General features: G+C 65.0%; 41 protein-coding genes. 21 read left to right on the forward strand and 20 right to left on the reverse strand.

Annotated elements, in window-relative coordinates; translation table 11 throughout:
* Window positions 1–152 (forward strand): hypothetical protein (locus LK542_RS23660; protein ID WP_227813869.1); only part of this gene is annotated, 152 nt, incomplete at its 5' end.
* A gap of 126 nt (window positions 153–278) precedes the next feature.
* On the opposite strand, the gene LK542_RS23665 is transcribed toward LK542_RS23660, so the two are convergent.
* Window positions 279–518, reverse strand: coding sequence for a hypothetical protein (locus LK542_RS23665; RefSeq protein WP_227813839.1), 240 nt, complete (start codon window positions 516–518; stop codon window positions 279–281).
* 233 nt (window positions 519–751) lie between these two features.
* Between LK542_RS23665 and rfbD the strand changes: the two genes are divergently transcribed.
* Window positions 752–3,016, forward strand: coding sequence for a dTDP-4-dehydrorhamnose reductase (rfbD, locus tag LK542_RS23670; RefSeq protein ID WP_227813840.1), 2,265 nt, complete (start codon window positions 752–754; stop codon window positions 3,014–3,016).
* Window positions 3,017–3,139: 123 nt separating this feature from the next.
* Here the strand turns inward: rfbD and msbA are convergent, their stop codons facing one another.
* On the reverse strand, window positions 3,140–4,867 hold the full coding sequence (msbA, locus tag LK542_RS23675; RefSeq protein WP_227813841.1) for a lipid A export permease/ATP-binding protein MsbA: 1,728 nt from the start codon (window positions 4,865–4,867) through the stop codon (window positions 3,140–3,142).
* A complete protein-coding gene (locus tag LK542_RS23680; RefSeq protein ID WP_227813842.1) occupies window positions 4,857–6,098 on the reverse strand; it encodes an O-antigen ligase in 1,242 nt (413 codons plus the stop codon). The genes msbA and LK542_RS23680 overlap by 11 nt, the downstream gene beginning before the upstream one ends.
* Window positions 6,099–6,200: 102 nt before the next feature.
* Between LK542_RS23680 and LK542_RS23685 the strand changes: the two genes are divergently transcribed.
* Window positions 6,201–7,028, forward strand: coding sequence for a glycosyltransferase family 2 protein (locus LK542_RS23685; RefSeq protein ID WP_227813843.1), 828 nt, complete (start codon window positions 6,201–6,203; stop codon window positions 7,026–7,028).
* 109 nt (window positions 7,029–7,137) lie between these two features.
* On the opposite strand, the gene dnaE is transcribed toward LK542_RS23685, so the two are convergent.
* The 5 genes from dnaE to LK542_RS23710 all read right to left on the reverse strand — a co-directional run bounded on the left by dnaE (window position 7,138) and on the right by LK542_RS23710 (window position 14,542).
* Window positions 7,138–10,635: a DNA polymerase III subunit alpha gene (dnaE, locus tag LK542_RS23690; protein WP_227813844.1), complete on the reverse strand. Its 3,498-nt coding sequence runs from the start codon at window positions 10,633–10,635 to the stop codon at window positions 7,138–7,140.
* A 93-nt stretch (window positions 10,636–10,728) separates the two neighbouring features.
* A complete protein-coding gene (locus LK542_RS23695; RefSeq protein ID WP_227813845.1) occupies window positions 10,729–11,403 on the reverse strand; it encodes a PEP-CTERM sorting domain-containing protein in 675 nt (224 codons plus the stop codon).
* A gap of 210 nt (window positions 11,404–11,613) precedes the next feature.
* The gene (locus LK542_RS23700) at window positions 11,614–12,282 is read right to left on the reverse strand and encodes a PEP-CTERM sorting domain-containing protein (RefSeq protein ID WP_227813846.1); all 669 of its coding nucleotides are present in this window, start codon (window positions 12,280–12,282) and stop codon (window positions 11,614–11,616) included.
* Window positions 12,283–12,421: 139 nt separating this feature from the next.
* On the reverse strand, window positions 12,422–13,243 hold the full coding sequence (locus LK542_RS23705) for a sterol desaturase family protein (protein ID WP_227813847.1): 822 nt from the start codon (window positions 13,241–13,243) through the stop codon (window positions 12,422–12,424).
* A 177-nt stretch (window positions 13,244–13,420) separates the two neighbouring features.
* A complete protein-coding gene (locus LK542_RS23710; protein WP_227813848.1) occupies window positions 13,421–14,542 on the reverse strand; it encodes an acyltransferase in 1,122 nt (373 codons plus the stop codon).
* A gap of 248 nt (window positions 14,543–14,790) precedes the next feature.
* Between LK542_RS23710 and LK542_RS23715 the strand changes: the two genes are divergently transcribed.
* Window positions 14,791–15,654, forward strand: a complete 864-nt coding sequence (locus tag LK542_RS23715; protein WP_227813849.1) for a sulfurtransferase — start codon at window positions 14,791–14,793, stop codon at window positions 15,652–15,654.
* Window positions 15,655–15,826: 172 nt separating this feature from the next.
* Here the strand turns inward: LK542_RS23715 and LK542_RS23720 are convergent, their stop codons facing one another.
* The 8 genes from LK542_RS23720 to LK542_RS23755 all read right to left on the reverse strand — a co-directional run bounded on the left by LK542_RS23720 (window position 15,827) and on the right by LK542_RS23755 (window position 30,416).
* Window positions 15,827–16,408: a DUF4214 domain-containing protein gene (locus LK542_RS23720; RefSeq protein ID WP_227799646.1), complete on the reverse strand. Its 582-nt coding sequence runs from the start codon at window positions 16,406–16,408 to the stop codon at window positions 15,827–15,829.
* A gap of 513 nt (window positions 16,409–16,921) precedes the next feature.
* On the reverse strand, window positions 16,922–18,256 hold the full coding sequence (locus tag LK542_RS23725) for a TolC family outer membrane protein (RefSeq protein WP_227813850.1): 1,335 nt from the start codon (window positions 18,254–18,256) through the stop codon (window positions 16,922–16,924).
* On the reverse strand, window positions 18,256–19,611 hold the full coding sequence (locus tag LK542_RS23730) for an HlyD family type I secretion periplasmic adaptor subunit (RefSeq protein ID WP_227799648.1): 1,356 nt from the start codon (window positions 19,609–19,611) through the stop codon (window positions 18,256–18,258). Before LK542_RS23730 ends, LK542_RS23725 begins: the two co-directional genes overlap by 1 nt.
* Window positions 19,611–21,434: a type I secretion system permease/ATPase gene (locus tag LK542_RS23735; protein WP_227799649.1), complete on the reverse strand. Its 1,824-nt coding sequence runs from the start codon at window positions 21,432–21,434 to the stop codon at window positions 19,611–19,613. Before LK542_RS23735 ends, LK542_RS23730 begins: the two co-directional genes overlap by 1 nt.
* 211 nt (window positions 21,435–21,645) lie before the next feature.
* Window positions 21,646–23,187, reverse strand: a complete 1,542-nt coding sequence (locus LK542_RS23740) for a class I SAM-dependent methyltransferase (protein ID WP_227813851.1) — start codon at window positions 23,185–23,187, stop codon at window positions 21,646–21,648.
* Between the two features lie 102 nt (window positions 23,188–23,289).
* Window positions 23,290–24,690, reverse strand: coding sequence for a DUF4214 domain-containing protein (locus tag LK542_RS23745; protein WP_227813852.1), 1,401 nt, complete (start codon window positions 24,688–24,690; stop codon window positions 23,290–23,292).
* Window positions 24,691–24,839: 149 nt separating this feature from the next.
* Window positions 24,840–28,664 (reverse strand): DUF4214 domain-containing protein, encoded by a 3,825-nt coding sequence (locus LK542_RS23750; protein ID WP_227813853.1) that lies wholly within the window; start codon window positions 28,662–28,664, stop codon window positions 24,840–24,842.
* A gap of 363 nt (window positions 28,665–29,027) precedes the next feature.
* Window positions 29,028–30,416, reverse strand: coding sequence for a FecR domain-containing protein (locus tag LK542_RS23755; RefSeq protein ID WP_227813854.1), 1,389 nt, complete (start codon window positions 30,414–30,416; stop codon window positions 29,028–29,030).
* Between the two features lie 192 nt (window positions 30,417–30,608).
* Here LK542_RS23755 and LK542_RS23760 point away from each other — a divergent pair, with 192 nt between their 5' ends.
* From LK542_RS23760 to LK542_RS23840, 17 genes are all read left to right on the forward strand, one after another.
* Window positions 30,609–32,552, forward strand: a complete 1,944-nt coding sequence (locus LK542_RS23760) for a CHASE2 domain-containing protein (protein WP_227813855.1) — start codon at window positions 30,609–30,611, stop codon at window positions 32,550–32,552.
* Window positions 32,549–33,796, forward strand: coding sequence for a tetratricopeptide repeat protein (locus tag LK542_RS23765; protein ID WP_227813856.1), 1,248 nt, complete (start codon window positions 32,549–32,551; stop codon window positions 33,794–33,796). Before LK542_RS23760 ends, LK542_RS23765 begins: the two co-directional genes overlap by 4 nt.
* Window positions 33,797–33,919: 123 nt before the next feature.
* Complete coding sequence (locus tag LK542_RS23770) at window positions 33,920–34,720, forward strand: HDOD domain-containing protein (protein WP_227813857.1); 801 nt, start codon at window positions 33,920–33,922, stop codon at window positions 34,718–34,720.
* Window positions 34,721–34,876: 156 nt separating this feature from the next.
* Window positions 34,877–35,194: a VanZ family protein gene (locus LK542_RS23775; protein WP_227813858.1), complete on the forward strand. Its 318-nt coding sequence runs from the start codon at window positions 34,877–34,879 to the stop codon at window positions 35,192–35,194.
* 23 nt (window positions 35,195–35,217) lie between these two features.
* Window positions 35,218–35,976 carry a Crp/Fnr family transcriptional regulator gene (locus tag LK542_RS23780; protein ID WP_227813859.1) on the forward strand — a complete coding sequence of 253 codons (759 nt, stop codon included), beginning with the start codon at window positions 35,218–35,220 and terminating at the stop codon, window positions 35,974–35,976.
* A 329-nt stretch (window positions 35,977–36,305) separates the two neighbouring features.
* Window positions 36,306–36,623 (forward strand): hypothetical protein, encoded by a 318-nt coding sequence (locus LK542_RS23785; protein ID WP_227813860.1) that lies wholly within the window; start codon window positions 36,306–36,308, stop codon window positions 36,621–36,623.
* 182 nt (window positions 36,624–36,805) lie between these two features.
* On the forward strand, window positions 36,806–37,606 hold the full coding sequence (locus LK542_RS23790) for an ABC transporter permease (protein WP_307728998.1): 801 nt from the start codon (window positions 36,806–36,808) through the stop codon (window positions 37,604–37,606).
* On the forward strand, window positions 37,606–38,841 hold the full coding sequence (locus LK542_RS23795; protein WP_227799659.1) for an ABC transporter ATP-binding protein: 1,236 nt from the start codon (window positions 37,606–37,608) through the stop codon (window positions 38,839–38,841). The genes LK542_RS23790 and LK542_RS23795 overlap by 1 nt, the downstream gene beginning before the upstream one ends.
* Window positions 38,838–40,178 (forward strand): FkbM family methyltransferase, encoded by a 1,341-nt coding sequence (locus tag LK542_RS23800; RefSeq protein WP_227813861.1) that lies wholly within the window; start codon window positions 38,838–38,840, stop codon window positions 40,176–40,178. The genes LK542_RS23795 and LK542_RS23800 overlap by 4 nt, the downstream gene beginning before the upstream one ends.
* Complete coding sequence (locus tag LK542_RS23805) at window positions 40,179–43,100, forward strand: glycosyltransferase (RefSeq protein WP_227813862.1); 2,922 nt, start codon at window positions 40,179–40,181, stop codon at window positions 43,098–43,100.
* The gene (locus tag LK542_RS23810; protein WP_227813863.1) at window positions 43,084–44,946 is read left to right on the forward strand and encodes a hypothetical protein; all 1,863 of its coding nucleotides are present in this window, start codon (window positions 43,084–43,086) and stop codon (window positions 44,944–44,946) included. Before LK542_RS23805 ends, LK542_RS23810 begins: the two co-directional genes overlap by 17 nt.
* Before the next feature lie 20 nt (window positions 44,947–44,966).
* A complete protein-coding gene (locus LK542_RS23815; protein WP_227813871.1) occupies window positions 44,967–46,013 on the forward strand; it encodes a glycosyltransferase family 2 protein in 1,047 nt (348 codons plus the stop codon).
* Window positions 46,010–46,399, forward strand: a complete 390-nt coding sequence (locus tag LK542_RS23820; RefSeq protein WP_227799663.1) for a GtrA family protein — start codon at window positions 46,010–46,012, stop codon at window positions 46,397–46,399. Before LK542_RS23815 ends, LK542_RS23820 begins: the two co-directional genes overlap by 4 nt.
* A complete protein-coding gene (locus tag LK542_RS23825; protein ID WP_227813864.1) occupies window positions 46,399–47,259 on the forward strand; it encodes a GNAT family N-acetyltransferase in 861 nt (286 codons plus the stop codon). The genes LK542_RS23820 and LK542_RS23825 overlap by 1 nt, the downstream gene beginning before the upstream one ends.
* Window positions 47,249–48,031 carry a PIG-L deacetylase family protein gene (locus LK542_RS23830; protein WP_227813865.1) on the forward strand — a complete coding sequence of 261 codons (783 nt, stop codon included), beginning with the start codon at window positions 47,249–47,251 and terminating at the stop codon, window positions 48,029–48,031. Before LK542_RS23825 ends, LK542_RS23830 begins: the two co-directional genes overlap by 11 nt.
* 10 nt (window positions 48,032–48,041) lie before the next feature.
* The gene (locus LK542_RS23835; protein ID WP_227813866.1) at window positions 48,042–50,192 is read left to right on the forward strand and encodes a glycosyltransferase family 39 protein; all 2,151 of its coding nucleotides are present in this window, start codon (window positions 48,042–48,044) and stop codon (window positions 50,190–50,192) included.
* A gap of 128 nt (window positions 50,193–50,320) precedes the next feature.
* The gene (locus LK542_RS23840; RefSeq protein ID WP_227799666.1) at window positions 50,321–52,015 is read left to right on the forward strand and encodes a response regulator; all 1,695 of its coding nucleotides are present in this window, start codon (window positions 50,321–50,323) and stop codon (window positions 52,013–52,015) included.
* Between the two features lie 89 nt (window positions 52,016–52,104).
* On the opposite strand, the gene LK542_RS23845 is transcribed toward LK542_RS23840, so the two are convergent.
* The 4 genes from LK542_RS23845 to LK542_RS23860 all read right to left on the reverse strand — a co-directional run bounded on the left by LK542_RS23845 (window position 52,105) and on the right by LK542_RS23860 (window position 55,919).
* Window positions 52,105–53,625, reverse strand: coding sequence for a DEAD/DEAH box helicase (locus LK542_RS23845; RefSeq protein WP_227813867.1), 1,521 nt, complete (start codon window positions 53,623–53,625; stop codon window positions 52,105–52,107).
* Window positions 53,626–53,881: 256 nt separating this feature from the next.
* On the reverse strand, window positions 53,882–54,646 hold the full coding sequence (locus LK542_RS23850; protein WP_227799668.1) for a hypothetical protein: 765 nt from the start codon (window positions 54,644–54,646) through the stop codon (window positions 53,882–53,884).
* A gap of 19 nt (window positions 54,647–54,665) precedes the next feature.
* Window positions 54,666–55,286 (reverse strand): LON peptidase substrate-binding domain-containing protein, encoded by a 621-nt coding sequence (locus LK542_RS23855; protein ID WP_227799669.1) that lies wholly within the window; start codon window positions 55,284–55,286, stop codon window positions 54,666–54,668.
* Between the two features lie 192 nt (window positions 55,287–55,478).
* Entirely contained in the window at window positions 55,479–55,919 is a 441-nt protein-coding gene (locus tag LK542_RS23860; RefSeq protein WP_227813868.1) for a hypothetical protein, read from the reverse strand.
* Window positions 55,920–56,073: the final 154 nt, after the last annotated feature.

The following is a 56,073-nucleotide window of genomic DNA, read 5'->3' on the forward strand; positions in this document are numbered from 1 at the left end:
ACGTGGAGCGTACCGGCGATATCGACGCGGCGGCGCTGCGGGACTGGCTGCAGACGCGCCTGGCGCCCTACAAGCGGCCCTCGCGCATCGTGTTCATGGATGCCCTGCCTGCTGCGCCGAGCGGCAAGGTGCTCAAGAGTAGACTCCCGTAGGGTGGGCGGCTTGACCGCCCACGCGGTGATAGTTTGCAGCAAGATCATCCGGCACGAAAACGGAGCCGATAGCGATCACCGCGTGGGGTGATCTGGTCCGGGGGACCAGATCACGAGCCGCCCACCCTACCGGCGCCGCTTCTTCCAGTTGTACTCCGGCCCCGTCACGTCCACGCCCGGATGGCCCACCAGGTCCGGGTGCTCGGACGACATAGTGATGAAGCGTATGCCCTCCCCTTCGCGCTGGCGCTTGCGCAGCTCTTCCATGTACTGCATTGCCGCCACCATATCGGTCGTCTCGAACAGCTTCTCGTGCGGCGTGCATTTGTCGGCTTCGACGATCGTCCAGTACACCATGTACATCATGTCCTCCTGTTTGGCCACATTGTCGCCGCTTCGCCGGGTGCACGGCGCACCGGTAAACATGGTTTGATGCCGATAGAAATTTCCAGATAGCAGAAGTTAGCCCCAGAAAAGCGGAACATGCTTACAAAAAGTAGGACTTGTCCGAAAAAGCCTTTTTATGTGTGCCATTTCACACAACCCATCGCAGTGGCCAATTAGGCTGGAGCCTGTCTTCACAAATAGCGGGTCAGAACATGAACACTGAGATGGTTAACCAGCCGAACCGAAGCCCGGAGCTCGAACTCTGGGGTGGACTCGAATGCACCGTAAACCGTGTGCGCGACAATTACTTCAGCCAGATGGACCGTAATGGTCACGCTGAGCGCCTGCAGGACATCGATCGTTTCGCCTCGCTCGGCATCAAGGCTATCCGTTACCCGGTGCTGTGGGAACGCACCGCTCCCGATGGCATCGAGTCCGCCGACTGGTCGTGGTCGGACGAGCGCCTCCCCGCCCTGCAGCAGCTGGGCGTCACGCCGATCGTCGGCCTCCTGCACCATGGCAGCGGTCCACGCGACACCAGCCTGGTCGATCCAGCCTTCCCCGAAAAGCTCGCCGAGTACGCCGGCGCGGTAGCCCGTCGCTACCCCTGGGCCGAGTACTACACCCCGGTCAACGAACCCTTGACCACGGCGCGCTTTTCCGGTCTGGCAGGCGTGTGGTACCCGCACGGCAGCGACGAAGCGACCTTTATCCGCGCCCTGATCAACGAATGCCGCGCCACCGTGCTGGCAATGCGGGCGATCCGCGAAGTCAATCCGAATGCCAAGCTGGTCGCCACCGACGACCTGTCGAAGACCTATGGCACCCCGGAGATGCAGGAAGTGGTCAGCTTCTTCAACGACCGCCGCTGGCTCGGCTGGGACCTGATGTGCGGGAAAGTCGACCAGAACCACGCGCTGTGGGGCTACCTGCTGGAGTCGAACGCTACTGAGGAAGAACTGCTCTGGTTCCGCGACAATCCCTGCCCGCCCGATATCATCGGCGTCAACTACTACGCCACCAGCGAGCGCTGGCTCGACCATCGTCCCGAGCGCTATCCGGAGAACCGGCGCCACGTCTATCGCGGCATCCCGCACGCCGACATCGAGACGCCGCGCGCGCTGGCCACGCCGACGCCGGGCATCGCGCCGCTGCTGATGGAAACCTGGGAGCGCTACGGCCTGCCGATCGCCATCACCGAAGCGCACATCGACGCCAACCGCGAAGACCAGATGCGCTGGCTGCTCGAGATCTGGAATGCGGCGCGTAGCGCCCGCCAGCAGGGCGCCGACGTGCGCGCCGTGACGGTCTGGGCCCTGCTCGGCTCCTACGACTGGAACTGCCTGGTCACCGAATGCCGCGGCTACTACGAGCCGGGTCCGTTCGACGTGCGTGGCGGCGAACCGCGTCCGACCGCGGTGGCCACCCTGATGCGCGAACTGTCGACCGGCCGCCCGCTGACCAATCCGGTGCTGCAGGGCGAAGGCTGGTGGCGCCGTCCGGACCGCTTCCTGTGCAAGCCGGTTGCCACCCCGTCCGCTGTTGCAGACCTGGCGATCCGCAGCCAGTTCAAGTCGAACGTGGTGCAGCCGATCCTGATCACCGGCGCTACCGGCACCCTGGGCTCGGCCTATGCCCGTCTCTGCAAGAAGCGCAACCTGGCCTACCACGTGCTGACGCGCCAGGAGATGGACATCACCGATCCCGCATCGGTCGAAGCGGCGATCCAGCGCTACAAGCCATGGGCGATCATCAACGCCGGCGGCTACGTGCGCGTGGACGAGGCCGAGGGCGACGAGGAACGCTGCATGCGCGAAAACACGCTGGGACCGACGGTGCTGGCGCTGGCCTGCATCCGCCACCAGCTGCGCTTCATGACCTTCTCCACCGACCTGGTATTCGACGGCACCAAGGGCGCCCCGTATGTCGAGTCGGACGCCATGAATCCGCTCGGCGTCTACGGCCGCAGCAAGATGGAAGCCGAGCAGCGCGTGCTGGACGCCGACCCGCAGGCCCTGGTGATCCGCACCAGCGCCTTCTTCGGCCCCTGGGACCGCCACAACTTCGTGACCCAGGCGCTCAACGCGCTGGAAGCCGGCCTGCCCTTCCAGGCGGCGGGTGACATGACCGTCTCGCCGACCTACGTGCCGGACCTGGTCAATGTCTCGCTCGACCTGCTGATCGACCGCGAACGCGGCGTCTGGCACCTGACCAATGCGCAAGCCGTGAGCTGGGCCGACCTGGCCAAGCAAGCCTGCGAAGCGGCAGGGGTGGATGCGTCAAGGCTGGAAGTGGTCTCGTCCGAGGCCTGCGGCCAGGTGGCGCGCCGGCCGGAATACAGTGCGCTGTCGAGCGAACGGGCCCTGATGCTGCCGTCGCTGGACGATGCGCTGCGCCGGTATGTGGAGGCGGTGCAGGACCGGGCGCATGGGCGGGATGCGGAGGTGCCGGGGGAAGCGGCGCATTACGCCAGCTGACCCGTCGGCGGTCGGATGTTCGTAGGGTGGGCAGGTTTCCTGCCCACGCGTTCAACTACTGCCAGCACGGCCGCGACATATCAAGCCGCAGCGATCACCGCGTGGGCGGCTAAGCCGCCCACCCTACGCCTCATCCGCGGCCACGAACTGCAAGCGATACAAATTCGCATACGTCCCATTCGCATCCAGCAGCTCCGCGTGCGTCCCCTGCTCCACGATGCGCCCCTGTTCCATCACGACGATCCGGTCGGCCCGCTCGATGGTCGACAGCCGGTGCGCGATCACGATCGTGGTGCGGCCGGCCATCAGGGTTTCCAGCGCCGCCTGCACGGCGCGCTCCGATTCGTTGTCGAGCGCGGAAGTCGCTTCGTCCAGGATCAGGATCGGCGCGTCCTTGTAGATCGCACGGGCGATCGCCACGCGCTGGCGCTGGCCGCCCGACAGGCGCATGCCGTTCTCGCCGATGCGGGTCTCGACGCCGTTTTCCAGCTTGGCCACCACGTCCGTCAGGTGCGCCGCCTTCACGGCCGCCGCCAGGCGCTCGTAGTCGATCTTCTCCACACCATAGGCGATGTTGGCGGCCAGCGTGTCGTCGAACAGCACCACGTTCTGGCTCACCATCGCCAGCTGGGCGCGCAGGCTGGCCAGGCGGATGTCCTGGTAGGGCACGCCGTCCAGCAGCAGGCGCCCCGCTTCCGGATCGTAGAAGCGCGTCACCAGGTTCACGAAGGTCGACTTGCCGCCGCCCGAAATGCCGACCAGCGCCACCGTCTGGCCCGGCTGCACGTCGAGCGTGACGTCGCGCAGCGCCGGGTTGGCGGCGTTCGGATAGCGGAAGCTGACGTTCTCCAGGCGCACGTGGCCCCGGGCGCGGCCAAGCTCGCGCGTGCCGGTGTCGGATTCGGCCGGCGAATCGATCATGGTGAACACTGTCTCGGCTGCGATCATCCCGCGCTGCATCGGGCCGTTGACCTCGGCCAGCGACTTGAGGGGCGTGAGCAGCATCAGCATGTAGGTCACGAACTGCACGAATTCGCCCTGGCTCAGGTTGGCCTGGATGGCCAGCACGATCACCAGCGACAGGGCCATCGCGGTGGCGATCTGGGTCACGGGAGTGGTAGCGGCAAAGGCCACCGTCATGCGCTGCGAGAAGCCGCGCAGGGCTTCGCTGCGGGCGTGGAAGCGTGCGCGCTCGTAGCGCTCGCCCGAGAACACGCGGATCACCTGGTGGCCGCGCGTGGCTTCCTCGACCACCTGGGTCATCTCCGCCGTCACGCGCTGGTTCTCGCGGTTCAGGCGGCGCAGGCGTCCGGTGGTGGTGCGCACGATCACGGCGGTGAGCGGAACGACGATCACCGCCACCAGGGTCAGCTTCCAGTTCATCCAGAGCAGCGCGCCGAGCAGGCCGACCACCACCAGGGTGTCGCGCACGCAGGCCACGAACACCGACTGCAGCATGTCGACCACCTGGCGCACGTCGGCCACCACGGTGTTGATGATCTTGCCCGTCGACTCTTCCTGGAAGCGCGCCACGGGCAGCTGCAGCACGCGGTCGAACACCATCGCGCGCAGGTCGTTGAGCACGCGGCTGATGACCCAGTTGTTGAAGTAGGCGGTCGAAAAGGTACCGACGCCGCGCAGCACGAAGATCCCGACCAGGATGCCGGGGATCCACCACAGGCTGAACGGCACCTTTTCCTCGAAGCCGAGATCGATCAGGAGCTTGAGCGCCCAGCCCAGCAGCGGCTGGGTGGCGGCGGTGAGCGCCATCGAGAGCAGCGCCAGCCAGGCGCGCCCCTGGTAGGGCCGGACGACGGCCAGCAGGCGTTTGACGACGATTTTATTGTCCACGCTTATTTTCCACGCTATTTTCCAGTTCTTTCGCAGTCAAACAGAAGCCCATGAGCAGGGCCACCATGAGCACGTAGAACATGCTGCCTTTCAGGGACCAGAAGATGACTTCGGTGAGCCCGAAGCCGAAGTAACTGAGCACCACCAGCATCCCGGCCAGGGCCGGTGCGAACTGGGGGGAGGATTGCGAGCGGCCCTGGCCCGCCGCGCGCGCGAAGAAGGCGAAGGGCGCACCGAGGATGCCGAGGTAGGCCAGCAGGCCGAATATGCCGCCGCTGGCCTGGGCCTGCAGCAGGTCGTTGTGCAGGTGCTCGAAGGGCAGCACCACGTCCTGGATCGCACCCTGCTCCGCCAGCTTGCGCAGCTCGGCGCGCACACTCAAGGGATCGAGGCCGAATACCGGGTTCTCCGCGATGATCGTGCGCGCACCCTTCCACAACTCGAGGCGGATGCCGACGTTCGACAGCGCGCTGCCGCCATCGAGCCAGGTCTGCACGTCGTGCACGCCCTGCCCGACCCGCTCCTGGACCCCGAAGGCGGGAATGAAGAAGGTCGAGGCGAACAGCGCGAAGCTGCCGATCAGGAGCAGGCGCACGCGCCGGCTGCGCAGCAGGCGTGCATAGGTGAGGAACAGGATGGCCGCCAGCACCAGTGCGATCCAGCCGCCGCGGGTGCCGCTCAGGAGCGTGCTCGCGAGTCCGGCCAGCGCACCGAGCGCCGGCAGGATGGCCTTGCGGGTGCTGTGGCGGAAGTCGATGGCGGCGGCCAGCGCCACCAGCGCCAGGCACAGCGCGATGTCGCCGAAGGTGATCGGATTGAGGAAGCCGCCCGGCCGGTAGATCTCGAGCACGAGCTTCTGGTAGCCGATGAAAGGCAGCGCAGCGACACTGCCCGCGATCACGCCCCACCACAGGCTGGCGCGCGGGGGCCGCGCCAGCACCACCAGCAGCATGGCCGAGAGACCCAGGAACATGCGCGACGGCTTGTCGAGGTAGCCCCAGCTGGCTTCGGGACGCAGCAGCACGCTGGCCAGCGCCAGCAGGAAGTAGAAGGCGAATGCCATCACGACCCAGCGGATCTCGAGCCAGTGCGGCTTGATGGCGGCCCACGCCCGGTGCGGCACGCACAGCAGGGCGAGCACGAACACCAGGCTGGAAAAGCCGATACCGGACGGGGTGATGAGACTGAGGAAAGGGAACAGGAAAATCAGGAAGCCGATCCAACGCTGCATCGGCACTCCGATTTTCGTCGGATTATTGTTCATTCATGTTCTTGTGGGATATTCTTGCCAACCTTGCGCGCGCTTTTATGCGTTCTAACTGAGCGGAACTTCATGCACCACGCCCCGACCATCTCTGTCGTGATCACCACCTACAACCGCCCGGATGCCCTGGCAGCGGTGGTGGAAGCCTGTTTCATGCAGGATGACAAGAATTTTGAAATCATTATCGCTGATGACGGCTCGACTGCCAACACGCGGGACACCATCGCCGCCCTCGCCGCGCGCTCGCCGGTGCCTTTGAAACACGTGTGGCAGCCGGACGAAGGCTTCCGCGCCGCCATGGCGCGCAACCGCGGCACGCTTGCGGCAACCGGCAACTATATCATTTTCCTGGACGGCGACTGCGTGCCGCAGCGCGACTTCATCCGGCGGCACCGGGCGCTGGCACGGCCAGGCTTCCTCGTTTCCGGCAGCCGCATCCTCCTGAGCCAGGCGCTGACGGAGCGCGTCCTGCGCGAGCACATCGACGTCGCCGACCTGGGTTTCGCCGAACGCCTGCGCTACCGCCTGCGCGGCGACATGAACAAGGTGCTGCAGACGATGCTGCGCTGGCCGGATGTCGGCCGCGTGCGGCGCAAGTTCAGCTGGCGCCGGATCAAGAGCTGCAACCTGGCCGTGTGGCGCTCGGACCTGGAGAAGGTCAATGGCTTCGACGAGAGTTTCGTGGGCTGGGGACATGAGGATTCGGACCTGGTGGTGCGCCTGTTCCATGCGGGCGTGCTGAGGAAGGACGGGGCGCTGGCCACCGAGGTGCTGCACCTATGGCACCGGGAGGCGAAGCGGGATGAGGAATCGAGCAACCGGAAGGTGGTGCTGCAAAGGGCGGAGGACAAGACCACGCAAGCGGTGCGCGGACTACGCGAGCATTGCAGTGCGTAGGGTGGGCGGCTTCGCCGCCCACGCGGTCAGCCAGCTTCAAAGCAGACGCGCGGGCGGAATTACCGTAATTTGTCCGCGTGGGGGGAGAAATCCGCCCACGCTACGAACATCAATATTCGACTGCGACGTCTTTGGCGCCTAGCGTCAGCTCCAGCTGCTGCTTGAGCGTATCCGACGGCGCCACCCGCCAGTCGTCGCCCAGCTGCAGGATCGCTTCCACCCCCTGCGGCTTGATGCGCAGGCTGACCGGTAGGCCGTCCTGCTGGCGGTAGGGCTGCAGCACCTCGGCCAGCTTGGCCGGGTTCAGGTCGCAGCCCACGTCCATTTCCAGCTTGAAGCCGTACTGGATGCGCGCCGCGGCGATGTCGAACACCTTTTCGGCCGTGATGCGCAGACCGCCGTTGAAGCGGTCTTCGGATACCTTGCCGACCACCAGCAGGAATTCGTCTTCCTTGAAGATGTTCTTGTTCGCTTCCAGCAGCTCGCTGTAGATCGTCACTTCGACCACGCCGGTCTTGTCGTCCAGCGCCACGATCAGGATCTTGCCGCGCTGGGTCATCTGGGTGCGTACGCCGGTGATCACGCCGCACAGCATGCGCGGGTCGCGCGACGGCTCCAGGTCCTTCAGCTTGGTCTTGGCGAAGCGCCGCACCTCGGCCGCATACGAGTCGAACATGTGGCCCGACAGGTAGTAGCCGAGCGCGATCTTCTCTTCGGCCAGCTTCTGGCGGTCGGTCCAGGGCGTCGCTTTCACGTATTCCGGCGGAGCCACCAGGTCCGAATCGTCGCCGCCGAACAGGCTGACCTGGTTGGCGGCGGCGGCGGCCTGGCCGGCCGCTTCCATCGCGAAGCCGACGGAAGCGAGCAGCACGGCACGGTCGACGCCGAATGCGTCCATGGCGCCGGCGCGGATCAGCGATTCGATGGTGCGGCGGTTGATCTGCTTGCGGTCCACCCGCATGCAGAAGTCGAACAGGTCCTTGAACTTGCCGCCGCTGGTCCGCGCGGCGATGATCGCTTCGATCGCGCCCTGCCCCGCGCCCTTCACGCCGCCCAGGCCGTAGCGGATGTTCGACACCTGCTTGCCGGTGACGGAACGGGGCTGGCCTTCCGGCGTGAAGCGGAAGTGGGATTCGTTGACGTCCGGCGGCAGGATGGTCAGCTTGCAGACATCGATCGCGTCCTCGACCAGGATCTTGATCTTCTCGGTGTCTTCCATCGCCAGCGACATGTTGGCTGCCATGAACGCGGCGGTGTGGTGCACCTTGAGGTAGGCCGTGTGGTAGGACAGCAGCGCATACGCGGCCGCGTGCGACTTGTTGAAGCCGTAGCCCGCGAACTTCTCCATCAGGTCGAAGATCTCGTCGGCCTTCTCGGTCGACAGGCCGTCTTTCGCCGCACCGGCGCGGAAGATCTCGCGGTGCTCGGCCATCTCTTCGGCCTTCTTCTTGCCCATCGCACGGCGCAGCATGTCCGCGCCGCCCAGCGAGTAGCCGCCGACGATCTGCGCCATCTGCATCACCTGCTCCTGGTAGACCATGATGCCGTAGGTCTCGGACAGGATCGACTCGGTACGCGGGTCCGGGTAGTCGAACTTCTCGCCGTGTTTTCGTTTGCAGAAGTCGGGGATCAGGTCCATCGGGCCCGGACGGTACAGCGCCACCAGCGCAATGATGTCCTCGAAGCGGTCAGGACGCGCGTCCTTCAGCATGCCCTGCATGCCGCGCGATTCAAGCTGGAAGATCGCGACGGTCTTGGCTTCGGACAGCAGTTTATAGGACGGCCGGTCGGTCAGCGGCAGAGTCTCGAGGTTGAAGTCGGCGTCCTGCGGGTCGAGCGCGCGGATGTAGTTCACCGCGCGGTCGAGAATGGTGAGCGTGGTCAGGCCCAGGAAGTCGAACTTCACCAGGCCCACGGCTTCGACGTCGTCCTTGTCGTACTGCGACACCACGCCGGCGTCGCCGCCCTGGGTGTACAACGGGCAGAAGTCGGTGAGCTTGCCCGGGGCGATCAGGACGCCGCCGGCGTGCATGCCGATGCCGCGCGTGATGCCTTCGACCTGCTGGGCGAGGTCGAGCAGCTGCTTGACCTCTTCCTCGTTCTCGAGGCGTTCCTTGAGCAGCGGTTCCTCTTCGATCGCCTCGGCGATCGAGACTGGTTTGCCCGGCTTGAACGGGATCAGCTTGGAGATGCCGTCGCAGAAGTTGTAGCCGAAATCGAGCACGCGGCCGACGTCGCGGATCGCGCCCTTTGCCGCCATGGTGCCGAAGGTGGCGATCTGCGAGACCGCGTCGCGGCCATACAGATCCTTCACGTGCTGGATCACCAGTTCGCGCTTTTCCTGGCAAAAGTCGATGTCGAAGTCGGGCATCGAGACGCGTTCCGGGTTCAGGAAGCGCTCGAACAGCAGGTTGTATTTCAGCGGATCGAGGTCGGTGATCTTCAGCGCATACGCCACCAGCGAGCCCGCACCCGAGCCGCGGCCCGGGCCGATCGGCACGCCGTTGTTCTTGCCCCACTGGATGAACTCCGCCACGATCAGGAAGTAGCCCGGGAACTTCATCTTGATGATGGTCTGGTTCTCGAACTCGAGGCGCGCCTCGTAGCGCGGGCGCTCCTTCTCGCGCTGCTCTTCGTTCGGATACAGCTGCACCAGGCGCTCTTCCAGGCCCTTCTTGGTCTCCGCCACCAGGAAGTCGTCGATGCTCATGCCGTCCGGGGTCGGGAAGTCCGGCAGCTGCGGTTTGCCCAGCGTGAGGGTGACGTTGCAGCGCTTGGCGATTTCCACCGAATTGGCGAGCGCGCCCGGCAGGTCGGCGAACAGCTCCGCCATCTCGGCCTGCGACTTGAAGCACATCTCTTCATTGAAGCGGCGCACGCGCTTGGCGTTAGCCAGCATCTCGCCCTCGGCGATACAGGTACGCGCCTCGTGGGCGATGAATTCGTCCTTGTTCAGGAACTGCACCGGGTGGGTCGCCACCACCGGCAGCTTCAGTCGCGAGGCCAGCGCCACCGAGTGGCGCACGCCCTGCTCCTGGTTGGGCTGGCCGGCGCGCTGGATCTCGATGTAGAAGTGGCCCGGGAAGATGCGCGCCCAGCGTTCCGCCGCCCGTTCGGCGCGCTCGATGTCGCCCTGGTCGATGGCCTGGCCGACGTCGCCGAAGCAGGCGCCCGACAGCACGATCAGCGCATTGGCCTGGTCGACGTCCGGCTCGAGCGTGGATGTCGAGGTGGCGAGGGCTTCCAGCCACTCGACGCGGATCTCGGCGCGACCCTTGTACTGGTTGGTGAGCCAGGCTTTCGACAGCAGGTCGCACAACTGCAGGTAGCCGGTGCGGTTCTTTGCCAGGATCAGGAGGCGCGAAGGCTTGTCGCGGTTCTCGTCGTTGGTGATCCAGGCGTCGACCCCGACGATCGGCTTGATCCCCTTCCCGCGCGCCGCCTTGTAGAAGCGCACCAGGCAGAACATGTTGGCCAGGTCGGTCACGGCCAGCGCCGGCTGCTGGTCCTTCGCCGCGGCCCCGACGATGTCGTCGATGCGCACGAGGCCATCGACGATCGAGTATTCGGAGTGGACGCGGAGGTGGGTGAAAGTCGGGGAAGTCATCCGGACATTTTACCGCGACCGGAGCGGGCATGGCATGCTGAACTTGCCAGTCGGCATGCCACCGTGGCGATTTCGCCAAGCTTCGCGCCAGGGTCAGGCGGCCTTGCGCGCCCCACGCCGACGCATCGCCACCATGCCGGCAGCCGCCAGTCCCAGCAGCGATAACGATCCCGGCTCCGGCACGTCAGTGACCGTGATGTTGGTGAAATTTACCGTGATGTCATTGAGGTTGGCGGTACGGATGCCGAAGCTGGAAAAGGCGTTGAATCCGCTGTTGCCGGATGCGAATGCATCCGAACCGGTCAGGGAGGCTTTTTCCTGGGCGGTAGGGTTCAGCCAAAGGTCGAAGCGGTTGTAGTTGTTGCTCGTTCCCAGCTTGGACAGGCGCCCGAACAAGGTGTAGGTGGCAGGCAGCGGAGCGATATCGGAAGGATTCACGTAGTTCTGCGGTAGCCAGTTCGATCCGTTCATGCGAACGAACAGGTCGTTGTTGCAGCTGCTGTCGCAATTCGCCTTGAGCCCGATGTTCGGTCCGTCACTGTTACCGAAATAAAAGACCGCGAAATCGTTGTTTCCGAGCGTCCCGTCGTAACTGACAGTAAATTCGATCAGAATGTCGTTCCGGGCGGGAGAAAGGAAATTGAACGTTGCTGCTGGATTGGCATTGGTAGTCAGAGTCTGGTTCGGTACTGTGATCACACTGGCGTGCGCCGATTGCGCGAGGAGGCCGAATGCAAGGCTGGCGAACGCCATACGAAGTTTATTCATGGAAATCCCCTTTGGTTATCGTGGTGTAGCTACTACGGGTATGCAAACGCCGTGCCATACCACGAGTTACAGAGTGAAGGCAGGTAAATTCGCGTATGCCGAATGCATGGCGATGTAAGGAATGTCGACACTCGCCAGGTGGGAGGGCATCAATAGGTTCGTGTCCGGCCCGTGCGACGAGACCAACGCCTACCTGGCGTGGTGCGCAGCTCAGGTCTTGCGCCGGCGGCGCAGTGCGCCCATCCCTGCAAAGGCCAAGCCCAACAGCGACAGCGTGCCCGGCTCTGGAACGGCATTGATGCTCACGTTCTCGAAGCGGACGCTCACGTCATTCAGGTTGACGGTGCGGATGCCGAAGTTGGTGAACGACGTCAGGCCGGTGTCGCCCTTGGCGATCGCATCCGGCGTAATAAATTTCTTCATTTCATCCGCGGTCGGATTGAGCCAGATGGCGAAGCGGTCGTAGTCGCCCTTGGCTTCCGACTTGTACAGGCGGCCGAACACGTGATACGAGCCGGTCTGCGCCACCATGTCGGTGTTGGCGAGATAGGCGGAGGTCTCGAGGCCGGTACCGTACATGCGCGCAAACAGGTCATTGCTGCAGGAAGCATTGCCGCAGTTGGCCTTCAGGCCGATGTTCGGGCCATCGGTCTTGCCGAACCAGAAGGAGGCGAAGTCGTTGTCGCCCAGTACGCCGGTGTAGCTGATGCGGAAGTCGACCAGAACGTCGTTGCGGGCTGCGGTGGCGAGCTTCCACTGGGCTGCGGTGTCGCTATTGGTCGTGAAGGTCATTGGTGCCGGCGTGATCGTCACGGCAGCGGCGCTACCGGCGGCAACGGTCATGAAGAGTGCAACGAAGGCAGTGGTCAGCTTTTTCACAAAAACACCTCTGTTAAAGTAGATGTTTTCGCAAATGCAATTTTCATGCCAGTAAAGCAATACTATTGCAAATCAAACATTTAGTATTTCTTGATTGAACTCTTTACTTGCACTATGTAAAGAATTCCGACATGGATGATCAGGGTTTGCTGCGCAATTTTTGGAATGGGCGGAACAAGTATTCGCGCACGTTCTGTGCTTCGTCGTACTCGTCCAGCCCGGTGTCCGGCCACTCGTTGCGCTTCGGGAAATGGGCGGTGCGGAACACCAGGTCCCAGAACGACGAGAAGGAGCCGAAGTTGCGGTTCCAGTGGTGCTTCTCGACCGAGTGGTGGATGCGGTGGAAGCGGTTGTCGGCCACGATATAGCGCAGCGGCCCCAGCGACAGCTTGGTGTGCGAGTGGATGTACTGCCCCTGGGCGCCCAGCAGCAGCCAGGCCAGCACCGGCACGAAGCCCGGATCGACCCTGACCAGCAGGCTCATCGGGATGATCATGAAGGGGATGCGGAAGATCTCTTCGGTCCAGTGGTGATTGCTGTTCCACGCGCTCATTTCGCGGATGGCGTGGTGTTCGGCGTGGAAGACCCACAGGAACTTCCAGGTGTGCTGGGCGCGGTGGAACCAGTAATAGAAGAAATCGCTGACGAGGAGGGACAGCAGTGGCGCCACGATCCAGCCCAGTACGGTGAGGACCTTGTTTTCGGAAGCGAAGTATTCGCTCAGGGTGATGCTGACCAGCGGCTGGATGCCGAGCTTGCCCCAGAAACTGGTGAATGCGGTGAGGAAAGCGACCGTGATGACGATGTAGACGGTCCACATCATTGCGCCGCGCAGGCGCGACTTGAGCGAGTACTTGTTCCAGCCGATGATCAGCTCGAGCACGCACAGGATCATGGAGACGTACAGGATACGCCATCCATAATCGAGCATGTTGTGGCCGGCCTGGGTCAGGTACTCCATCGTTGTCGTCTTGGCTGTTCAGGAAATGCCGGACATGATAGCCGAAAATGTGTGCGGCCGCGTATCGCCGTAGGGTGGGCGGGTCTCCCGTCCACCCGGCGATTGATATCGGTGCCGATCACGTGCTCGACGATCTTGCTGCCGCGTATTACCGCGTGGGCGGAGAATCCGCCCACCCTACGAAACAGAGGCTACCGGCACGGTGCGTCCGGCCCCATAACTACGCCGCATGCGCAGGAAAGGTTCTTCGACGATGTGGTAGCAAAGCGTCGCCAGCGCCCAGGTGCCGGCGTAGCACACTGCAAACATGATGGCGGCATCCACCAGGGGCGTGCCCGTCGGCGCGATCAGACGGAAGCGCACGGCCATGATGTGCAGCAAGGCCATGTGCAGCAGATAGAAAGAAAAACTCACCTTGCCGCCCTGGCTGAGCGCGCGTTCGATCGGTCCGGGCAGGCGTGGAGAGAACGACACCCAGGCCAGGATCAGCGCGGCCCACCCCAGGCTCTCGATCATCGACCAGTAGACCCAGAAGCCGGATTTCGGCGTGGCGCCGAAAGGCGCGATACGGTGCATCACGGCCGTGTCCCACATTACCAGCGCGATGCTGGCCACAAGCAAAACGGGCGCGAAGCGCGCCAGCGACGCCTGCCAGCGCCCGTAGAGCATGGCCGCGGCCATGCCGATCAAGAACTGGTCGAAGCGGCCGACCCAGGTGCTGAAGTACATCAGCGTGCTGTTGTCGTTGACGGTGAAGGCCGCTACCTTGAAGAAGGCCATCAGGACCAGCCAGCCGCCCAGGTAGGCGATGCCGCGCTCGAGCGTAAAACGGGCCAGGAAGGGGAAGACCATATAGAACAGGAATTCCAGCGAAATGGTCCAGGCCGCGCCCGTGATCACCGTACCCGAGGTCGGGGCCAGCCCGAGGTTCGAGACGAAGAGATAAAGCAGGTCTTGCGGCTGGAACTTGTCGCGACCGATCGAGGTCGCCAGCAGATAGATGACGAGGTAAAGCGGCAGGATGCGCAGCACGCGGTTGCGCAAGAAGTCACGGTAGACGATCTCGCGCCCGCCCCCATGCTGGTGCAGGGCGATCTGCATGAACAGGAAACCGGACAGCGTGAAGAACAGGCCGACGCCGGTATGCCCTTCCGTGATCAGCGCCGTCCAGCCTCCGGTCAGGCCGGCGCCGCCCGCGCCGCGGTATTCAAGGTGAAAATGGAACAGGAAAACGAGAGTGGCGGCAAGCCAGCGCAGCTGGTCGAGGCGGGGGTTGTACTGGATGTTCGGCGAATGCATGAAGATGGGCCGGTGGCATGTTGTTCTAGTCCGACTATTCTAATGTGAAATGATCTATTCCTTTTGGAATCTTGCGGGCTTATGTAGCGTGATTTGACCGCGTGGGCAGGTTTCCTGGCCACCCTACCATTGTCGGCAGCCGGAGGGTAAGCGGGTTTTCCCGCCCACGCGGTGACCGGTAACCCGCACGGCACGATCAGCTGGCTTATAATAGCCGGCTGTCTTTCCTGCCGGTTCTTCATTCCGCCATGCACGTCAATATCGCCGCCTACAAATTCATCACCCTCGACAATCTCGAAGACCTGCGCCCTGCCTACCAGGCAAAGTGCAACGAGCTGGGCCTGAAGGGGACCGTCCTGTTGACGCCGGAAGGCATCAATATGTTCGTGTCCGGCCCGCGCGAACAGATCGACGGCTACCTGGACTGGGTCCGCAGCGACCCGCGCCTGGCCGACCTCGAGTGGAAGGAAAGCCTGTCGAACGAGCAGTCGCACAAGCGCATGCTGGTGAAGATCAAGAAGGAGATCATCACGATGCGCATGCCGCTCATCAAGCCGGAACTCGGACGTGCGCCGTCGGTCGATCCGAAGACGCTCAAGCGCTGGCTCGACCAGGGCCACGACGACGATGGCGTGCCGGTGGTGATGATGGAAACCCGCAATGCCTTCGAAGTCGACGTCGGCACTTTCGAGAACACGCTCGACTACCGCATCGAGAAGTTCACGGAATTCCCGGAAGTGGCGGCCCGGCACAAGGATGAGCTGGCCGGCAAGACGGTGGTCACCTTCTGCACCGGCGGCATCCGCTGCGAAAAAGCGGCGATCCACATGAAGGACATCGGCTATGAGCGCGTCTATCAGCTCGAAGGCGGCATCCTGAAATACTTCGAGGAGGTCGGCGGCGACCACTACCAGGGCGACTGCTTCGTGTTCGACTACCGCACCGCGCTCAACCCCAGGCTCGAGCCGACCGAAACCGCGCAATGCTTCGCCTGCCGCGCCGTGGTCACGCCGCGCCAGCAACTGTCGCCCGATTATGTGGTGGGAGTATCTTGCCCACACTGCGCAGGCAAGAAGCTGGAACAGGCAGGACAGGTGTCGGCCGCGCAATAAAGCCCTGCGCGCGCCGCCACCCGGCGCCTTGTTTGACAACCCGGGACGACCATGCTGCGATTGTGCGCTACCTGCGCCATACCGCGTCGTTCCGAGTCTCGGGACTGCTCGGCGGTTGTACCCGCCCTACTTCTCAAAAATTTCAGAAAACGTCTGTTTTTGAAATAATATTTCAGGCCACTGCCATCTCGTCGAAGCCCAGGCCGCTCGGGGTACCAACGATGCGTGCGATGGTAGCATCGATGTTGCCCGGGTCCATGTGCATGGCGATCGTGTCCAGGCTCTTGATGCCGGCGAGGTAGTCGATGGCGATCTTGTTGGCAGCCGCACCGCTGTATGCGGTTCGTTCGGCCTGGGTATCGACATGCGAGGTGAAGGATTCCGCGACCGCGACCTTGCCATTCAGGACCAGACGGTCATTGTTCTGGGAACCGGCGGCGACCTGGGTCACGACGTTGTCGATGGTGATGCGTCCGGTGGCCATCTGGCCTACCCAGTAATCCACACCCGCCTGTTCCGCCGGACGACCGAACAGGTTGTCGTACACCTCGGCGATGATCGCGCGGTTGTCCATGCCGGCGAACACGAGCCGGTATTCATTGGTTGCCGAGAAAGTCGCAGCCATCTGCTGATAACCATTCGGATCCTTCTCCAGGATATTCGTCCAGTACGCCAAGCCCGCCGGGTCAGCGGGACGGCTGAAATATGCGACATACAGTTTCTGGACTTCGGCGACGTAATCAATTGCCATCATGGCCTCCTCATCAAATAAGTGATGAAAATATACCGTAACAAATCAAACAACAAGCTAAAATGCTCAACCGTGCGCGGTCAATTTCTTCAAGAAAATCAATTACATAGAGAAAAATATTGCAAGACGGAAGGGGCACTCAGCAACATTCCCTATCTATATTATGGATGAGCGTAAACGGCTGAAAACCGCTGTCCATGCGCCTTCCAGCGTGTCGAAAAGCGGTTTTCCGAGGTCTTAAAAACTGTCCTCGGGAGCCGATAAAACTTGTTCGTTTGTAAAAAAGTTAGACCAGCGAAACTGACTTGCAGGGCTTCCGCAAGGGCAAAATGTGGTATCAAACGGACAAGATCAGTGACCTCAGCCGCAGCGCGCTGAGCCGGAGCTGCAGGATCAGTAGGGTGGGCGGATTCCGCCCACGCGGTAATGCTGCGGGCGCCGATTTCGTGCCCGATGATCTGCTGCCAACAATCACCGCGTGGGCGGAGGATCCGCCCACCCTACCATGGCGGAGGTTTAGCGGAAGTACGCCGCGATCTCGCGGATTTCCTGGGCGCCGATATTGCTGGTGAAGCTGCGCAGGCGCATCACCGCAACCAGGTAGGAGAAACGTGCCTGGGCCAGGTCGCGCTGGCTGGTGAACAGCTGTTGCTGGGCGTTGAGCAGGTCGAGGTTGATGCGGACCCCGCCCTTGATGCTCTGCTCGGTCGCCGTCATCAAGAGCTTGGCCGACTCCACCGCCTTCATCAAGGCGTCGACCTTGCGCACGCTGCTCTGCGCCAGGCTGTGGGCCTTGCGTACTTCCACCAGCAGGCGGTCGGTGCGCACTTCCAGGTCGGCCCGTGCGCGTTCGTAATTGGCGGCGGCCTGGCGCGTCTGGGCATTCACGGCGCCACCGGCGTACAGCGGGATGTTGACCTGCACCCCGAGGCTGCGGTTCAGGTTGTCCTGGTTGAGGGTGTTGATGGTCTCGTTGTCACCCTTGCTGTAGGTGCCGACGAAGTCGATGCGCGGCAGGTGGCCCGCCTTCTGGCGGCCGATCTCGAGGCGCGCGTTTTCCACCGCCAGGCGGGCGACTTCCAGCTCGTTGCTGTTGTCGACCGCGCGCTTGCTCCATTCCTCGAACGAACCCTTGACCAGCTCGCCGACGCGGAAGTCGTCCGACAGGCGGTCGAGCGTGCCCGCCGGGCCGCCGATGATGCCTTCCAGGACTTCGCGCTGGGCCCGGGCATTGTCCTGCGCCTCGATCAGCTGGGCTTCGGCCAGGTCGAGCCGGGCCTGGGTCTCGAGCATGTCGGTCTTGGTGCCCTCGCCCTTTTCGAACAGGCGCTGGTTGACCTTCTGGGTCTCGGCGAAGGCATCGCGCTGCACGCGCGCCAGCGCCACCTGCTCTTCGGAGAACAGGGCATCCAGGTAGGCGCCGACGACACGCACCGCCACCTCATTGGAATCGGCTTCGAACTGCTCGGCGCCCTGTTGCGTCTGGACCTTGCCCTGGCGGTAGCGCTGCACCGCATCCAGGTTCAGGATCGGCTGGCGCAGTTGCACGACGGACGAGCGGCTGATGTATTTCGAATGACTCGGCGGCCGAGCCACGCCGCCAAAGGTGGACTCCTGCTCCAGCACGTTCTTGCTGCCATTGAAGCTGGCCGACACGCTCGGCAGCAGCTGGGAGCGGCCGAGAATACGGTTTTCCTTGGCGGCCTCGTTGGCGTAGTAGCCCATGCGGTAGGCCGGATCGTTCTTCAGCGCGGCCTCGTAGGCCTGCTGCAGGCTGACCGCGCCGGCATTGCCGGCGGCCAACGCGGCGCCGAGCGCCAGCGCTGCGAGTTTGAAGGGGCGGCGCATCATCAGTCTCCGCCCACCGACGCCTTGGCGCGATCGAACACCGGCTTGAGCAGGTAGTTCATCATCGTACGTTCGCCGGTCTTCACGAATAGCTCGACCGGCATGCCCGGGATGATATTCAGCTTGTGAGCGGCAACCTTCTTGGCGCCTTCCTTGCTCACCCTCACGCGCACTTTATAGTACGGCATGCCGGTGTGCTCATCGACCGAGCGGTCGGCGGAAATGGTCGTCACTTCGCCTTCGATGTGCGGCGTCGTATTGGTATTGAACGCCGAGAACATCAGCTCGACCGGCAGGCCTGGATGCACTTTGTCGACCAGGTTGGTCGGCAGCTGGCCTTCGACCACCAGCGGGTCGTCGCTCGGGACGATGTCCATCATCTTGAAGCCCGGCGGCACCACGCCGCCTTCGGTGAACACGGCCAGGCCGACCACGATGCCGTCGGCCGGCGACTTCACCTCGACGCTCTGCAGCTCGAACTTCTGGCCTTCCAGGCGCGCAGCCAATGCTTCCGCTTCTTTCTGCACATCGGTCAGCTGGGTGCGCACTTCCTTCTGGTAATCGGACAGGCGCTGGGCACGGCGCAGGCTCAGCTCCATCACCTGGCGCTGCGAGCGGCCGATATTGCCGATATCTTCCGAGATCGAACCGTTCAGCTGGGCGTAGGTGCGCTCGAGGTCAAGCAGGCGATTACGCGCCACATAGCCTTCCTTGGCCAGGTCGCGCATACCACCGAGCTGCTCCTTCAGCATCGTAACCTGCTCCTTCTTGCTTTCACGCGATTCCTGCAGGCCCTGGATCTGCAGCTTGAGGCCGGCGATGGTGGCGTCCACGCTGCCCAATTCATTCTGCAGCGACATCTGGCGCGACATCATGAGCTGTTCCTGCAGGCGCATCGCTTCCGCCACGCGCGGCTCGCTGGCGCGCTGCTTCAGCTCGGCCGGGAAATCGATGCTCTTGCGATTCGCCATCTCGGCGAGCAGTCGGGCTTCGACCGCGCGCGAGGTGAGGTATTGGCCTTCCGTCATGTCGAAGGCCGACTTGGCGATGATCGGGTTCATGCGCACCAGCACCTGGCCGCGCTTGACCACATCGCCGTCCTTGACCAGCAGGTCCTGGACGGTGCCGCCACCTTGATGTTGCACCGTCTGGCGGTTCGACTCCTTGGCCACCGTACCTGACAGCGGCACGCCCTTGTCGAGCGGCGCGGTCGATGCCCACACCAGGAAGCCGCAAAAGCCCAGCAACACCACGATCCAGCCGAAGCGTGCATAGCGGCGTGCGTCGGTATTCACTTCCACCGGAACGACGTCGTGCGAGACGACGTCAGCGGTGCTATCACTCTTGAGTAGTTTCATCAGTTGTTCTCTCCAGTCGCCGCATTCGCGGTTGCCTGATCTGCCTGGGCGCGCTGTTGTTGCGCCGCTTGCTGTGCTGCCTGCTGCTGAGCCGCTGCCTGCTGTTGGGCTTGCTGCTGTGCGAGCATCGCCTTTTTGTTCGCTTCCTGCAGCGCTGCCAGCACGTCATTGGTCGGGCCGAACATCTGGGCCGTACCGTCACGCAGGAGCAGCAGCTTGCTGGTGATGCCGAGCACGGTGGTGCGGTGGGTGATCAGCACGATGGTCTTGCCGCGCTGGCGCAAGTCGGCCACGGCCTGGACCAAGGCCTGTTCGCCGATGTCGTCCAGGTTCGAGTTCGGTTCGTCCAGCACGATCAGCGACGGGTCGCCATACATGGCGCGTGCCAGGCCTATGCGCTGCTTCTGGCCGCCGGACAGGCCGGCGCCGCCGTCGCCCAGCTTGGTGTCATAGCCTTCCGGCATGTGCAGGATCATGTCGTGCACGCCGGCGCGTTTCGCTGCCAACACCACTTTTTCCGCGTCGATTTCGCCGAAACGGGCGATGTTCTCGCTCACGGTACCGCTGAACAGCTCGATGTCCTGCGGCAGGTAGCCGACGTGCGGGCCGAGTTCACCTTTGTTCCACTGGTAGATGTCGGCGCCATCGAGGCGCACCTTGCCCATCGCCGACGGCCACACCCCGACCAGCAGTCGCGCCAGGGTCGATTTGCCGGAGCCGCTCGGGCCGATCACGCCGAGCACGTCGCCCGCATTGATGCCGAAGCTCAGACCCTTGATGATCGGCGTCTTGGCGCCCGGCGGAGCGGCGGTCACGCCTTCCACCGTCAGCGCGCCTTGCGGCTTCGGCAGTTCCATGCCAGCGGGACGTTCCGGATTCGCCTCCAGCAGCTTGCTCAGGCGCTCGAAGGCGCTGCGGGTGCTTGCCCACGACTTCCAGACGCCGATGACCTGTTGCACCGGGGCCAGCGCGCGGCCGACCAGGATCGAGGCGGCGATCATCATGCCCGGGGTCATCTTGTTTTCCAGGACCAGCAGCGCGCCGAAACCAAGCACCAGCGACTGCAGCGAGACCTGCACGAACTTGGTGGCCGACGCGATTTGGGCGGCTTTCTCGCTCGCTTCGGCCTGCAGCTGCAGGAACTTGCCATGGGTTTTGTACCAACGAGCGATCAGGTTCGGCAGCATGCCCATCGATTCGATAACTTCGGCATTGCGCAGATTGTTGGTCGCCATCGTGGTCGACGCGATCGCCATACCGTTGGCTTCGCTCAGCGGTTTCTTGGTCACGCGTTCGTTGACGATGGCCAGTACGACCAGCACAAGGGTGCCGCCAAGCGCAAACCAGCCCAGCGCCGGTGAGAAGACGAAGATGACGATCAGGTAGATCGGGAACCAGGGCGCGTCGAAGAAAGCGAACAGCGCATTACCGGTCAGGAATTGACGCAAGTTCGTCAGGTCAGCCAGCGCCTGGCCGGCGTTGGTGCCGGACTGCTTCAGGTTCTGCTCGAACGCCGCTGTATAGATGCGCTTGTTCATATTCATGTCGAACTTGGCACCAACGCGCACCAGTACATAGGAGCGTACGAGTTCCAGGCCAACCATCAGGAGGTAAGCACCCAACATCAGCACGGTGAGCATCAACAGCGTCAGTTCGTTGCGGCTGGCCAGCACGCGGTCGTACACCTGCAGCATATACAGCGAAGGCACCAGCATTAGCAGGTTGGTGATCGCGCTGAAAGTTCCGACGGTCCAGAACGTGCTCTTGAAAGCGAGCAGGGCTTGCTCGATCTCGTTTTTCTTATTGAAGAGTTTGGTATTCATGTAGTCCGATGAACGCGTAATTGAGACGCTTCCATCCTGTCAAACGGACTGAGCAGGAGAAGCGAGCGAGACATTATCGCGCAAATCCTGCCGGAAATGTGATGTGCATCACATTTTTTGAATATTTCGATAAGACGAATTTGTAACCGCGGGCTACTCCTGTCGCATCGTGGCGACAGGCGCTTGTCGATGACAAGCGCCTGATAGCGGTTTAACACTCGATTCGCAGTGTCTTCAGGATTGGCACGAGAATACGTTCGAAGTTCATGCCTACTCGCAGCGCTTCGTCCATTTCCGCTTCCGGCGTTTCCGGAACCTTGCCGTCCTTCTGGACGATGCGTTGGCCGCTAAGCTTCAGGATATTGATCACATAACGCCCCGTTTCCTCCGGCGTTTTGGCACCATTGGCCCTGGCCAGCATGAACAGCTTGTCGACGCGCCCTAGGTTGATGCCGCCACCCGTCACGGGGGATGCCAGCACCGAGACCTCGTCGGAATACCTGGCCTGTTCGCATAGCATCCGGTTGAGCCGGGTCGTTGCAGGCAAGGCCGCTTTGATGATTTTCTCTTCCTGCGCCGGATAGACCGCCATTTTGCCAACCAGGATCATCATCGCCTGTTGCAATACGTTGAAGTCGATCGCGGTGCCTGCGAATGCTTCCTGCAGTTCGGCGAGGGAATGTGGACGGTGGTCAGCCATCCGCTCGAGGATTGGGCGATACAGATCCTCCTGCAGCGTTGCCTCGCCGCGCGGCCCGGCAACCGTCATGGCGACCTTATCGACCGGCACCGCCAGCACGAAACGCTGCCGGCGCAGAATCTCGACCCGCTCGACCATGGTCAGCGGACGCAGGCCGCGCACCCAGTAGTCTTTGCGGAACTGGCGGTTAACGATGAAGTCGCGCACGGTTTCACGGAAATTCCGGTCCGGGACTTCACTCAGCAATTGCTGCTGTTCAGGCGTGAGGTTGATGACGTTGATGTGATCGATGTGGTGTGCCGAACATGCATAGCTGAGCTTTGCATCCTCCAGCCAGCTGTTCATCCGCGAGAAAGGCATCGGCGCCCAGTCGCGGTTGAAATATTCATGCGCCAAGTAGTTCCGGTTGTGCTGCTTCAGCTTGTCCAGGCGCTCCACGATTTGCGGGTTGGCGCTGAAGTACAGTGCGCCGCTGTCTTTGAGCTTGTCCGCAAAGGCAAGCGCCGCATCGATGCGCGGAACAATGCCGCCCCCCGGCGCGTTCATCACTGCAGCGTGTTCGGTCAACAGGTCGCGCATCGGGACCATCGCCCCCCAGCCGGGCTGGGTGTTATAGCTGATGTAGACCACGCCGCCGACCTTGAGCTTGCGGCGGATGAATTCGGTAATGATCTTGCGGTTGGCGTCCGACACCCAGCTCCAGATGCCATGCAAGCCGATGAAGTCGAAATCCGGGAGGTCCGGACGGTTGCAGAACTCGTCGAAGGCTTCATCGAACAGCTGTGCGCCGGCGCCGGAGACCGAAGCCAGTTCTTGCGCGAAGCTGGCCTGGGTCGGATTGAAGTCGGTGCCATACCAGCGTGTGACTGAAGCGGCAGCATGGACGTTGGTACTGATACCTTGACCAAAACCGAGCTCGCATGCGGTGCCCGTCTCGGGAAAGGCATACCCGGCATTCAAGAAAGCGAGCTTGAGGCGTTGCGGATTCAGCTCAGGATAATAGCCGTGGGTATAGGCGATATCCGCTACATAGCCTCCAGTCCATTCCGACATACGATCTCCATGCTTGCAAAAAGAATGAACATCCTAGCAGGTTCATTTGACAATGTTGCATAAGAAATGGAAAAAAAGCGCCGGAAGACCGGCGCCGATCGTCTAGACGAGCATCAAGGTGCCTGCACTCTCTTTGTTAAAAGATGCCGTGCTTAAGTCCACCAAGCCGGTGAGCTTCACGATGATATCGACGCCGCCGTCGAAATTGCCATTGCCGTCAATGTCCTGGACGATGAAGGTATTGCCGCGATACTGGAACCAGGCGATGCCATGGCTGGCTGCCTTCGCGTCCGCAGCACGCGCCGCTTCGCTTGCATAGTTATCGAAAGTCGCTTCGTCGATCAAGGTGACGCGCGAGCTGACGAAATCGGCGCTGGCGCTGCTGGCGAAGGCGATCCGCTCGCCTTTTGCCAGGTCGGTAATCGTGACCGCCGCGCCGGCATTGGCGGCACGGAATTCGCTGACGTCGAACTTGTCCTCGCCCTGACCGCCAGTCAGGGTAACGGCACTGGCAGCGACCCCATAGACCTTCAGGACATCCTTGCCTGCGCCGCCTTGTAAAACCGCGTTGGCGCCACGTGCACTGAGCGAATCATCCGCAGCCCCGCCTTTGACCGTGACGCCAGTACCAGCAGTAATGCCCAACACACCACCTGAGCCGGAACCGTCGATCAATCGCACGCCGGCCAGGTCGGCGCTGTCCATCCACACGGTGCCGGTGCCGACCAGCTCGAGGGTCTCGATGTTTTTGCCGCCCACGAGCATCATGCCGTCCAGCCGCGTATAAGCGGCGATCACCAGCGTATCCTCCCCTGCCCCGCCGTCGATGACGTCGCTGGGGCCGAGGGTGTGCCAGCGGGAGTCGGCGGTGGTGTCGATCGCGCCAAAGAAGCGGTCCTTTCCTTCCGTACCGGTCAGCGTGTCTTTCTCGGCGGTGAGGCTGTTCGGCAGTACGACCAGGGGCCCGGCTTGGGCGGCCTTGCTGATCACCTGCGCTAGGGCAATTGGTTCAATGGCTTTCGCAAGAGCCGTACCAGTGGTAATACCGGCCAACCACTCCTTGGCGACTGTATTTGCCTTCATCCCAGCGTAGCCATCTGCTTCAAACGGTGTATCCAGGGCGTTCGTGAACGCATCCGACGCCGCCACCTTGCTCGCGAAACTGATGATATCGTCGCCCGCTGCTGCAACGGAGATGCGCTGTACTGCATTGTCGACCGTGATCGCGCCGGTATCGAGCGCATTGCCCCAATATTCCAGCCCGGCGGGCTCCGGCGTACGGCCGAACAGATTGCGGTAGATCGTGTCGATAACAGCGACTCCGGATTTACCGGCATAGGTATCGCGATATTCCTGTGATGCGGCGAAGGCAGCGGCAACTGCCGAGATGTCACCTTGAGCGTTGCTGACGACCTGCTTCCAGTATGTAAGGCCGGCAGGATCGGCAGGACGGCTGAAATAAGCGACGTAAAGCTTCTGTACTGCCTCGGTGTAGGTATCCATGTGCTGTCTGAAGTTTTGGCAATCAATCATGACAGACTTTTCTTCATTGCAACAGTGACAGTCGTCACCGGCAATAAAAAAACCCCGATGCCGAAGCATCGGGGTTTTGAGCATCCATCGAAAGGGAGCTTGCGCTCCCGATCTGTAGATTACAGGTACTGCAGGGTGCCCTGGCCGACTTCGTTGAACGACGAAGCGCTCAGGTCAACGATACCGGTCAGCTTGACGATGATGTCAACGTTGTTGTTGAAGGCACCGTTGCCGTCCACGTCCTGAACGATGAAGGTGTTGCCGTTGAACTGGAACCAGGCGATGCCGTGGCTACCGGTTGCAGCGTCAGCAGCCTTGGCAGCTTCGGTGACGTAGTTGTCGAAGGTTGCTTCAGCGATCAGCGAGACTTTCGAGCTGATGAAGTCGGCGTTCGCGTTCGACACGAACTTGATCTTCTCGCCCTTGGCCAGGTCGGTGATCGAGACTGCTGCACCGGCGTTGGCAGCCTGGAAGCCGCTCACGTCGAACATGTCCACGCCTTCGCCGCCGGTCAGGGTGACAGCGCTAGCGACGTTGCCCATGACTTTCAGCACGTCGTTGCCAGCACCGCCCTGCAGGACGTCGTTGGCGCCCATTGCGGTCAGCACGTCAGCAGCCGAACCACCCTTCACAGTGGTAGCAGCGGTGTCGCTGGCCACGGTGGTGATGCTCAGGATGCCGGTAGCTGCGCTGCCGTCGATCAGGGTGACTGCCTTGGTGTCAGCCGACAGGGTCAGGGTCAGGTTACCAGCGCCGCCCACGGTGATGGTCGAAGCTGCATCGGCATCCACGTTCAGGGTATTGGTCGAGACGTTCGGCACGCCGCCGGTCGAGGTGGTGTCGGTGTCGGTCACGTTGATCTTGATCGTTTCGACCTTGTCAGCGGTTGCGGTACCGATGTTCACGCCGGTACCAGCAGCGGTGACGAAGTTGACGGTGTCAGCGGTGCCCGAAGCGTCAGCCAGCTTGACTTCGACGTCGCCCTGAGCTGCGAACTCGACGGTTGCGTTGTTCAGCATCTTGTCGAGGGTCAGCACGTTGGTGCCCGGCACAGCGGCGCCAGCGCCCGAGAAGGTGATGTCGGTGACGTTGGCGTCAGGGGTGGTGCTGGTGAAGGTCACAGCGTCGGCAGTAACGCCGCTAGCGGTGAAGCCGGTCAGGGTGCCGCCGACAGTCACGACGCCAGCGATGGTTGCGCCGGTGTTGCTGAAGGCAGTCGCCACTTGAGTTGCGGTCAGGTTGGTGACAGCAGTCACGGTGCGACCGGCGACGGTGTAGCTCTGGCCAGCGGTCAGCGCGTTGAAGGTGATGGCCGACGACTCGGTGACAGGACCCACGGCATTACCTTGGGTGGTGTTCGGGACCAGCGCGGTCGGAGCTGCGCCGACGCCAGCGGCCGAACCGTTCGAGATGACGTAGTTGATGTCATCCAGGTTGTCCATGTTCACGGTGCTGTTGGTGCTGGTTGCGCCAACCGAGATCTTCTCGAAGCCGGTGAAACGGTCCTGGAAGGTCACGCCAGCCGAACGAGCAACTGCGGTAGCAGCCGACAGCGCCAGGGTGTCGGTGCCTTCGCCGCCGTTCAGTTCAACGGTCGATGCCGGGTCGATCGCCAGGGCGGTGCCCAGGCTCAGGGTGTCGTTGCCGGCGCCCAGGTTGATCGACTTGCTGATTGCGGTGTCAGCATTGGTGATGGTGACGCGATCCGAACCAGCGCCGCCGGTGTAGGTTGCCCTGTTGCCCTGGATGCTGACGGTCACGGTGCCGGTGGTGGCGGTGGTGTCAACCGATTCCAGGGTGTCCGCGGTAGCGGCAGCCAGGCTCAGGCCAGCAGTTTCGCTGACTTTGACAGTCTTCAGGCCAGCCAGGTCGGTGGTCGAGTTGTTCAGCGTGCCGGTACCGGTAACGTTCAGGGTCTCGGTCGCAGCAGCGGTCAGGGTCACGAAGTTCGAACCGGTGCTCTTCACGTTCAGGGTGGTCGGAGCGGCGGTCAGGGTGACGGCTGCACGTGCGCTGGTGGCGAAGCCAACCTTGTTCAGGTTCAGAGCCAGGGTCGACGCGGTGTCAGCAACGGTCAGGCCTGCAACCGCGGTGACGTCACCAGCAGCGTTGTAGGTTGCGCCGCTGTTCGACAGGTTCAGGGTCTCCAGGACTGCGCCGCCGGTGATCGACGAGCCAGCACCGTACGAATCGATGGTAGCGGTCTTGATCGAGCCAGCTGCGTCGGCGATGGTGACTGCGCCAGCGACGATGCCGAGTTGGCCAGCTTCAGCGGCAACGCCGGTCACGCCAGCAACGCGGGCGCCAGCGGCTGCAGTAGCGGTGCTGCCAGCAACGGTGGTCACGGTAGCGTCCAGGTCAGCTGCAGCCGAAGTGCTGGTGAACACGACCTTCGAGGAGGTTGCGCTGACGGTTTCGACGGCGCCCGAGGTCCACTTGTTGGTCACGCCGCCAGCTGCGTCGGTGTAGATGCCCAGCTCAGCCGAAGCCGAACCCTGGGTTGCGCCGGTGGCCAGGTTTGCGAATGCCGATGCCACTTGAGCAGCGGTCAGGTCTTTCTTGGCGGTGAACCACAGTTCGCCATCGCCGAAGTCGACTTTGACGACGTCGCCGGCTTTAGCAGCGCTGAACACCACTTCTTCGGTGGTCGATTTGGCAGCAACAGCGGTCACGGCTGCGAATTCAGCCTGCGCGACGTCTTGCTTGACGCTGACGGTGGTGGTAGCGGCGGTGCCGGTGACGCTGACTGCGCCTTGGGTGATGGTCGCGCCGGTGGTGTCAGCCACGGCAGCAGCTGCGCTGCTGGTTGCTTTTTCGGTCACGTTGATGCTGGTGCCGCCGGTGACGGTCACGCCAGCCAGGGTCACGTCGGTAGCAGCAACGGTAGCTGCGCCGGTGGTGGCGACAGCGACGGTGCCAGCAGCAGCCTGGCCGGCCGAGCCAACCTGGATTGCGCCGGTGGTTGCGGTCACGTCGCTCAGAGCAACGTTGACGTTCTTACCGCCCAGCAGGGTGGTGGTAGCCGAGCTTGCCTTCAGGTTCAGGCCGATGTCGGTGGTCGCAGCCGAGGTGACGCTGATTGCGCCGCCGGCACGGGTCACGTTCACAGCGCTGACGCCGGTGAGGCTGGTGGTGTTCAGGGTGATCGCGTCAGCAGCTTGAACTTCGATGGTCTCGACGTTCTTGATGTTGGCCAGTGCCGAGGTGGTCAGCGCGGTACCAGCAGCGATGACCAGGGTGTCGACGCCTGCGCCGCCGTCGATGGTGTCGACTGCGCTCAGGGTGTTGACTTCGGCGTTGTTGGTGTCGACAGCAGCGATGATGCGGTCATTGCCGGCGCTGCCGGTGATGACGTCCAGGCCCTTGGTCAGGGTGTAGGTCTGCGCGGTGGTGCCGGCGCCGATCGACTGGTTGACGGTTGCGTCCAGGTTTGCCGGAGCAACGGCGGCTGCCAGGGTGGCAGCGTCGGTCACGCTAGCGATGTAGGTCTTGGCAACTGCGTTGGCCTTTTCGCCGCTGTAGCCCAGGCGCTCGTCGGTGGTGTCCAGAGCGTCGGTGAACGAGGTTGCTGCGGTGACTTTCGAAGCGAAAGCGGTCTTGTCGGCGTTCTGTGCGCCGGCCGAGATCATCAGGACAGCGTTCGACAGGGTCACGCGACCAGCTGCGATTTCGTTGTTCCAGTACTCGAGACCAGCTTCTTCAGCCGAGCGGCCGAACAGGTTCTTGTAGATGTTGTTGATGACCTGGCGGGTGTTCTGGCCAGCGTAGGTGTCGGTGTATTCTTTCGACTGGGCGAAGCTAGCTGCCAGTTGCGAGAGGACAGCAGTGGCGTTGCCCGATTTGGCGATGACGCCATCCCAGTACTGCAGGCCGTAGTAGTCGGCTGGGCGGTTGAAGAATGCCACGTACAGCTTCTGGATTGCTTCGGCATTTTGGAAAGCCATGTATTACTCCTAGATTTAGATCAATGATCAGAAAAGTTCAACCTGCAGCTTCTTCACTCGTGTGACTGCAGCCCAACGACCCGGATGATGACAGAGGTCAAGGACGCAGCTATGTGACGGCCGTCACATGAACGTACAATCTGTGGCGAAATTGCGGTTTTTTTTCCACTCCGTTTTAACGGCGGATCATTATCAGAGAAAGTTTCCCGTGGCGCAATGACTTCGTAGCCGCTGTCATAGGAGAAATCTCTGCCATAGTAGAGAAGGCATCAATCAGGCACGAACCGCCATGCGGCGCGCATGACACGTGCGATGGGCGAAAAAAAACCGCCACAAAGTGGCGGTTCTTCGAAATTCCCTCGCTTACTTCTGGACGCCCCAGTAAGTCGCGCCATTGATTATGCGCTGGTCGTCGAGGCGGCGATCAAATAAATATGCAGCGGCCCCACCGTTTTCATTACTCAGCTGGCCCTCGACGTTCATATTGGTAGGTGCCTTCCAGAGTTCGTTACCGGTCAGCCTTCCGTTATAACCCACGGCACCTTCGGAGTTCATTTTGAACAACTCGCCTGAAGCGGTAGTCAGGTCGAATCCCGTGTTAAAGGTACGCGCACCGAAATCCACATTCAGCTTGCCATTGCTGATCTTGGCTTCGGTGGGCAGCGCCCCATCGGCCGTGTATACATAGGCTTCGCTGGCTTGCAGATTGAAACCGACACTGCCGCGCTCGGGAACGACATAGTCGGCGCCAGGGGTTTGGAACAGCGCGTAGTTGCGACGCAAGGCGACCATTTTGTTTTCGGAATTCAGCTGCTTTTCCAGATCGAGCGTGATATCCGCGCCGGCGAACGATTGCCAGCGGCCCCACACAAGCTGCTTCGGCGGAGGGGGAGGCTCGACCACTACCGGAGGCGGCTTGATCGGGTCCGGCTCCGGCCCGACCACGACCGGGTCGAGCGGCGGCGTAATGACCGGATCCTTGGACGGCGGCGGCTGTGTCGGCTGCGAAGGCCCCTTCACAAGCTTGTCGAAGTCATTGCTCTTCCGCGCATCCAGGACCGGCCCGGAAGCACTACTGCCGCCGGTACTGCCGGATTTCGCCACCGGTTCATCCGCACGCGGCGGCGAGACCTGGTCCGGGCCGGTGCTGCTGGACTGCAGCAGCTGCGGCGCGGTGTCGCCACGCTTGACCTGCAGCAGCTGGCCGCGCTGGCCTGCGAACAGTTCGCGGCTGGCCGCACCCTCGCAGGGGCCGACGCCATCCGGGTTGCAGCCGCCGGCAAAGCCGCTGACCACCACGCCGCCGGTCAGCACCGTGACGCGCGAGGTTTCCTGGTCCGTATAAACAGTAAAGTCGGTGCCGCGCACGCCGATCGCCGCCACCGGGGTGTTGAAGCGGAAGTTCTGGCGCGCCTGCTTGACCGCATCGCCCGACTTGCTGCGGGCCACACCGCTGATCAGTTCGAGCTTGATGCGGTTGTTGGCGGCGTTCTTCTGGTCGATGTGGTAGGCGACGATGCGCGCCTTGGTGTTCGGACGCAGGATGAACAGGCCATTGTCGACCGTTTTCACATAGAGGAAACCGTCCTTGCCCGTCATCAGGAGCTCGCCTTCCTGGACGGACGTGCCTTCCGCGCCAGCCTTGTCGGCAACCTGGGCCTGTCCGGCGGCAAAGATGACCTTGCCGGCCTCGGCCGCGTGCGCCGCGGCGGCGAATGCCAACGAGCTGATGATGAGTAATGGACGCAACATACTTTTTCCCCTTTTCGCGCTATTATCCGGGCCGCGCCAGCCTCTTCCGTGATGGCCGTCACATTTTAGAGCAAACTCATGTGTTACCCGATGTGCTTACAATTTGTAGCAATTGCCCTTGGAGCAACGCTTTGGCCTTATACTTCTAGTTTCTCGTCATAAATTTCTCGCTCCTACACTGGTCCTGACGGCGTGACCGATTCCCCTTCTTCCCAGAGCAAGCACCGGCTGGCGCCACGCCAGCAGGCGGTTTTCGCACGCGCGCTGATCGGCGTCGTGGCCGTGTTGCTGACCGTGCTGGTGCAATGGGGCCCCTCCTTCGGCCTGTCGCATCTGGACAACATCTCTTTCGGAAGCGAGACCCTGCGCGACCAGTTCATCCGCTGGCGCGCCACGACCGAGGTCGAGCCGCGCATCCTGGTGGTCGATATCGACGAGGCCAGTCTGGCGGCGGAAGGCGCCTGGCCGTGGTCCAGCTCGCGCATTGCCGACCTGGTGGAGATTTTGCTCAGCCGCTACGAGGCGCGCGGGGTGGCGCTCGATATCGTGCGCGAAAAGGCCGGCGACCCCGAGGGCGACATGCGGCTGGCCGCGCTGGCCACCCACGGGCCGCTGGTGCTGGGCCAGGCTTTCGATTTCGACTACGAGCAGCGCCGTCCCGAACCGCTGCGCCAGGGCGTGCCGGCGGGCGCCCTGCCCCAGCCGGCGCCGCAGGCACGGACGGCCGACGGCTACATCGCCAACCACGCGGGCTTTGCCGGGGCGCGCCACGTCGGCAACATCGGCTTCGTGCCCGACCGCGACGGCGTGCTGCGCCACGTGCCGCTGCTGACCCGCTTCGGCGGACGCGACTATCCGGCACTGGGCCTGGCCCTGCTCGACTGCTGCAGCGGCGCCAGGGCGCCGGCCCTGCCGGACGCCGCCCACATGCGCATTCCCTTCAAACGCGACTGGGAAGCCTTCACCATCGCCAGCGCCACCGACATCCTGAACGAACGCATCGATCCGGCGAGCGCCAGGGGTCGGCTGGTGCTGGTCGGATCGTCTTCGCTGGGCCTGGGCGACCGCGTCACCACGCCGCACGCCGCCAAGCGCCCGGGACTGGGCGTGCAGGCGGAGATCCTGTCCGCCCTGCTCGACCGCCAGGCCGGCAGCACCCCGGCACCCTGGCCGGGACGCCTGATCGCCTGTGCCTTTGCCCTGCTGTCGGCGCTGCTGGCCACCCTTGCCTTCCCGCGCCTGCCGGCCTGGGCCAGCGTCGCGCTGCTCGGCCTGGTGTCGGCGCTGTGGCTGCGCGCCGCCTACGAGATCGCACCGCACGATCCGCTGTTCTCGACCACCGCTCCCTTGCTGAGCAACCTGTTTCTGCTGGCGGTAGCCGTGCCCTACCAGTGGCAGCTGGCGCAGCGCCGCTCGCGCCGCCTGCTCGGCACCCTGCAGCAGTACGTGGCGCCCTCGGTGGTGCGCGAGCTGCTGCGCAGCGACCTGGAAGACCCGCTGGCGCCGCGCCAGCTGGACGTCACCACCCTGATCGCCGACATGGAGGGCTATACCACCCAGGTCGAATCGCTGTCGATGGAAGAATCGGCGCGCCTGACGCGCGAATTCCTCGACTGCCTGACCGGCCCCGTGATCGCGGGCGGCGGCACCCTGGACAAATACACTGGCGACGGCCTGGTCGCCTTCTGGGGCGCGCCGCTGCCGATCGAGCAGCACGCCGACCGCGCGCTGGATGCGGCGCGCACCATCGTCGAACGGGTCGAGGCGCTGTCACGGGTACGCGAAGCGCAGGGCCATCCGCCCCTGCGGGTGCGCATCGGGATCGAGAGCGGACCGGCGGTCGCGGGCGACTTCGGCACCTCGTTCCGCAGCATTTATACGGCGGTCGGCGACAGCGTGAACACGGCCTCGCGCCTGGAACAGGCGGCGCGCGACTTCCCCTACGACGTGATCGTCGGCGCCGGCACCGTCGAGCGCGCGCTGCGCCACGGCTTCATCGCGCTCGGCGAACGGCGCCTGCGCGGCAAGGGCAAGGCCACCGCGCTGTTCACCCCAAGCGACATTCCGCGCTCGCGCAGCGCGGCGCCCGACATGACAGAAGTGGCGGCAATGGCCGCAGTCAAAGGTAGTTCATGAGTTTCGCATCGCTGCGCGCCTGGTGCGCGCTTTCCATCCTGCTGTTCGCGACGGCCGTGCACGCCGCCGAGGACCCGCAGCAGGCCGCACCCACTTCGAGCGAGGAGCTCTACCTGCAGGCCTTGCAGTCGATCGCCGAAGGCCGGCGCACCGACGCCACGGCCGAACTGCGCCGTGCGATCGAGCAGTCGCCGAACCACGCCGGCGCCTGGCTCGAGCTGGCGCTTACCCACTGCGCGCTCGGTAACTCGGATGAAGCCGAGCGCCTGTTCGCGGTCATCGAGATGCGCTTCAACCCCTCGCCCGCCCTGCTGGAACTGATCGCGCAGACGCGCGAACAGGGCTGCTCGCGCTGGGACCGCTTCTCGAGCACGGTGGTGATGGCCAGCCGCGGCTACGACCAGAACGTCAACCAGGGCGCGCGCACCAACCGCTACGTGGTCGATGCGCCGGACGGCCAGGTGGAATACGAACTGTCGGGCGACTTCCTGCCGCGCAGCGACCAGTACACCCAGCTGTCGGGCGAAACCATGCGCGAAGTCACGCCCAACGGCCTGCTCGGCTTCGCCCAGTACCAGCTGCGCCACAACGACAGCCTGCACCAGTACAACACCAGCTCGCTGTTCGCCGGCCTGGAAGCGCCTTATCGCTGGGGACGCTTGCGCGTGCGCGCCACCGGCACGCTCGGCCTGGTCACCCTGGGCGGCCAGCTCTACCAGCGCCAGGGGCAGTTGCAGGCGCGCGTGGTGCCGCCGCTGCGGCTGCCGACCGGCATGCAGTTCAACGTGGTGGGGGCGATCACCTACAATACCTTCCCCTCGCTGACCAATTTCGACTCGACCACGCAGGAGCTGCGCGGCCACCTGTCGTGGCGCCGCGGCGACCACACGGTGAATGCCGCATTCGGCGTGCAGAACGACCACGCGCTGGCCCAGCGCCCTGGGGGCGACCGCAAGGGTACCTACCTGAACCTGCTGGTACGGCGCCACATGGGGCACGGCATCAACACCGAACTGGGCTACTCGCGCCAGACCTGGGACAGCAGCCGCGTTTATTCTCCGGACGTGATCGAGGTGGTGCGCGACCAGACCACGCAGGTGCTGCGCGGCAGCGTGAGCTACGCGATCAACCGGCAGCATGCGCTGGTGCTGGAAGCGCGCGTGGTGCGCAACCGCGAGAACATTTCGATTTTCCAATACAACAACAAGCAGTTGCAGCTGAGCTGGCAATGGCAACTGCCCTGATTCGCAGACACACAACACGAATCGTTAAATCCGCAATCAATTCCGTAATTTGTTGATTTTGGGCATTACACTGGGCTGGCAAGCAATAACACGCCCAACCGGGCGCACAACCTGGAAGACACCATGATCAGCATTGCCAATTTCTTTAGCGACGTTCGCCTGCCCACCATTTCCGACGTGGCGCATGCGCTGATCGCCACCCTCGACAACGAGGACGCCTCGGCCAAGAGCGTTGCCGCCATCATCGCGCGCGATCCGGCGCTGACCGCCAAGCTGATGCGCCTGGCAAACAGCGCCCGCTTCGGCTCCAGCCGCAACGTCAGCTCGCTCGACGACGCGATCGCGCTGGCCGGCATGTCGCACATCCGCACGCTGGCGCTGGCCGCCTGCTTCGCCGAGTCCTTCCCCGCCCTGCCCGGCCTGGATACCGACGAGTTCTGGCAAAGCAGCATGGCCTGCGCCGGCTACGCCAAATGGCTGGCCAACGGCGCCGGCGCCGATCCATCCGACGCCTGGCTGTCGGGCATGGTGCTGCGCCTGGGCGAGCTGCTGATCTACCAGGTGGCCCCCGGCGCCTTTGCCGAAATCGAACAGCTACCGCACCTACCGGGCGCGCGCTGGGAGCGCGAGCAGCGCCTGCTGGGCCTGTCGGAAGGCCAGATCACGGCCGAGCTGTGCCGCCGCTGGAACTTCCCGGCGCGTATCGCCGAGGCCGTCGAGCGCTCGTCCGATCCGATGGCCACCCCGCCCTTCTGCAAGCTGGCGGGCGTGGTGCACCTGGCCAGCCTGCTGGCCGATACGCCGAGCGACGATCCGGCCATCCTGGAGACGCTGCCGGCGGACGTCGTCGCCGCCCTCGGCCTGGGCATGGACTGGATGCGCGCCCGTTTCCCGACCCACGCGTCGTTCGCCGCCGCGGCCTGAGACGGCCCCGCCGCGTTGACAGGCTGACCATGCTTCGTTGCAGGCACGCGCCAGGCGCGGCCTGCGGCGGCCCCAAAACCACCTTAAGCAGGCTCGACCGTATACAATCACGGCTGTCGGAAATTCAGGAAGGGCCGTTTGATCGTGGTGGGAGACATGGTGTTGTTGGGCATGGCCGCGCTCGCTGTTTGCGTGGGATGCCTGGTTCCGAACCGCTGGCTGCCGCCGCTGCCGAACGATAAGTTCCTTCACTTTGCCAGCTTCGCCGTGCTGTCCGTGCTCGCACTGCGCGTGGCCAAGAGCCCGCTCGAGGCGCTATTCTGGCTGCTGGGGCTGCTCGTTGCGGGCTGGCTGATCGAGTGCCTGCAGGCGCTGGTGCCGGACCGCAGCTTCTGCTGGCGCGACATCGGCGCCAACGCGGCCGGCATCGCCTTCGCGGCGGTCGGCGCCCAAGTCTACGTCAGTTTTTTCTGAGGCACGCCATTTCAGCACACACCATGACCGCCACCGCCAAGACCGCCCCGGCTCGCCGGGCTCCCGCCGACAACGATGCAGCCGCGCCGGAAGAGCGCCAGGTGCAGGTTCACCTGCGCAAGATCCCGCTGCTGGCCGAGCTGTCGGACGAGGAGATCATCCGGGTCAAGCAGGACTTGCGCTATCGCCAGTACAGCAAGCGCGACATCGTGCTGCAGAAAGGCGGCCATGGCGACGGCCTGATGTTCCTGCTGTCGGGCCAGTTGCAGGTGATCGACGTCACCGAAGACGGCCGCGCCATCGGCCTGCGCATGCTGGCGCCGGGTGACTTCTTCGGCGAGATCGCCCTGATCAACAATTCGACCCGCTCGGCCTCGGTGGTGGCGATGTCGGACGCCCTGGTCGCCTTCCTGCCGGCGGCCACCGCCATGCACCTGTTCGCGCACTCGCCCTCGGTGGCGACCCACATGCTGAAACACCTGGCGCAAAAGATCCAGCGCGATTCGGAATTCCGCTCGCTGCTGAGTATCAACAATACCGCCAAACGTATCTACACCTACCTGGTGCTGATGCAGAAGAACAAGCAGCCCGAGCCGGGCGTCCCGGCGGTGGTGGAAAACCTCCCGACCCACCAGGACATCGCCAACATGATCAACACCAGCCGCGAAACCGTGACGCGGGCGCTGACGGCGCTGGCGCAGCAGGGGATCGTGCAGAAGGATGCGCATCGCCTGATCATCGTGAAGCCGGATGCCTTGCAGAAGCTGGTGCAGGGTTCGTAGGGTGGGCGGGTCTTCCCGCCCACGCGTTCAGCTAGCGGCAAGTTCAACGCGCCTTAAGGACGAGGGTCAGGTCTGACATTCGAACACGAACTCTGCCTTAGCCCCACGGCTTTTGCTGAGCTCGTGTCTGAATGTCAGACCTGACCCCGGTTCGCGGTAGGGTGGGCGGGTGTTCCCGCCCACGCGTTCAGCTAGCGGCAAGTTCAACGCGCCTGGTCACCGGCTGATAAGGATCACCGCGTGGGCGGGAATCCGCCCACCCTACGTGCGGCATGCTACATTAATGTCATGACGGCCACTCGCCGCTCCCCTGTCCCAAGGAGATGACAATGAGCACCATGACCGGCAATGAGCTCCACCTCAAACCCAGCCTCGCCAAAAGCCTGCTGACCGTGGCGCTGGTCACTGCGGCCATCCTGCTCATTCCGCTGGTCGCCATGCAGTTCACCACCGAGGTCGTGTGGACCGGCTCCGATTTCGTCATCGCCGGCATCCTGCTCGCCTTCACCGGCCTGGTCCTCACCTTCCCCCTGCGCAAGCTGCGCACCACCAAAAGCCGCCTGATCGCCGCGGGCGTCATCGGCCTGGGCTTCGTGTATTGCTGGGCAGAGCTGGCGGTCGGGATCTTTACCAATCTGGGCAGCTGAATCGGCCACTGCGCCCACGACAATCCATTACAAATCTTTCTTGACTTCAGACAAGATGTTACACCTGTAACAAGGGATCGGCTGTTGGATGAAGTATAATTTTGCGCTCATCCGGCTCAGCCATTCCAAATGTTGACAATCCTGACGTACCCGACCGGGGCGCTGCCAGAGCGGGCCGCCCCATGATCTTGCCACTGATGCTGCGCGGCCTGTGGGCCTATCGCGGTTTCGTGCTGGGCAGCGTCAAACGCGAATTCCAGTCGAAATACGTGAACGCGATGCTGGGCGCCGTCTGGTCGGTGCTCAGCCCGCTCGCCATGATCCTCGTGTACACCGTGATCTTTTCCGAGGTCATGCGTGCCAAGCTGCCGGGCAACGATTCGAGCGCCGCCTATTCCATCTACCTGTGCGCCGGCATCCTGACCTGGGGCCTGTTCGCCGAGATCGTCGCCCGCGGGCAGAACATGTTCCTCGAGCAGGCGAATCTGCTGAAGAAGATCAGTTTCCCGCGCATCTGCCTGCCGGTCATCGTGGTGCTCAATGCGCTGGTGAACTTCGGCGTCATCTTCGGCCTGTTCGTGGTGTACCTCATCGTTTCCGGGCACTTCCCGGGCGCCGTCTTCTTCGCCATCATCCCGTTGCTGCTGCTGCAGATCCTACTGGCCATCGGTCTCGGCATGGTGACCGGCATCCTGAACGTGTTCTTCCGCGACGTCGGCCAGTTCGTGACGATCGCGATGCAGTTCTGGTTCTGGCTCACGCCCATCGTCTACCCGGCTTCGATCCTGCCGGAAGAAGTGCGCCTGGTACTGCTCTACAACCCGATGGCGCCGATCGTGCAGGCGCACCAGGCGATCCTGGTCGAAGGCCGCCTGCCAGACTGGCACGCGCTGGTTCCGGCGACCTTGCTGGCCCTGCTGCTGTGCATCCTGGGCCTGCGCCTGTTCCGCAAGCGCTCCGGCGAAATGGTGGATGAACTCTGATGGGCACCATTGTCGTGTCGAACCTGGGCAAGGCCTATAAACAGTATCCGACGCGCTGGTCGCGCCTGGGCGAATGGCTGCTGCCCTTCCGCGGGCAGCGCCACAAGCTCAAGTGGGTGCTCACTGACATCAACTTCCAGGTCTCGCCGGGCGAAGCCGTGGGCCTGATCGGCATCAACGGCGCAGGCAAGAGCACGCTGCTGAAACTCATCACCGGCACCACGCAGCCCACCACCGGCAGCGTCTGGATGGAGGGGCGCGTGGCCGCGCTGCTCGAACTGGGCATGGGCTTCCATCCCGACTTCACCGGGCGCCAGAACGTCTACACGGCCGGCCAGCTGCTGGGAATGACGGTGGACGAGATCACGCAGCTGATGCCGCAGATCGAGGAATTCGCCGGCATCGGCGAGTACATGGACCAGCCGGTGCGCGTGTACTCGAGCGGCATGCAGGTGCGCGTGGCCTTCTCGGTGGCCACGGCGCGCCGCCCGGACATCCTGATCGTCGACGAAGCCCTGTCGGTGGGCGACGCCTACTTCCAGCACAAGTCCTTCGACCGCATCCGCCAGTTCCGCAAGGAGGGCACCACCCTGCTGCTGGTCTCGCACGACAAGCAGGCGATCCAGTCGGTGTGCGACCGCGCCATCCTGCTCGACGGCGGGCGCCTGGCCAAGGAAGGCCGGCCGGAAGAGATCATGGACTACTACAACGCCATGATCGCGGAGCGCGAGAACGCTCAGGGGCGTGACACCGTGCGCCTGCAGGAAACCGAAGGCGGCAAGGTGCAGACCATCTCCGGCACCGGCGAAGCGAGCGTCAGCGATATCGCCCTGCTGGACGAGACCGGGCAGCGCGCCGAAGTGGTCGACGTGGGCGCCGCCGTCACGCTCGAAGTGCGCGTCAAGGTCAATGCGCCGATCCCGCGCATGGTGCTGGGCTACATGATCAAAGACCGCCTCGGCCAGCCGATGTACGGCACCAATACCCACCTGAAGCAGCTGCCGCTCGAGAACGTCGCGGCTGGCGAGGAAGTGGTGTACCGCTTCGCCTTCCCGATGAACCTCGGCCCCGGCACCTATTCGGTCGCGACCGCGATCGTCAGCACCGAGACCCACCTGGTGAACAACTACGAATGGCGCGACCTGGCGCTGGTGTTCACTGTGATGAACATGCGCCGCCCCCACTTCGAGGGCTCGGCCTGGCTCGACCCGGCCATCGACATCCAACGCACATGACACTTATCTCCTACTCGCAGAATTCCGAAGACGTGCTGCTGTGGCGCGCGCTCGGACACGTGCAGAACGGCTTCTACATCGACGTCGGCGCCAACGACCCGGAAGAGCATTCGGTCACCAAGGCCTTCTACGACGCCGGCTGGCGCGGGATCAGCATCGAGCCGCTGCCCTCCTTCCACCAGGCCTTCCTCGAGCAGCGCCCGCGCGACGTCAACCTGGCGATTGCGGCAGGCGCTGCCAACGGCGAACTGACCCTGTACGACACCCCGCAGGTGCGCGGCTGGGCGTCGCCGGAAGCATCGGTGGCCGAGCTGCATCGCTCCGAAGGCCATGAAGTGGTCGAGATGACGGTGCCGGTGCGCACCCTGGCTTCGGTGTGCGAAGAGTACGTGCGGGGTGACATCCACTTCCTGAAGATCGACGTCGAAGGCTTCGAGGGCGAAGTCATCAAGGGCATGGACTTCGCGCGCTGGCGCCCGTGGGTGCTGGTCATCGAAGCGACGCTGCCGAACAGCCGCGAGACCAACCACGCGGCCTGGGACGCCCTCGTCACCAGCCAGGGCTACCGCTTCGTGTGGTTCGATGGCCTGAACCGCTACTACGTGGCGGACGAGCACCCGGAACTGCTGCAGCACTTCGGCATCCAGCCGAACGTGTTCGACGAATTCATCTCGCACCACCTGGACAAGGCCTGGAAGAACGGCAAGGCGCTCGACAAGCAGCTGCGCGCCACCCAGGAAGACGCGAAGAAGCTGTCGGCCTGGCAGCGCGAACTGGAGACCCAGCTGAACGACCGCGCCGCCGAGCTGAAGGCACGCAACGAGCAGCTGCACGCCAGCATGGCGCAGGCGCTCGAGCTGGAGGAGCAGTTGCGCGTCACCCGGCTGCAGGTCGAACAGGCGGAAGAAGCCAAGGCCCTGCTGCAGGACAAGCTGGTCGAGGCCCACGACGCCAACCGCCAGATGTCGCAATGGGCGCACAGCCTCGACGAGCGCCTGCGGGCCACGCTGTCGAGCACCTCGTGGAAGCTCACCAAACCGGTGCGCGCCCTCGGCCTGCTGGTGTACTCGCTGCGCCAGCCGAAGCTGGCGCGCCGCGTGGTCAACCGCCTGACCGCCAACGAACGCCTGCGCCGCCTCGTGATCCCGGTGCTGCGGCGCCATCCGGTGATCGGCGAGCGCGTCTCGGCCTCGATCGCCGCCGTCAAGCTCGATCCGCCCCAGCAGGCGCCGGCCGGCATCGAGGTCCCGGAAGAACTCAAGGGCCTGCCGGTCTCGGTCCGCAAGGTGCTGGCCGACCTGCAGCACGCCAAGGCCAAACAGCAGGCAGGACAATAAATGCGTATCGTCATCGACTTCCTCGACCACCCGCAGCCGGAACCCGCGCTGCTTGCGCTGGCGCGCGAGCTGGCAGGGCACGCCAGGGACCACGAACTGTGGATCGCGGCCCCGTCCGCGCCCGAAGGCGCCTTCGACGCCCTGCGCCTGGCCTTCGACGGCCTGGTGCCGCGCCGCCGCGTGCGTCCCTTCACCCTGCCCGCCGAGCCGCGGCTGGCGGCGCTGCTGCGCCACCAGGCGCTGGCCAGCCTCGTGCCGGACGTCGTCGTCATGGCAGGCAGTACGCCGGCCGCGGACAGCTTCGCCAGCGTGGCGCTGGACGGCACGGCCGAGGCATTGTGGCAGCGCGTGCGCGACGCTTCGGCGCCGCTTGCTGGAGCGCCCGGCAACAAGCCGCGCCTGGCCTACGTGTCGCCGCTGCCGCCGGAAAAATCCGGCATCGCTGACTACAGCGCCGAGCTGGTGCCGGAACTGGCCAAGTACTATGAGATCGAGCTGATCGTCGAGCAGGACCGCGTGAGCGACGCGCGCGTCGAGCGCTTCACGCAGCGCAGCGCGGCCTGGCTGCGCGAGCATGCCGCGTCCTACGACCGCGTGCTCTACCACTTCGGCAATTCGCCGGCGCACCGCCACATGTTCGAGCTGATCCGCGACGTGCCGGGCGTGGTGGTGCTGCACGACTTCTACCTGTCGAACGTCATCGAGCACCTCGAGAACATCGACTATCTGCCGCTGGGCTTCACCAAGGCCTTGTACGAGTCGCACGGCTACACCGGCCTGGCCGGCCACCTCAAGCTCGGGCGCCATCCGACCGTGTGGCAGTACCCGCTCAACAAGGGCGTGCTGGACAACGCCACCGGCATCATCGTGCACTCCGAATTCCCGAAAGGGCTGGCGGCCGAATGGTATGGCGAAGGCGCCGCCGACGACTGGCGCAGCATTCCCCTGTTGCGCGGCAAACCCGAAGGCGCCGCCTCGCCCGAGGCGCGCGCCGCGGCCCGTGCGCGCCTGGGCCTCAAGGCCGAGGACTACGTGGTGTGCAGCTTCGGCCTGCTCGGCAAGACCAAGCTCAACGAAGAACTGCTGGACGCTTTCCTCGCCTCGCCGCTGGCGGCCGATCCGCACTGCTCGCTGGTCTTCGTCGGCGAGAACGACGCCGGCAAGTATGGCGCCAACCTGAGCAAGAAGATCCGCGCCGCCAGGTGCGCGGACCGGATCCGGATCACCGGCTTCGTCGACCCGGCCACCTATGCCGACTACCTGGCCGGCGGCGACTGCGCGGTGCAGCTGCGCGGTTCCTCGCGCGGCGAGACCTCGGCCGCGGTGCTGGACTGCCTGCTGTACGGCGTGCCGACCATCGTCAACGCGCATGGCTCGACCGCCTCGATCGACGACAGTCTCCTGCTCAAGCTGCGCGACGGCTTCGCCTGCGAAGAACTGGCCGAGGCGCTGGGCCGCCTGCGCGCCGACAGCACGCTGCGCGCCCAATTGTCGCAGCGCGCCCTGGCTTACATGGAAAGCCAGCATGCACCCGGCCACGCCGGCCGCATGTGCATGGAAGCGATCGAACACTTCGCCACCCGCGGCGCCCGCGCCGGCTACCGCCAGCTGATCGAGGCCGCGGCGCGCGCCTGCCCAATGGAGTCGCTCCCGGCGCTGGCCGGCGCGATCGCCGCCAACCGCGCGGCGAGCGGCCCGCGCCAGCTGCTGGTGGACGTCTCGGCCCTGGTCCAGCACGACCTCAAGACCGGCATCCAGCGCGTGGTGCGCAGCATCCTGCTGGCGCTGATCGCCAGCCCGCCGCCGGGCTTCCGCATCGAGCCGGTGTTCGGCACCGGCGGCAACCGCCCCTACCACTACGCGCGCAACTGGGCGCTGAACCTGGTCGGCGAGACCGGCCTGTCGGTCGAGGACGCGCCGGTCGAGCTGCGCCCGGGCGACGTGTTCCTGGGCCTGGACCTGTACATCAGCGGCGTGGCCCAGAACGAGCAGCTGCTGCAGTCGATGCGCGACCGCGGCGTCGAGATCTACTTCGTGGTCTACGACCTGCTGCCGGTGCTGCGCCCGGACGTGTTCCCGTTCGGGACCGAGGACGGCTTCGCCGACTTCCTGCGCACCGTGCACCGCGTCTCCGACGGCGTGCTGTGCATCTCGCGCGCCGTGGCCGACGAGTACGCGGCCTGGACGCAAGCCCAGGGCCTGCGCCGCACCATGCCGCTGCAGCTGGGCTGGTTCCACCTGGGGGCCGACATCAACGCCAGCGCGCCCAGCACCGGCCTGCCGCCGAACGCCAGCCAGGTGCTCGACGCCCTCGGCCAGCGCCCCAGCTTCCTGATGGTCGGCACGGTCGAGCCGCGCAAGGGCCATGCCCAGACCCTGGCCGCCTTCGACCTGCTGTGGGAACGCGGCGTCGACGTCAACCTGGTCGTGGTCGGCAAGCAGGGCTGGATGATGGAAGCCGTGGCCGAGCGCATGAACAACCATCCGGAAAAAGCCAAACGGCTGTTCTGGATGGCCGGCATCTCGGACGAGATGCTGCTCAAGCTCTACGGCGCCTCGGCCGCCCTGCTGTCTCCCTCGGAAGGCGAAGGCTTCGGCCTGCCGCTGATCGAGGCGGCCCAGTACGGCATCCCGATCATCGCGCGCAGCCTGCCGGTGTTCCGCGAAGTGGCGGGCGAGCACGCCTGGTATTTCGACGGCCTGGCGCCGGACGACCTGGCGCAGGCGATCGAAGCCTGGCTGGAGCGCCGGCGCGAGGGCAGCATCCCGGAATCAACAGGCATGCCCTGGCTGACCTGGAACCAGAGCGCGCGCCAGGTGCTGGCCGGCCTGGTGCGCCAGCGCTGGTACCGCACGCTGCCTCCGAGCGCGCCGGAAACGAGCATCGACGATGAGCCCGAAGGCGATGCGAAAGCGGCCTGACCCCGCGCGTAGCGCAAGCCCGCTGTGGCGCTTCGCGCTGCTGCTGGCGCTGCTTCTCGCGGCCCTGTTCGCGGCGCGCCCGGTCTCGCTCAGCGGCGACATCCTCGAGTACTCGGTGAACACCGTGGGGATCGCCGCGCACGGCACGCCCGACCTGCGCATCGAGGACTTCGAGCGCACCAAGGCGCTGGCGCCGGAGCGCTTCACGCCCCTGTTCGCGATGCTGCAGGACGAAATGCGGCGCGGCGTGCAGGACGTCTACCCGGCCTTCCAGCGCGGCAGCAGCGGCCATGTCTACAGCGTCCACTTCTTCGGCTATCCGATGATGGCGGCCCTGCCCCTGCGCCTGCTCGAAGCGCTGGGACAGGAGCCGTTCAAGGCCTTCCAGGTAGTCAACCTGGTCTTCGTGTTCATCCTGGGACTGGCCCTGCACCGCTTCTTCGGCGCGAGCGGGCGCGCGGCCCTTGCCCTGGCGCTCTTCATGCTGTGCGGCGGCGTCCTGTACTGGAACTGGTCCAGCCCGGAAACCGTCGGCGCAGCAAGCCTGCTTGCCGGGCTGCTGCTGTTCACGGCCGGCATGCCGGTGGCGGGCAGCGTGCTGGCGGGCCTGGCGGCCCAGCAGAACCCGACCATCGTGTTCTTCTTCCTGTTCGCGCCCTTCATTCGCGCCGCTGTCGGACGGATGCAGCCGATTCCACCGGTATCGCTGGCGCGCCTCTTGAGCGCCCTCGGCCTCGGCCTGGCGGTGGCGGCGGTGCCGGTGCTGTTCAACCTGATCGAATACGGGGTGCCGAACCTGATCGCCAGCCGCTTCTCGCGCGCCTCCCTGATCAGTACCACGCGCCTGGTCTCCTTCTTCTTCGACCTGAACCAGGGCATGATCCTCGCGATTCCCGGCGTGCTGCTCGGCTTGCTGCTGGCGCGCGGCGCCGCGCTGCGCCTGCTGCTGCTGTGCTTTGCGTTGACGCTGGCGCTGGTGCTGCCGGCGCTCGCGGTGATCAACTGGAACTCGGCCGCCGCCGGCCCGATGCGCTACGCCTTCTGGGCTGCGATGCCGCTGCTGTTCGCGCTGCTGGCCATGCTGCGCGAACTGCGCCGCTGGCGCGTGGCGGCGCTTGGCGCCGTGCTGCTGGTCCAGGGTGCGGCGATGGCCCACGCCGTACGCTACGAATACAATGAATTCAGTCCGCTGGCGACACTGGTGCTGCGCCACCTGCCCCGGCACTACTACCCCGAGCCGGAAATCTTCGCCGAGCGCATGGCCCACCACGACAACTGGGTCGAGCCCGACCGGGTCCACAGCTTCCATGTGGACGGCTGGCGCTTCCGGACCCTGGTCAACGACGGCGACCCGCATGCGGCGACGAGCCTGTGCGGCCCCGGCGCGCAGCTGGCGCCCGACAACGCGTTTACGCGCAGCTCGCGCGGCTGGCGCTACATCGACGGCCAGGTCGTGTGCCTCGCCAGGGGCGTGCGCCAATATACGTGGCTGGTGGACGACATCGTCGCCGGCGGCCCGGTCGTGCTGGGCGCCGGCTGGCGCGGCCGCGAAGCTACGGGAATCCCGTCCGACGGCATGCGCTCGCAGCTGCGCCTGCGTACGCCGCAAGGCATCCGTCCCGCCGCCCTGGTACTGCGCGGATCGTACGCGACTGCAGGCGGGCGGACCCACGTGACTGCCGGCGGCGTCGACCTCGGCTGGCACGCGCTCGATGCGGCGCCCGTCATCGCACTGCCCGCGGCCGCGCAAGCCGCCGTACTGGACCTCACGCTCGAACATGAAGCCCCCGGCGCTGTCATCCTGCAGGAAGTCAGCGTCCGGCCATCCACCGGAAGTACCCCATGAACGCACCTTCGACCACCCACATGAACCTGTCCGCCGCCGGCGCCGACGCGAGCCTTGCAGCCCTGGCGGCGGCCGGCGCAATCGCCGTCGTGATCCCGAGCTACAAGGTCACCCGCCACATCCTGGGCGTCATCGCCGGCATCGGCCCGGAAGTCACGCGCATCTACGTGGTCGACGACAAGTGCCCGGACAATAGCGGCGCCTTCGTCCGCGAACACTGCCGCGACCCGCGCGTCGTGGTGCTCGAGCATGCCGAGAACCAGGGCGTGGGCGGCGCCGTGATGACCGGCTACCGCGCCGCGATTGCGGACGGCGCCAAGGTGATGGTCAAGATCGACGGCGACGGCCAGATGGACGGCGCCCTGATCCCGAACTTCGTGGCGCCAATCCTGGCCGGCGAAGCCGACTACACCAAGGGCAACCGTTTCTTCAACCTGGAACGCATCGGCAGCATGCCGCCGCTGCGCCTGTTCGGCAACGCCGTGCTGTCCCTGATGACCAAGCTGTCCTCGGGCTACTGGGACCTGTTCGACCCGACCAACGGCTACACCGCGATCCACGCCGACTGCGCCCGCTTCCTGCCCTTCGACAAGATCAGCAAGCGCTACTTCTTCGAATCGGACATGCTGTTCCGCCTGAACATCCTGGGCGCGGTGGTGGCCGACGTACCGATGGACGCCGTCTACGGCGACGAGGTCAGCAACCTGAAGATCTCGAAGATCGTCACCGAATTCCTCAGCAAGCACATCCGCAACTTTGGCAAGCGCATCTTCTACAACTACTACCTGCGCAACATGTCGGTGGCTTCGATCGAGCTGCCGCTGGGCATCCTGCTCACCGCCTTCGGCACCATCTACGGCCTGTCGCACTGGATCGCCTCGGCGCGCTCGGGCGTGGAAACGCCGGCCGGCACCGTCATGCTGGCGGCGCTGCCGGTGATCATGGGCGTGCAGCTGATCCTCGCCTTCCTGGCCCACGACGTGGCCTCGGTGCCGCGCTACCCGCTGCACAAGAAGACCCTGTTCCGCAGCAAGCCGGCCGCGCCTGCGGCGGATCCGGCTGCATGAGCATGTCCGCACTGGCTTCCAAACTGCTCAGCCGCCAGTTCGCCGTCTTCCTCACCGGCGGCCTGCTCTGCGCCCTGACCGACATCGGCCTGATGCAGCTGCTGCTGCAGTACGGTGTCCAGGCCACCGCCGCGGCCAGCGCCGGCTTCGCGGCCGGCCTGCTGGTCAACTACGCCTTCCACAGTCGTGTTACCTTCAATGCTGCGGCCAATCCGGCCAACTTCGCACGCTACCTGTGCGTGGTTGGGGTCAATTATCTGTTGACCATTGCCTGCGTAGCTGGCGCGGAAGCCGCCTTTGCCAACCCGCTGGCCGGGAAGCTGCTGTCGCTGCCGCTGGTGGCGGTCAACGGCTACCTGCTCAGCAAATACTGGATCTTCAAGTGATGCAAGCCCTGCGTTTTGCTCCCGTCCGGAACGACCCCGCCGCCCTGGCCCAGTACGGCGCCCTGTTCGCCGCCTGCTTCCCCGGCACCGACAAGTTCACGCCGGCCTACCTGGACTGGCTGTACGTGGCCAATCCGGATGGCGCCGCGGTCGGCTACGACGCCTGGGACGGCGAGCGCCTGGCCGCGCACTACGTGTGCGTGCCGGCGCGGGCCTGGATCGAAGGGCAGGAAGTGCGGGTGCTGCTGTCGCTGAACACGGCGACCCACCCCGACTACCAGGGCAAGGGCCTGTTCACCAGGCTGGCGGCGATGACCTACGAGGCGGGCCTCGAGAACGGCTTCGACGGCTGCTATGGGGTGGCCAACGCCAACAGCACCCCCGGCTTCGTGCGCAAGCTGGGCTTCCAGCTGGTGCGCCCGCTGGAAGCGCGCGTCGGCCTGGGTGCGCTGCGCCATGCACCGAAACCGGCGGCGAGCGCGCTCTCGTTCGAGCGCCGCTGGAGCCCGGAAGCCCTGGCCTGGCGCTGCGCCAATCCGCACAACCGCGTCTACCGGGGCCATAGCGGCAGCCGGCTGCAGTTCCACGCCGCCGCCGAGAAGGGCGTGCCGGCCTATGCCGAACTGGACAAGGCAAGCGTCGACGTCCAGCTGGACGGCCGCGATCCATCCGCCTTCCCGCTGCGCCTGTTCATCGGCCTGGCGCCGGACGCGACCAGCAATTACTGGAACTACGCCAGCATCCCGCAGCGCCTGCGTCCCTCGCCGCTGAACCTGATCTGGCGCGCCTTCAATGGCCGCGTGCCCCAGCTCGACCCGGCGCGCATCCAGTTCACCTTCCTCGACTTCGATGCCTACTGACACCGCGCACGCCGCGCTGTTCCTGTTCGCGCACCAGGACGACGAGTTCGGCGTGTTCCAGCGCATCCTGGACTGCCGCCGGCGCGGCCTGCGCGTGGCCTGCGCCTACCTGACCGACGGCCAGACCGCCAGCGCCAGCGCCGCCCAGCGCAACGGGGAGTCGCTCGCGGTGCTGGCGCGCCTGGGCGTGGCGCCGGACGACGTGTTCTTCGCCGGCGCCGAGCTGGGCATCGGCGACGCGCGCCTGCCCCTGCACCTCGGCCGGGCGGCGCAGTGGCTCACGCGCTGGCTGGACCGCTACCCGCTCATCGACTCGCTGCACGTGACGGCCTGGGAAGGCGGCCATCACGACCATGACGCCCTGCACGCGATGGCCGTGAACATCGCCAGCGAACGCGGCCTGCTGGGCCGCACCCGGCAGTTTTCGCTGTACCAGGCCAAGGGCCTGCCGGGCCCGCTGTTCCGGGTGCTGGCGCCGCTGCCGGAAAACGGCCCGGCGGTGGCGATCCGCATCCCCATGCGCGAACGCCTGCAGCACCTGAAGGCCTGCCTGTCCTATCCGTCGCAGCGCACGACCTGGATCGGCCTGTTCCCTTTCGTGCTGATGCACTACCTGGTGCGCGGCGTCGAGCAGCTGCAGCCGGTGAGCGTGGAGCGCCTGCGGGAACGTCCGCACGCGGGCGCGCTCTACTACGAGAAACGCAAGTTCTTTAGCTGGGACCAGATGAAGCAGGCGCTCGACGCCTGGCGCTGCTCCCCTTCCCTCCAATAATAACGACCCGATGATGAAGACCGACGCATTCATTCACAGCGCCCATAGCGGCGCCGACAGCGCCGACAGCAAACGGCAAAGCCTGTGGCTGGGCGCCCTCCTGGTGGCCGTGCTGGCCTGGCTGCTCTACCGCAACCTGGGCCTGAACCCGGCCATCTTTGCCGACGAGTGGTACTACAGCAAGATGGCGCGCCTGATGCCGCTCAGCGAAGCGATCGTGCCGTCCTACCTCTACCTGTGGCTGGCGCGCGGCTCCCTGTCCTGCGGCACCGAGTTCCTCGACTGCGTGCGCGTCGGCAATGCCGTGTTCTTCGCCGGCGCCGGCGCCTTCCTCTACCTGGTGGCGCGCGCCTACCTGCGCCCGCTGCTGGCCCTGCTGGTGACGGCCATGGCCCTGCTGGCGCCGGTCAACATCTATACGGCCTACTTCATGCCGGAAGCCACCTATTACTTCGGCTTCGCGGTACTGGCCTGGGTGGCGCTGTCGCCGCGTCCCTGGACGCCCGTGCTGCGCGCGCTCATTGCCGGCGTCGTGCTTGGCCTGATGAGCCTGGTGAAGGTGCACGCCCTGTTCCTGATGCCGGCCGCCAGCCTCTACCTGGCCGCGAACGCCTGGATGGCGCGCCGCGACGGCGCCGCCGGTCCGGCGATCGGCATGGCGCTCGGGTGCGCCGTGCTCGCTCCGGCATTGGCGCTCGGCATCAAGTTCGGCCTGGGCTACCTGATCGCCGGCGAATCGGCACTGAGCCTGTTCGGCAGTTTCTACAACGCCACCGCCGCCGGCAGCGCCCCGCGCTCGCGCCTGGACCTGATCGCGCCCGCCCTCATCAACGGCCGCGGCCACCTGATGGCGCTCGTCATCCTGCTGGCACTGCCGCTGGCGCTGCTGGCGCACGCCATCGTCAGCCCCACGGCCAGGCGCGAAGCCAGCCCGGCGCTCAAGCGCCTGCAGCTGTTCGCCTTCCTGATGCTGGGCTCGGCCGCCGGCATGACCATCGCCTACACGGCCTCGATCGTGGCCCAGGGCCCGCACGAGATCTTCCGCCTGCACCTGCGCTACTACAGCTTCGCTTTCCCGCTCCTGATCATCCTCGCCGCCACGCTGCTGGGGCGCCCGGCTGGCCAGGCCAGGCCGCCGCTGGGCTGGCTGGTCGCGCTGCCGCTGGCGGCGGTGCTGCTGTTCGCCCTGTCGCGCCTGCCGGGCTTCTCGACCAACCCGGTCGACGGTCCGGAAATCTCGTCCATCAAGCTGAACGAATGGACCGGCTGGCTGGTGATCGGCCTCGACCTGGCGGTGCTGGGCTTGTGGGCGGCCGGCAACCGGCTTGCCGCGCCGCTGTTCGTGTTCCTTGCCGTGCCGCTGATGCTGGTGCTGGGCACCCAGGAGACCAATCGCTTCCTGGCCCAGCTGCGCCCGGGCTGGCCGACCGACCACGGCGCCCGCTTCGCGCGCGACTATGTGCCGAAGGCCGAGCGCAACGACATCACGGTGGCCACCACCGGCATCCAGGAAGTCATGCGCGCGCAGTTCCACATCGACGCGCCGGATACCGCCATGCTCGACCTGCCGGCGGATGCGCCGATTCCGGAATACCAGATCCCCATGCGCAAGAAATGGCTGCTGGTCGTCGGCAACCATGCCCTGCCGCCGGGCCTGAGCCCGGTCAAGCAGGGCGAGGGCTACCTGCTGGTACGCCTGCCCAACGCCACCGACCGGCCGCTCGGCACCGCGCACCTGTCGCAGCCCTACGGCAGCGGCTTGCTGCGGGACGCCGAAGGCATGTCGGACGCCGAAGGCTTCGGCCGCTGGTCGGATGCCAAGCGCGTGGTGCTGCACCTCAACCAGCCGCTGCCGAAGCAGGCGCGGGTGATGCTGACGGCGATGGCCTACGGCATCAACACCACCCTGCCCTTCACGATGCACGTGGGCGAAGCCAGCAAGGAATTCCGCCTGGGACCGTCGCCGCAGGAAATCAGCCTGCGCTTCGAGACCGACGGCACGCAGCGCAGCCTGGTCATCGACGTCCCGCAGCCGGATTCGCCGTCCACCCGCGGCAGTACCGACAAGCGCAAGCTCGGCATCGGCCTCACCGACATCACCATCGCCGACGTCGGCGCCGCCGAAGCGCCCGCCCCGGCTCCGGTCCAGGCCGCGCGCTGATCCACCAAAGGGCTGAGCCGCGTCAAGCGCGGCCAGCCCTGTGTGCGCTCACGAACGGAATCCCGCACGCCATCCCGATACAGTGAATCCCAACGCGGCCGCCATTGCGGCCGCATGATCGGGACACCATGGCAACTGGATCGGAAAAAGACGAACATCTCGACAAACCGCTCGATGTACAGGGCGGCGGCCAGAGCATGGGCGTGCAAGCGGTGGGCGAAGTCGACGGCAACACCGTCTCGCCGACCGGCGGACCTGGTGTCAACCACTGGCAGGCCGGCTACATCGGCCAGCGTGGCCTGGACGACCGCGCCAACGTTTTCTTTGCCGCCGTCGAGATGACGCGCATGCCGATGCTGGTCACCGACCCCAACCAGGAAGACGACCCCATCGTGTTCGTCAACGGCGCCTTCCTCGACCTCACCGGTTACGAGGAAAAGGATGTCCTGGGCCGCAACTGCCGTTTCTTGCAGGGACCGGACACCGACCGCGCGACCGTGGACGAGGTCCGCAAGGCCCTGCGCGAACACCGTGCGGTTTCGGTCGACCTGCTCAACTACAAGGCCAACGGCGAGCCCTTCTGGAACGCGCTGTTCATCGGCCCGATCTTCGACCAGGACGGCAAGCTGCTGTATTTCTTCGCTTCGCAGATGGACATCACCGAGCGCCGCAGCATGCTCGAGTCGAACCTGCAAGCACAGAAGATGGAAGCCATCGGCCAGCTGTCGGCGGGAATGGCGCACGATTTCAACAACCTGCTGCAGGTCATCAACGGCAACCTGGAACTGGCCCTGCTCACCGCCGGCAAGCTCCCGGCCGCGGCCGACCCGATCCGCCGCGCCCAGCGCGCGACCATGCAGGCAGGCAAGCTCACCCAGCAACTGCTGAGCTTTGCGCGCAAGCAGCGCCTGGAGCAGAAGCGCGTCAGCCTGAATTCACTGGTGGTGGATTTTTCCGACATGCTGGTGCGCACCCTCGGCGACAAGCTCGAGCTGCGCCTCGACCTGCGCCCCGGCCTGCCCCCCTGCTCGCTCGATCCGACCTACCTGGAGATGGCGCTGCTCAATGTCGTCATCAACGCGCGCGACGCCATGCCGAACGGCGGCACGGTCACCGTCGGCACCGCCGTTGTGAGCGAGGAGCGGCGCCTCGCCAACCGGCTGGCGCCCGGCGAGTATGTCGCCATCTGCGTCAACGACGAAGGCGAGGGCATGCCGCCGGACGTGCTCAAGCGCGCCACCGAACCCTTCTTCACCACCAAGGGCCTCGGCACCGGCCTCGGGCTGGCGATGGTGCACGGCTTCGTCCAGCAGTCGCATGGACGCCTCGACATCGAGAGCGAAGCGGGGCGCGGCACGCGGGTGCGCATGATCTTCCCGGTGGCGCAGCAGCTGCGCGACGAGGCAGGCGGCGCCGACGGCATCGCGGCAGAGGCCGAGGAAGCCGGCCGCAAGTGCCGCATCCTGGTGGTGGAAGACAACGAGGACGTGCGCGAACTGGCCGAGGCCATGCTGGCGGCGGCCGACTACGAGGTGGTGTCGGCGCCCAGCGGCGAGCGCGCGCTGGAACTGCTGGAATCGGAAAAGGTGGACCTGCTGTTCACCGACGTGATCATGCCGGGCGGGATGAACGGCCTGCAGCTGATCGAACAGGTGCACGCGCGCCGGCCGGGGATGCCGGTGCTGGTGACCACCGGCTACATGGACGAACTGCCGGCGCGCGGGGCGCGCGACAAGTCGCTGGACGTGCTGGCCAAGCCTTACCAGCACCAGGATTTACTGGATCGGGTGCATGCGGCATTGCATGCAAGACGCGCCGCTTGATCGTAGGGTGGGCGCCGCAAATTGAGACGTCGCGCCCGTGCCGGCGATTGTTGACCGCGTGGGCGGTAGACCCGCCCACCCTACAAAAATCAGTTCGACCGTGGTCCGCCACCGAGCAGGAAGGCCAGCTTCTGCTTGCCCGGCTTGGCTTGGGCCGGCGTCGGCGTCACGGTTTCCTTGCGCGCCGCGCTCGACGGCTCGTAGGGCTTGAGGAACCACGGATCGACCTTCTCGCGGCGCGGCGTCGGGCTGTAGCCGCTGCTGCGGGCCGGACGTTCGCCGCGTTCCGCTCCACGCGAAGCGCCCTCTTCGCGACGGCCACGGCGTTCGCCGTCGCGGCCGGAGTCGCGGCTGCTTTCGCGTGCGCGCGCGGACGGCGCCACGAAGCCGGCCAGCTCGCCGCGCGGGATGGCCTGCTTGATCAGCTTTTCGATGTCGGCCAGCAGGCGCTCGTCCTTGTCCGAGTACACCGACAGCGCATCGCCCGAGGCGCCGGCGCGGCCGGTACGGCCGATGCGGTGCACGTAGTCTTCGGCGTTGTACGGCAGGTCGTAATTGATCACGCAGGGCAGGTCCGAGATGTCGAGGCCGCGCGCGGCCACGTCGGTCGCCACCAGCACTTCCACCGCGCCGCCCTTGAAGGCGTCGAGGGCGGCCATGCGCTCCTGCTGGGTCTTGTCGCCGTGGATCGCGGACGCCTTGATGCCCTTCTGCTCGAGGTGGCGCGACAGGCGCGAGGCGCCGATCTTGGTGTTCGAGAACACGATCACCTGCTTCAGGTTGCGCTCGCGGATGATGTGCTCGACCACGTCGCGCTTGAGCTCCTCGTCGACCTTGTAGACGATCTGCGTGACCTTCTCGGCGGTGGCGTTGCTGCGCGCCACTTCGATCAGTACCGGCTGGTTCAGGAAGCTGTTGGCCAGCTTCTTGATCTCCGGCGAGAAGGTGGCCGAGAACATCAGGTTCTGGCGCTGCTTCGGCAGCAGGTTGATGATGCGCTGCAGGTCCGGCAGGAAGCCCATGTCGAGCATGCGGTCGGCTTCGTCCATCACCAGCATCTGCACCTGCGACAGGCTGATGTTCTTTTGCTCGACGTGGTCGAGCAGGCGCCCCGGGGTGGCGATGACGATCTCGACGCCGCCTTTCAGGACCACGGTCTGGCCCTTCATGTCCATGCCGCCGAACACGACGGTGGAGCGCAGCGGCGTGTGCTTGGCGTAGGCCTTGACGTTGTCGGCCACCTGCACCGCCAGTTCGCGGGTCGGGGTCAGCACCAGCGCGCGCACCGGGTGGCGCGCCGGCGACATGCTGCTGTTGGCATGCGCCAGCAGCAGCTGGATGATCGGCAGCGAGAAGCCGGCGGTCTTGCCGGTGCCGGTCTGGGCGGCGCCCATGACGTCGCGGCCCTGCAGCACCAGCGGGATCGCCTTGGCCTGGATCGGGGTCGGATGCTCGTAGCCCTGGTCGGACAGCGCGCGCAGGATTTCCGGCGCCAGGCCGAGATCGGTAAAGCGCACGGTCGGCGCTTCATCGGCCTTCACCTGCTCGACCGGTACATTCAGGTCCAGCTCGGCGGTATCGGTGCTGGGAGTATTCTGGATATCAGACATATTCTTGTTGGACAGTATTTCGTTAGCTCTACGGCTGCGCCTGCGGGCACGCATCTGCCTGCACAGGAAGCTTCCAGATGGGACGGCGGGCCGGCAACCGGACCGCAGGGACCGCGGAGAGCGCCGGGCAGCGGCACGGGCAGGGGCGGACGTAGAGGCACTTTAGCGGGCTACACGATACCTGAAATCCACCCCCCTGTATATAAGGGCCTGTTTTCCGGGCATTTTCCCGTGTAAATACCCGGCATCATGCGATTCAGGGTGTCCAGCCGCGCTGCTGGGCCGCCCGCTCGGCGGCCGGGTCGAGGGTGGTGCCGACGATGCGGGCGTCGATCGCGGCCTGCACTGACGGCGGCAGGGTGGCGCCGTCGAGCCAGGCGGTGCCCGCCTGCGGCTGGGCCAGCACGGGAACCGTCCAGCGCCCGCCGCCGCGGCAGGCCAGGCCGGCCGTCGTGTCGACCACGAAGCTGCGGCAATAGCTGCCATCCTTCGACACGAAGGTGACGCCGATGCGCACCCCGGTCTCGGACGGTCCGGGACTGGCCAGCTGGCCGCCGAGGGCCTCCACCAGGCGCCCGCGCGCCACCAGGGCGCCGTCGCTGGCCTCCAGCATCACGATGCCCGGCTCGGGCTGCAGCTGCTGCCAGCCGAGCGCGCCGCCGACGGCGCCGAGCACCAGGGCGGCGCCCAGCGCCAGCCAGTGGCGCGGGGTCCAGCCTGCCTCTGCCTTCGCAGGCGGCGGTGGTGGCGGGGCCGTGCGTCCGGGACGGATGGCGTCGAGGTGGACCACCTTGCCGGTGGGTACCGGCGCCTGGCGGTGGCGGCTGCCGCCGTCGTGGCCATTGGCCGAGACGCTGAAGATATGTGAGCGGCTGTCGCGTCCGGCGCCTTCGCGCCGGTGCTGGGCGATGCGCGCGGCCAGCACCGGGTCGGCGCGCATGGCCCGCTCGACCGCTGCGCGCGCCGGCTCGGCCAGCTCACCGTTGATATACGCAATCAGGAGGTCGTCCGAGAATTTCATGCCAGCACTTGATGAGGTCTCAGGAAGTGATCAGGCCGTGTTCGTCCAGGACATCGTGCAGCAGTTCCAGCCGGATCACGGGATTGTCGAGCATGAGCATATGGTGCTTCTGCTGATTGGGCAAGGGCAGCAGTTCGCACCAGCGGTTCGCCACCCAGCCGCAGTCGTCGAGACGGAACGGCGGCTGCACCGGCCAGCGGTGGCGCGGTACGTCGTGCAGCGAGGACAGCACGCGGTCCAGGGCGTCGGAGGCGCCCTGCAGTTCGGACGGGACGCGCACCTCGTGGTCGTCCTCGACCAGCTCGGCCTCGGCCATCCACAGCCCGTTCAGGCGCTGTTCGGCGGTCACCACCGAAAAGCGCGAGCCGCCGCGGCACAGCACCTGCAGCAGGCCGGGCGAGGTGGTCGTGGTTTCGGTGACGGAAGCGATGGTGCCGGCCGCGGCGAAGCGCTCCGGCTCGCCATCCGGCTGGCGCACCTCATGTCCCTGCGTGAGCAGCACCACCCCGAACGGCGTATCGTCCGTGAGGCAGCGGCTGATCATGTCGAGGTAGCGGACCTCGAACACCTGCAGCGGCAGTACCCCGTCCGGAAACAACACCGTACTGAGCGGGAACAAGGGCATGGTTATCGTGGACATGATGCCCATCATGACAGAATCGAGGGCGAAACGGGAGCACGATTGGGCTACCGCAGCGCCCGTAGGGTGGGCGGATTCCGCCCACGCGGTGATGGTTGACAGCAAGATCATCCGGCACGAAAGCGAAGCTGTTTCGTATCACCGCGTGGGCGTTCGTAATTCCGGGCATTGCCCGAAATTACCCCGCCCACCCTACTCCGGCCCCTGCAGCGGCAGCGTCCGGATCGCGTGCGAGAAATTCCCGAGCCGCCAGCGCAGCCGCTCCATTCCCGGATCCGGCATCGGCACCACGCGCAGCCGCAGCACCCCGCCCGGCAGCAGCGGACAGGGAATCGCCTGCTCGCCCGCCGCTTCCACCGGCAGCCTGAACTCGCCGCCCGGCGCCAGCTGCACCGGCCCGAACACGAGGGGCGCGCGCGTCGCGTTGCGCAGCAGCAGCACGTCCTGCACACCCAGGGTCAGGCGCACCGTGGCGGGCGTTTCCGGTCCCCGGATTTCCAGCAGCAGCTCGTGGCTGGCGCCCCGCAGCGGCGCAAGCATGCCCCACAGCAGGACTAGCAGGATGGCGCCACTCAGGGCCGCCAGCGGCCAGTGCCGGCGCAGGGCCAGTGGGAAAGCGTGGGAATGTTGCATGAAATAAATTTTAAGCGATAATGCTGTTGTCAGACGCGCATGGTGGCGTGCGCCCCAGCACAGCAAGGATGCGTATCCTACCTTCTTCCGCGCGTTTCCGATCAACCAGCCTTCCGGCGCTCCGCGCGACTTACCCGATGCCGCAGTCCCAGCC

This window comes from Massilia sp. IC2-477 (genome assembly GCF_020707265.1).
Classification (GTDB): domain Bacteria; phylum Pseudomonadota; class Gammaproteobacteria; order Burkholderiales; family Burkholderiaceae_D; genus Telluria.

What these genes read in the sequence shown, in the direction of transcription:
- LK542_RS23815 (WP_227813871.1), top strand. Translation starts at nt 44,967, where the DNA reads ATGAACCTGTCCGCCGCCGGCGCCGACGCGAGCCTTGCAGCCCTGGCG.
- LK542_RS23810 (WP_227813863.1), top strand. Translation starts at nt 43,084, where the DNA reads ATGCGAAAGCGGCCTGACCCCGCGCGTAGCGCAAGCCCGCTGTGGCGC.
- LK542_RS23785 (WP_227813860.1), top strand. Translation starts at nt 36,306, where the DNA reads ATGAGCACCATGACCGGCAATGAGCTCCACCTCAAACCCAGCCTCGCC.
- LK542_RS23755 (WP_227813854.1), bottom strand. Translation starts at nt 30,416, where the DNA reads ATGTTGCGTCCATTACTCATCATCAGCTCGTTGGCATTCGCCGCCGCG.
- LK542_RS23830 (WP_227813865.1), top strand. Translation starts at nt 47,249, where the DNA reads ATGCCTACTGACACCGCGCACGCCGCGCTGTTCCTGTTCGCGCACCAG.
- rfbD (WP_227813840.1), top strand. Translation starts at nt 752, where the DNA reads ATGAACACTGAGATGGTTAACCAGCCGAACCGAAGCCCGGAGCTCGAA.
- dnaE (WP_227813844.1), bottom strand. Translation starts at nt 10,635, where the DNA reads ATGACTTCCCCGACTTTCACCCACCTCCGCGTCCACTCCGAATACTCG.
- LK542_RS23705 (WP_227813847.1), bottom strand. Translation starts at nt 13,243, where the DNA reads ATGGAGTACCTGACCCAGGCCGGCCACAACATGCTCGATTATGGATGG.
- LK542_RS23735 (WP_227799649.1), bottom strand. Translation starts at nt 21,434, where the DNA reads ATGAATACCAAACTCTTCAATAAGAAAAACGAGATCGAGCAAGCCCTG.
- LK542_RS23850 (WP_227799668.1), bottom strand. Translation starts at nt 54,646, where the DNA reads ATGAAATTCTCGGACGACCTCCTGATTGCGTATATCAACGGTGAGCTG.
- LK542_RS23770 (WP_227813857.1), top strand. Translation starts at nt 33,920, where the DNA reads ATGATCAGCATTGCCAATTTCTTTAGCGACGTTCGCCTGCCCACCATT.
- LK542_RS23855 (WP_227799669.1), bottom strand. Translation starts at nt 55,286, where the DNA reads ATGTCCACGATAACCATGCCCTTGTTCCCGCTCAGTACGGTGTTGTTT.
- LK542_RS23765 (WP_227813856.1), top strand. Translation starts at nt 32,549, where the DNA reads ATGAGTTTCGCATCGCTGCGCGCCTGGTGCGCGCTTTCCATCCTGCTG.
- LK542_RS23715 (WP_227813849.1), top strand. Translation starts at nt 14,791, where the DNA reads ATGCACGTCAATATCGCCGCCTACAAATTCATCACCCTCGACAATCTC.
- LK542_RS23720 (WP_227799646.1), bottom strand. Translation starts at nt 16,408, where the DNA reads ATGATGGCAATTGATTACGTCGCCGAAGTCCAGAAACTGTATGTCGCA.
- LK542_RS23740 (WP_227813851.1), bottom strand. Translation starts at nt 23,187, where the DNA reads ATGTCGGAATGGACTGGAGGCTATGTAGCGGATATCGCCTATACCCAC.
- LK542_RS23825 (WP_227813864.1), top strand. Translation starts at nt 46,399, where the DNA reads ATGCAAGCCCTGCGTTTTGCTCCCGTCCGGAACGACCCCGCCGCCCTG.
- LK542_RS23750 (WP_227813853.1), bottom strand. Translation starts at nt 28,664, where the DNA reads ATGGCTTTCCAAAATGCCGAAGCAATCCAGAAGCTGTACGTGGCATTC.
- LK542_RS23680 (WP_227813842.1), bottom strand. Translation starts at nt 6,098, where the DNA reads ATGCAGCGTTGGATCGGCTTCCTGATTTTCCTGTTCCCTTTCCTCAGT.
- LK542_RS23780 (WP_227813859.1), top strand. Translation starts at nt 35,218, where the DNA reads ATGACCGCCACCGCCAAGACCGCCCCGGCTCGCCGGGCTCCCGCCGAC.
- LK542_RS23860 (WP_227813868.1), bottom strand. Translation starts at nt 55,919, where the DNA reads ATGCAACATTCCCACGCTTTCCCACTGGCCCTGCGCCGGCACTGGCCG.
- LK542_RS23685 (WP_227813843.1), top strand. Translation starts at nt 6,201, where the DNA reads ATGCACCACGCCCCGACCATCTCTGTCGTGATCACCACCTACAACCGC.
- LK542_RS23845 (WP_227813867.1), bottom strand. Translation starts at nt 53,625, where the DNA reads ATGTCTGATATCCAGAATACTCCCAGCACCGATACCGCCGAGCTGGAC.
- LK542_RS23730 (WP_227799648.1), bottom strand. Translation starts at nt 19,611, where the DNA reads ATGAAACTACTCAAGAGTGATAGCACCGCTGACGTCGTCTCGCACGAC.
- LK542_RS23790 (WP_307728998.1), top strand. Translation starts at nt 36,806, where the DNA reads ATGATCTTGCCACTGATGCTGCGCGGCCTGTGGGCCTATCGCGGTTTC.
- LK542_RS23800 (WP_227813861.1), top strand. Translation starts at nt 38,838, where the DNA reads ATGACACTTATCTCCTACTCGCAGAATTCCGAAGACGTGCTGCTGTGG.
- LK542_RS23725 (WP_227813850.1), bottom strand. Translation starts at nt 18,256, where the DNA reads ATGATGCGCCGCCCCTTCAAACTCGCAGCGCTGGCGCTCGGCGCCGCG.
- LK542_RS23710 (WP_227813848.1), bottom strand. Translation starts at nt 14,542, where the DNA reads ATGCATTCGCCGAACATCCAGTACAACCCCCGCCTCGACCAGCTGCGC.
- LK542_RS23840 (WP_227799666.1), top strand. Translation starts at nt 50,321, where the DNA reads ATGGCAACTGGATCGGAAAAAGACGAACATCTCGACAAACCGCTCGAT.
- LK542_RS23745 (WP_227813852.1), bottom strand. Translation starts at nt 24,690, where the DNA reads ATGGATACCTACACCGAGGCAGTACAGAAGCTTTACGTCGCTTATTTC.
- LK542_RS23795 (WP_227799659.1), top strand. Translation starts at nt 37,606, where the DNA reads ATGGGCACCATTGTCGTGTCGAACCTGGGCAAGGCCTATAAACAGTAT.
- LK542_RS23820 (WP_227799663.1), top strand. Translation starts at nt 46,010, where the DNA reads ATGAGCATGTCCGCACTGGCTTCCAAACTGCTCAGCCGCCAGTTCGCC.
- LK542_RS23835 (WP_227813866.1), top strand. Translation starts at nt 48,042, where the DNA reads ATGATGAAGACCGACGCATTCATTCACAGCGCCCATAGCGGCGCCGAC.
- LK542_RS23805 (WP_227813862.1), top strand. Translation starts at nt 40,179, where the DNA reads ATGCGTATCGTCATCGACTTCCTCGACCACCCGCAGCCGGAACCCGCG.
- LK542_RS23695 (WP_227813845.1), bottom strand. Translation starts at nt 11,403, where the DNA reads ATGAATAAACTTCGTATGGCGTTCGCCAGCCTTGCATTCGGCCTCCTC.
- LK542_RS23665 (WP_227813839.1), bottom strand. Translation starts at nt 518, where the DNA reads ATGATGTACATGGTGTACTGGACGATCGTCGAAGCCGACAAATGCACG.
- LK542_RS23775 (WP_227813858.1), top strand. Translation starts at nt 34,877, where the DNA reads ATGGTGTTGTTGGGCATGGCCGCGCTCGCTGTTTGCGTGGGATGCCTG.